Annotated in this window: 45 protein-coding genes and 3 pseudogenes (1 of these 48 cut by a window edge); 25 read left to right on the forward strand and 23 right to left on the reverse strand. The window is 67.1% G+C overall.

The genetic code is table 11. The features are described from left to right. From dcd to KCH87_RS44380, 5 genes are all read left to right on the forward strand, one after another. Positions 1-307 carry the 3' portion of a dCTP deaminase gene (gene dcd, locus KCH87_RS44360; RefSeq protein ID WP_210593649.1) on the forward strand. Its footprint begins 233 nt before the window's first position, so 307 of the gene's 540 nt are visible here — the last part of the coding sequence; its start codon lies off the left edge, out of view; its stop codon occupies positions 305-307. Continuing rightward, the gene (locus KCH87_RS44365) at positions 304-840 is read left to right on the forward strand and encodes a deoxycytidine triphosphate deaminase (RefSeq protein ID WP_210593650.1); all 537 of its coding nucleotides are present in this window, start codon (positions 304-306) and stop codon (positions 838-840) included. Before dcd ends, KCH87_RS44365 begins: the two co-directional genes overlap by 4 nt. After that, positions 837-1,961: a glycosyltransferase family 4 protein gene (locus tag KCH87_RS44370; RefSeq protein WP_210593651.1), complete on the forward strand. Its 1,125-nt coding sequence runs from the start codon at positions 837-839 to the stop codon at positions 1,959-1,961. Before KCH87_RS44365 ends, KCH87_RS44370 begins: the two co-directional genes overlap by 4 nt. Positions 1,962-2,039: 78 nt before the next feature. Next, a complete protein-coding gene (locus tag KCH87_RS44375; protein WP_210593652.1) occupies positions 2,040-2,657 on the forward strand; it encodes a hypothetical protein in 618 nt (205 codons plus the stop codon). Between the two features lie 124 nt (positions 2,658-2,781). Continuing rightward, complete coding sequence (locus tag KCH87_RS44380) at positions 2,782-3,825, forward strand: serine hydrolase (protein WP_210593653.1); 1,044 nt, start codon at positions 2,782-2,784, stop codon at positions 3,823-3,825. Positions 3,826-3,849: 24 nt separating this feature from the next. Here the strand turns inward: KCH87_RS44380 and KCH87_RS44385 are convergent, their stop codons facing one another. The 3 genes from KCH87_RS44385 to KCH87_RS44395 all read right to left on the reverse strand — a co-directional run bounded on the left by KCH87_RS44385 (position 3,850) and on the right by KCH87_RS44395 (position 5,823). Beyond that, positions 3,850-4,536 carry a hypothetical protein gene (locus KCH87_RS44385; RefSeq protein WP_210593654.1) on the reverse strand — a complete coding sequence of 229 codons (687 nt, stop codon included), beginning with the start codon at positions 4,534-4,536 and terminating at the stop codon, positions 3,850-3,852. 92 nt (positions 4,537-4,628) lie between these two features. Further along, positions 4,629-5,069, reverse strand: coding sequence for a hypothetical protein (locus tag KCH87_RS44390; protein ID WP_210593655.1), 441 nt, complete (start codon positions 5,067-5,069; stop codon positions 4,629-4,631). 91 nt (positions 5,070-5,160) lie between these two features. Then, complete coding sequence (locus tag KCH87_RS44395) at positions 5,161-5,823, reverse strand: DUF317 domain-containing protein (RefSeq protein ID WP_247197735.1); 663 nt, start codon at positions 5,821-5,823, stop codon at positions 5,161-5,163. Positions 5,824-6,116: 293 nt separating this feature from the next. On the opposite strand from KCH87_RS44395, the gene KCH87_RS44400 reads away from it, so the two are divergent. The 6 genes and pseudogenes from KCH87_RS44400 to KCH87_RS44420 all read left to right on the forward strand — a co-directional run bounded on the left by KCH87_RS44400 (position 6,117) and on the right by KCH87_RS44420 (position 11,540). Beyond that, positions 6,117-6,875, forward strand: a complete 759-nt coding sequence (locus KCH87_RS44400; protein WP_210593657.1) for a TnsA-like heteromeric transposase endonuclease subunit — start codon at positions 6,117-6,119, stop codon at positions 6,873-6,875. Positions 6,876-8,144: 1,269 nt separating this feature from the next. After that, positions 8,145-8,333, forward strand: a pseudogene (locus tag KCH87_RS50875) (integrase); the annotation flags it as partial. A gap of 123 nt (positions 8,334-8,456) precedes the next feature. Further along, the gene (locus tag KCH87_RS50880; RefSeq protein ID WP_374199103.1) at positions 8,457-8,762 is read left to right on the forward strand and encodes a hypothetical protein; all 306 of its coding nucleotides are present in this window, start codon (positions 8,457-8,459) and stop codon (positions 8,760-8,762) included. Continuing rightward, a pseudogene (locus KCH87_RS44410) lies at positions 8,759-9,810 on the forward strand (TniB family NTP-binding protein). Before KCH87_RS50880 ends, KCH87_RS44410 begins: the two are co-directional and overlap by 4 nt. Then, positions 9,807-10,493 (forward strand): hypothetical protein, encoded by a 687-nt coding sequence (locus tag KCH87_RS44415; RefSeq protein ID WP_210593658.1) that lies wholly within the window; start codon positions 9,807-9,809, stop codon positions 10,491-10,493. The pseudogene KCH87_RS44410 and the gene KCH87_RS44415 overlap by 4 nt, the downstream one beginning before the upstream one ends. A 198-nt stretch (positions 10,494-10,691) precedes the next feature. Further along, positions 10,692-11,540: a PhzF family phenazine biosynthesis protein gene (locus tag KCH87_RS44420; protein ID WP_210593659.1), complete on the forward strand. Its 849-nt coding sequence runs from the start codon at positions 10,692-10,694 to the stop codon at positions 11,538-11,540. Between the two features lie 93 nt (positions 11,541-11,633). On the opposite strand, the gene KCH87_RS44425 is transcribed toward KCH87_RS44420, so the two are convergent. Beyond that, entirely contained in the window at positions 11,634-12,071 is a 438-nt protein-coding gene (locus KCH87_RS44425) for an Lrp/AsnC family transcriptional regulator (RefSeq protein WP_210593660.1), read from the reverse strand. A gap of 154 nt (positions 12,072-12,225) precedes the next feature. Between KCH87_RS44425 and KCH87_RS44430 the strand changes: the two genes are divergently transcribed. The 4 genes from KCH87_RS44430 (at position 12,226) to KCH87_RS44445 (ending at position 16,676) form a co-directional block, all read left to right on the forward strand. Then, the gene (locus KCH87_RS44430; RefSeq protein WP_210593661.1) at positions 12,226-13,395 is read left to right on the forward strand and encodes a PLP-dependent aspartate aminotransferase family protein; all 1,170 of its coding nucleotides are present in this window, start codon (positions 12,226-12,228) and stop codon (positions 13,393-13,395) included. 73 nt (positions 13,396-13,468) lie between these two features. Continuing rightward, the gene (locus KCH87_RS44435) at positions 13,469-14,764 is read left to right on the forward strand and encodes an amidohydrolase family protein (RefSeq protein ID WP_210593662.1); all 1,296 of its coding nucleotides are present in this window, start codon (positions 13,469-13,471) and stop codon (positions 14,762-14,764) included. A 74-nt stretch (positions 14,765-14,838) separates the two neighbouring features. Continuing rightward, positions 14,839-15,729: a fumarylacetoacetate hydrolase family protein gene (locus KCH87_RS44440; protein WP_210593663.1), complete on the forward strand. Its 891-nt coding sequence runs from the start codon at positions 14,839-14,841 to the stop codon at positions 15,727-15,729. Positions 15,730-15,860: 131 nt separating this feature from the next. Beyond that, positions 15,861-16,676: an MBL fold metallo-hydrolase gene (locus tag KCH87_RS44445; RefSeq protein ID WP_210593664.1), complete on the forward strand. Its 816-nt coding sequence runs from the start codon at positions 15,861-15,863 to the stop codon at positions 16,674-16,676. Between the two features lie 270 nt (positions 16,677-16,946). Here KCH87_RS44445 and KCH87_RS44450 read toward each other — a convergent pair whose 3' ends face one another. The 4 genes from KCH87_RS44450 to KCH87_RS44465 all read right to left on the reverse strand — a co-directional run bounded on the left by KCH87_RS44450 (position 16,947) and on the right by KCH87_RS44465 (position 24,663). Further along, on the reverse strand, positions 16,947-18,164 hold the full coding sequence (locus KCH87_RS44450; RefSeq protein WP_210593691.1) for a hypothetical protein: 1,218 nt from the start codon (positions 18,162-18,164) through the stop codon (positions 16,947-16,949). A gap of 430 nt (positions 18,165-18,594) precedes the next feature. Further along, positions 18,595-19,056, reverse strand: coding sequence for a hypothetical protein (locus tag KCH87_RS44455; RefSeq protein WP_210593665.1), 462 nt, complete (start codon positions 19,054-19,056; stop codon positions 18,595-18,597). Between the two features lie 1,391 nt (positions 19,057-20,447). Continuing rightward, positions 20,448-21,278, reverse strand: coding sequence for a hypothetical protein (locus KCH87_RS44460; RefSeq protein WP_210593666.1), 831 nt, complete (start codon positions 21,276-21,278; stop codon positions 20,448-20,450). A 694-nt stretch (positions 21,279-21,972) separates the two neighbouring features. After that, positions 21,973-24,663, reverse strand: coding sequence for an ATP/GTP-binding protein (locus KCH87_RS44465; RefSeq protein ID WP_210593667.1), 2,691 nt, complete (start codon positions 24,661-24,663; stop codon positions 21,973-21,975). A gap of 203 nt (positions 24,664-24,866) precedes the next feature. On the opposite strand from KCH87_RS44465, the gene KCH87_RS44470 reads away from it, so the two are divergent. The 3 genes from KCH87_RS44470 (at position 24,867) to KCH87_RS44480 (ending at position 29,563) form a co-directional block, all read left to right on the forward strand. Beyond that, entirely contained in the window at positions 24,867-25,727 is an 861-nt protein-coding gene (locus KCH87_RS44470) for an abortive infection family protein (RefSeq protein WP_210593668.1), read from the forward strand. A gap of 1,045 nt (positions 25,728-26,772) precedes the next feature. Next, positions 26,773-27,315, forward strand: coding sequence for a hypothetical protein (locus KCH87_RS44475; RefSeq protein ID WP_210593669.1), 543 nt, complete (start codon positions 26,773-26,775; stop codon positions 27,313-27,315). Positions 27,316-27,376: 61 nt separating this feature from the next. Next, the gene (locus KCH87_RS44480; RefSeq protein WP_210593670.1) at positions 27,377-29,563 is read left to right on the forward strand and encodes a family 16 glycosylhydrolase; all 2,187 of its coding nucleotides are present in this window, start codon (positions 27,377-27,379) and stop codon (positions 29,561-29,563) included. 142 nt (positions 29,564-29,705) lie between these two features. Here the strand turns inward: KCH87_RS44480 and KCH87_RS44485 are convergent, their stop codons facing one another. From KCH87_RS44485 to KCH87_RS44495, 3 genes are all read right to left on the reverse strand, one after another. Beyond that, positions 29,706-31,220, reverse strand: coding sequence for a LacI family DNA-binding transcriptional regulator (locus KCH87_RS44485; protein ID WP_210593671.1), 1,515 nt, complete (start codon positions 31,218-31,220; stop codon positions 29,706-29,708). A 48-nt stretch (positions 31,221-31,268) separates the two neighbouring features. Continuing rightward, on the reverse strand, positions 31,269-31,649 hold the full coding sequence (locus KCH87_RS44490; protein WP_210593692.1) for a helix-turn-helix domain-containing protein: 381 nt from the start codon (positions 31,647-31,649) through the stop codon (positions 31,269-31,271). A gap of 74 nt (positions 31,650-31,723) precedes the next feature. After that, positions 31,724-31,981: a helix-turn-helix domain-containing protein gene (locus KCH87_RS44495; RefSeq protein ID WP_145488100.1), complete on the reverse strand. Its 258-nt coding sequence runs from the start codon at positions 31,979-31,981 to the stop codon at positions 31,724-31,726. 483 nt (positions 31,982-32,464) lie between these two features. Between KCH87_RS44495 and KCH87_RS44500 the strand changes: the two genes are divergently transcribed. From KCH87_RS44500 to KCH87_RS44520, 5 genes are all read left to right on the forward strand, one after another. Beyond that, positions 32,465-33,385: a hypothetical protein gene (locus tag KCH87_RS44500; RefSeq protein WP_210593672.1), complete on the forward strand. Its 921-nt coding sequence runs from the start codon at positions 32,465-32,467 to the stop codon at positions 33,383-33,385. Further along, the gene (locus tag KCH87_RS44505) at positions 33,382-34,080 is read left to right on the forward strand and encodes an ATP-binding protein (RefSeq protein WP_210593693.1); all 699 of its coding nucleotides are present in this window, start codon (positions 33,382-33,384) and stop codon (positions 34,078-34,080) included. The genes KCH87_RS44500 and KCH87_RS44505 overlap by 4 nt, the downstream gene beginning before the upstream one ends. An 84-nt stretch (positions 34,081-34,164) precedes the next feature. Then, entirely contained in the window at positions 34,165-35,496 is a 1,332-nt protein-coding gene (locus tag KCH87_RS44510) for a hypothetical protein (protein ID WP_210593673.1), read from the forward strand. Between the two features lie 32 nt (positions 35,497-35,528). After that, positions 35,529-36,167 carry a MobC family plasmid mobilization relaxosome protein gene (locus tag KCH87_RS44515; RefSeq protein WP_210593674.1) on the forward strand — a complete coding sequence of 213 codons (639 nt, stop codon included), beginning with the start codon at positions 35,529-35,531 and terminating at the stop codon, positions 36,165-36,167. Between the two features lies 1 nt (position 36,168). Beyond that, positions 36,169-37,878 carry a mobilization protein gene (locus KCH87_RS44520; protein WP_210593675.1) on the forward strand — a complete coding sequence of 570 codons (1,710 nt, stop codon included), beginning with the start codon at positions 36,169-36,171 and terminating at the stop codon, positions 37,876-37,878. Between the two features lie 144 nt (positions 37,879-38,022). On the opposite strand, the gene KCH87_RS44525 is transcribed toward KCH87_RS44520, so the two are convergent. From KCH87_RS44525 to KCH87_RS44550, 6 genes are all read right to left on the reverse strand, one after another. After that, positions 38,023-38,424, reverse strand: a complete 402-nt coding sequence (locus KCH87_RS44525) for a hypothetical protein (RefSeq protein ID WP_210593676.1) — start codon at positions 38,422-38,424, stop codon at positions 38,023-38,025. 90 nt (positions 38,425-38,514) lie between these two features. Next, entirely contained in the window at positions 38,515-39,069 is a 555-nt protein-coding gene (locus KCH87_RS44530) for a hypothetical protein (protein ID WP_308299066.1), read from the reverse strand. 227 nt (positions 39,070-39,296) lie between these two features. Beyond that, complete coding sequence (locus KCH87_RS44535) at positions 39,297-39,755, reverse strand: hypothetical protein (RefSeq protein ID WP_210593678.1); 459 nt, start codon at positions 39,753-39,755, stop codon at positions 39,297-39,299. A 106-nt stretch (positions 39,756-39,861) separates the two neighbouring features. Next, positions 39,862-40,548, reverse strand: coding sequence for a DUF317 domain-containing protein (locus KCH87_RS44540; RefSeq protein ID WP_210593679.1), 687 nt, complete (start codon positions 40,546-40,548; stop codon positions 39,862-39,864). A gap of 482 nt (positions 40,549-41,030) precedes the next feature. Continuing rightward, entirely contained in the window at positions 41,031-42,422 is a 1,392-nt protein-coding gene (locus KCH87_RS44545; protein WP_210593680.1) for a HEPN domain-containing protein, read from the reverse strand. Between the two features lie 118 nt (positions 42,423-42,540). Next, a complete protein-coding gene (locus KCH87_RS44550; RefSeq protein WP_210593681.1) occupies positions 42,541-43,248 on the reverse strand; it encodes a hypothetical protein in 708 nt (235 codons plus the stop codon). 739 nt (positions 43,249-43,987) lie between these two features. Here KCH87_RS44550 and aspS point away from each other — a divergent pair. Then, entirely contained in the window at positions 43,988-45,298 is a 1,311-nt protein-coding gene (aspS, locus tag KCH87_RS44555; protein WP_210593682.1) for an aspartate--tRNA(Asn) ligase, read from the forward strand. Here the strand turns inward: aspS and KCH87_RS49755 are convergent. Continuing rightward, a pseudogene (locus KCH87_RS49755) lies at positions 45,288-45,513 on the reverse strand (flavoprotein); the annotation flags it as partial. The gene aspS and the pseudogene KCH87_RS49755 sit on opposite strands and share 11 nt — an antisense overlap. A gap of 77 nt (positions 45,514-45,590) precedes the next feature. Here KCH87_RS49755 and KCH87_RS44560 point away from each other — a divergent pair. Continuing rightward, positions 45,591-46,448, forward strand: coding sequence for a hypothetical protein (locus tag KCH87_RS44560; protein WP_210593683.1), 858 nt, complete (start codon positions 45,591-45,593; stop codon positions 46,446-46,448). Here the strand turns inward: KCH87_RS44560 and KCH87_RS44565 are convergent. The 5 genes from KCH87_RS44565 to KCH87_RS49765 all read right to left on the reverse strand — a co-directional run bounded on the left by KCH87_RS44565 (position 46,436) and on the right by KCH87_RS49765 (position 49,634). Further along, positions 46,436-47,293 carry an aldo/keto reductase gene (locus tag KCH87_RS44565; RefSeq protein ID WP_210593684.1) on the reverse strand — a complete coding sequence of 286 codons (858 nt, stop codon included), beginning with the start codon at positions 47,291-47,293 and terminating at the stop codon, positions 46,436-46,438. The genes KCH87_RS44560 and KCH87_RS44565 overlap by 13 nt on opposite strands. Then, positions 47,227-48,423 (reverse strand): JmjC domain-containing protein, encoded by a 1,197-nt coding sequence (locus KCH87_RS44570; RefSeq protein ID WP_210593685.1) that lies wholly within the window; start codon positions 48,421-48,423, stop codon positions 47,227-47,229. Before KCH87_RS44570 ends, KCH87_RS44565 begins: the two co-directional genes overlap by 67 nt. Before the next feature lie 85 nt (positions 48,424-48,508). Next, positions 48,509-48,676 carry a hypothetical protein gene (locus KCH87_RS44575; protein ID WP_167307964.1) on the reverse strand — a complete coding sequence of 56 codons (168 nt, stop codon included), beginning with the start codon at positions 48,674-48,676 and terminating at the stop codon, positions 48,509-48,511. 149 nt (positions 48,677-48,825) lie between these two features. Further along, entirely contained in the window at positions 48,826-49,098 is a 273-nt protein-coding gene (locus KCH87_RS49760; protein ID WP_308299067.1) for a hypothetical protein, read from the reverse strand. Between the two features lie 44 nt (positions 49,099-49,142). Next, positions 49,143-49,634 carry an ATP-binding protein gene (locus tag KCH87_RS49765; protein WP_247197737.1) on the reverse strand — a complete coding sequence of 164 codons (492 nt, stop codon included), beginning with the start codon at positions 49,632-49,634 and terminating at the stop codon, positions 49,143-49,145. Between the last annotated feature and the right edge of the window lie 328 nt (positions 49,635-49,962).

The following is a 49,962-nucleotide window of genomic DNA, read 5'->3' on the forward strand; positions in this document are numbered from 1 at the left end:
CGTCGAGGAGGTCGGCTCGGACGTCTTCGTCCCCTTGCTCTTCGGCCGCTCCTCGGTCGGCCGCCTCGGTCTGTTCGTCGAGATCACGGCGCCGATCGGCGACATCGGGTTCCACGGCCAGTGGACGTTGATGCTCTCGCCCATCCGGCCGCTGCGGGTCTACGCCAGCATGAAGATTGGGCAGGTCATGTTCTTCGTCTCCACCGGTGACGTCGACCTGTACCGCGGCAAGTACCAGGGCGCCGCCGGCCCGCAGCCCTCCGGCTACTGGCGGGACACGGCACGCATCCAGGCGGTCGCCTCATGATCCTCACCGGCCCCGCCATCGCCGCCGCCGTCAGCAGGGGCGAGATCACCATCGCCCCCTTCGACCCCGCACGCCTCTCCCCCAACGCCTACGACTGGCGCCTCGGCGACACCATCCGCGTCTGCACCGGTGACCTCGACGCCGCCTCCCCTACTGCGTTCACCGAACACCCCATCCCAGCATCGGGGTTGATCCTGAAACCCGGAGTGCTCTATCTCGGCGTCACGCTGGAGAAGACGGGCTCGGAAACGTACGCCCAGCTAATCAACGGTGACCGCACCATCGGCGCCCTCGGCATCTGGGTCCACGTCTCCGCTCCACTCGGCCACCAGGGCCACGCGATCCGCTGGACCTTGGAGATCCGCGTCGCCAAACCCGCCCGCGTGTATCCGGGAATGACCTTCGGCAAGCTCGCCTTCCTCACCACCCTCGGCACCCCGGCCAGCTACCAACAGCAGCGCGCCAAGTACGCGGCCACGAACGGCATCGACATCTCCCGCCTGTACGAAGAGATCCCTCAAGGAGCGCTGTGAGTACCGTCGTAGGCCCAGCCGCGGGCCCACTGGCCGCCACCTTCCTCGACCTCCCGGCAGGGAGCCCCGGCGGCAGCGTCGAACTCTTCCTCGACCTCTACACGGGCGATCAACCCCTCATCCCCGCACGGGCCTTCATGCTGGCCCCCGCCACCGGCCCCAGACCTCGACTCCCGGCCGGGCTCGACCTGCTGGCGGTGCCCGGGAAGTGCCTCAACGGTGCCCGCTTCGGCCGTTACGTCGCCGCCCTGCGCCAGGCCCTGGTGACCTCGATCGATCCGGCGGACATCGGCGTACTGCACCTACAACACCTCACGTTCGGCGCCACGCCCGCGCTCATCCGGGCGCTTCCGAAACACCCGAGAATCGTGCTGGTCCACGGCACCGACCTGCTGTTCGCCGAAACCCACCGCGACCAACACCAGGTCCTCCGCGAGACAGCGAGGGCCGCCGACGCCATCGTGGTCCCCACCACCGCGATGGCCGACCACCTGCTCAAACTCACCCCACAGGCCGACCGCCGCAAGATCGTCCACATCCCCTGGGGCATCCCCGACCACCTGCTCACCAGTCCACCGCCCCGGCCGACCCGCGCCTCGCCCAGCCACCTGCGACTGCTGTACGCGGGGCGGCTGACCGCCGAGAAGGGGGTCGAGCAACTGGTCACCGCCCTCGCCCCCGTGCCAGGAGTCGAGCTGAGCATTGCCGCTCCCCGAGCCCAGTTCCACGCGTTGGCCCCACTACTTCAACGGGCTGGGGCTCGGGCCCGGTATCTCGGCTGGCTCCGCCGTCCACAGTTGTGGAAAGCCTTCGCCGAGCACGACGTGCTGGCCCTGCCGTCCACGACGCTCGAAGCGATGGCCCTGGTCGCGCTAGAGGCCCAAGCCTGCGGCCTGCCGGTCCTGTACCAGCCCGTGCCCGGACTCACCGAGGTCCTCGCCGCGTCTGGTGTAGCCACCGACTTCGCCCACTCCGCCGCGCTCGCCCGCGACCTGGATCGGCTGCGCACCGCGCCGGGCCTGCTGCCCGCGCTCCGGCAGGCGGGCTACGCGAACGCCGCCCGCTATCCCCTCTCAGCGACCGCCAAGACCTTGAACAAACTCGGACGCCAACTCGCCTGAGACGAGCAGTAAGTTGCCCACATGAACGCACTCCTGCGATCCACGCAGTCAGAGGGCAGCACATAGGGGGAGAAAGGCGTGAAGAACCGGTTCGCGGGCGGCTGTGGGATGTGCTCCGTGTGGGTGTCGGCGGGCGGCGGATATCTCGTCAAGGGCCTCGACGAAGGCTGGGAGGTCCGTTGCCCGACCTGCCAGCACATCGACGAGCTCGCCGAGACCGACGACTTCGACCCGGACAACATCGCGCTGCCGACAACGCCGCCTCCTGGCAGCGAGACCACCGTCGCCCTACGCGTCCTGGCACTGACCCGTGCCTGCTGGTCGTGCGGCAAGGGCACCGTGTGCCTGATCGGGCTGTACCCGCAGCGGCCTGCCCGCGGCTACGTCGGCCTGTTCACCACGGACAACTCCACCACCATGGCGCTGATTCAGCGCCTGCTCCAGCAGCATGGTCATGGGAGCCTCGCCGCGACCATCAAGAGCCGGTACAGCAGGACGATGCGCAAGAGGCAGCTGTCCAACGGCTGTGCCCACTGCGACGCGCTGCAGGGCAATTTCCCTGTGCATGAGGAGGCTGACCGCCGCGTCGCCTCGGGCGGTGTGAACGGACTGGACACGCTTCTGGTCGCCGCCTGCCCGGTACTGGAATGGCAGGCCGTCATCCATGACAACGGCGGCGGTGTGATGGCCATCTGAGGCCACCGGGCCCGACGAGACCTCCAGCACCGGCAGAGTCGAATCCCCGACAGGTCACTGCGCGGACCGGCCCGTCCACGTCACTACGCTGGCTGACGGGATGCCCACGGCGAACAGGGAGACCATGACGTACCGCACCGATCGCATCGAGCAGCTGTTGGGTGAAGGCGTCCGAGACAAGGTCTACCCAGGCGCTGTGTGGGCCGTTGGCAACGTCGTCGGCAACGGTGCGTCGGGCACGGCAGGTGTCCTCGACCCCGACGAGCCGGATGCTCCGATGCGCCTGGACACCGTCTTCGACGCTGCCAGCCTCACCAAGATCCTCGCCGTCTGGTCCTCGATCGGTGCTCTGTGGGAGGACGGCAAGCTCGACCTCGACGCCCCACTCGAATCCTTCTGGCCCGAGGTCAACGGCCATCCACTCGGAGCGGCGACCACTCGGCACCTCCTGACCCACACCGCCGGCCTCCCGCTGCGGGCCCAGCTCAGGAACCTCTACGGCACCGACGCCCAGGACATCCGCGACGGCGTCCTGCACGAAGCCCTGCACCGCCAGCCCGGCGAGGCCGTCGAGTATACCGATCGAGCGGCCCTGGTCCTCGGCTACCTCGCCGAATACTTGTCGGGCAAGAGCCTCAACTACCTGTCAGTGGAACGGACTTGGCGACCACTAGGCATGCACTCCACCCAATTCGGGCCGCTGCCGACCGAGGTCGCCGCCCGATGCGCGCCGACCGAACTCGACCAGGACACCGACACCCACCTCAAGGGCGTTGCCCATGACTTCTCCGCCCGACTCCTCGGCGGAGCATGCGGGATCGCCGGAGCCTTCACGGTCCTCGACGACCTCGCCGTCTTCCTGCGCTACATGCTCGACACCACGACCGCGCCAGCACGCGCCGGGTTCGGCCCGGCCTGGACAGCAGAGTCACTAACCGTCCAGACCGGAGCCCTGGAACCCGTACGCGGACTGTTCTGGCACCCCGCCCCCGGCACCACCCCCGCCGACGACATCTGGGCCCATTACGGCTTCACCGGCACCGGCATGTGGATCTCGCCTCGTCAACGACGATGGGCGGTACTTCTGACCAACAAGCTCTACTACACCCGCGACCGCCAATCCCTGACGGACATCCGCAATGCCTTCCGTGGACTCGCCTTCAACTGAGGCGAAGGTGCGTGCCCAGCGAGCTCACCTCGCAGAGTGAGCCTTGTCGACAGCCCTCGCCAAATGGGCATCGACCAGGCCGGGTGAGCCAGAGACAACCACCAGGACGTTGCCGGTGCGGATCGCCGTCTGCTTGATGACGCTGCGGTGCCCGCCTGCGGAGAAGGTGAGCAGTTGGCTCCACTGGTCGTCGCCGAGGTCCGGCGCCGTCGACTTCGCGGTGCCCATGTCGACGACAGTGCTGCCGGACGCCACCTGGTAGGAGGGGCAGGAAAGCATCGCGTCGAAGACGTTCCCGATGCCCTTGGACAGCTTCGTCGGCCTGTCGCTGTACAGCTCTTCGCTCACCTCGGAGGTGCTGCTGCCGGAGTAGGTGAAGGACACCTTCGCCTTGCGGGCGAAATCGAGGCCAGAGCCGGTGACCGCGTCGCTGCCGAGCTTCTCCAGCCCAGGGCAGCCGATCAGCGTGACGTCGTCGCTGCGGCGAGCGGGCTCGGGCTTGCGGGTGTAGCCCTCGCCCAAGTCGCTCTCGTTCAGCAGCCGCTGGTTCAGCTGGGCCGAGGACAGTGGTGCCGACGCCGAAGCAGTGTCGCCATCCCGACGTGCGGGCGCGGAGGAGTCGGCGGGTTCCGTGTGGCTGGCGCAGCCGGTCAGAGCGAAGACGGTGAAGGCGGCGCTCAGGCCCAAGGTGATCGTGGTGGAACGGCGCATGCAAACCCCTTGGTGGTGCGAGACGGACGGTCTGACCGGGTCGGCCCTCCAGGCGCCGACGAACGCAGGGCAGGGAGAGGGGTTTCGGGATCTCAGCGGCCGAGGTGCCGCAGACCGTCCTCGAGGGTGGGGTGGAAACGGTCGACCGGGCCGGAGTTGCGGTTGTACCAGGCGGTATCCAAGCGCGGCTCGTTCGTCTCGTGGCCAGCCGGACAACGCAGCCATACCGAGCCGTCACGCATGTTGAAGACGGTCCAGTTCCGGTACGCACCGCAGTGACACGAGTGGACTTCGCCGTCGATGACGAGCGGCAGGTCCCAGCGCATCATGAAGCCCGAGACGTCCTGGCGGGTCGGTGCCCGGAACTCCGGTGGCAGGAAGTCGGGCAGCACCGTGGCGTCGGTCGGCGCGGCCGGGGTCGGCCCAGCGGCCGGGACGGGAGTCTCGGGCCACTCGGCGTGCATGGCCAGCAGCGCCTGGCCGGCACGCTGGGCATCACGGAACTCTCGGTCCGCTCGGTTGCGTCGGAACATGCGGAGGCTCCTTCTGTCACTGATGGGCACGGGAAAGCGGATCTCTCAAAGGAAGTCGGCGTCGAGCAGCGCAAACCACTCCAGGCATCGATCAGCTACGGCGCACTATCCGAAGTCGGCCGCTAGCGCCCTCGGGCAAAGTGCGGCGGGGCACCGGGACCGGCGAAGCGAGCGAGGAGGCGAACGCCGCGACCAGGTCATGGGGAACGCTGGCGCTGAAGCTGGCACACCACAAATACGGAGCGCCGAGGACGGGTTCCGCCCACGCCTGCCAGCCCATCAAGTCGGTGCGCGGATCGCCATCCTGGACGAGCGGCGGCAGCATCTCCAGCGAGATGTTGCAGGAGAAGCCAGGGTCTGTAGCGGTGGAACGAGGCCGATCCACGTCACGGATCCAGCCCCGGGCAGTAAGGGCGTTGAGGACACACTCGTGACCTTCAGGGCCGTCGTAAGACGCAGGACGCGTGCCAAGCGCGACGAGGAAATCGGCGAGCACCTCGCACGGGACGCCGCCGGTGAAGTACGCGTTCCACGCCGTCATCGCCGCGGCGACGTCAGGGCGAGCGCTGAGCTGCCAGGCCACCGGCAAGCCGCCAAGCTCAAACGGGTAGGCCGCAAGAATCCACTCAGCACCGCACAGCCCGTCCGGGCTCACGTACAGCAGGGTGTTGCGGGCCGTCGGCCACATCCGCCAGCCAAGGCCGACCAGGGTCTCACCGATCCGCTCGGCGAGGGCGCCGTCATCACCAGCCAAGTGGCGCGGAGTGACCCAGTACCCCGGGTCGTGTGCGTCGGAGCGGAAGGGGTTGTCGGGGTGGTGCGGGTGCAGGGGCGTCTCCGTAGACTCGGCGGATGGATCTTCTAGCCGGGCGTCGTACGTTGACATGGGTTGCGCCCGTGCACCAGACCTTTCGAGATCTGTCCTGTCTGCCCCAAGCGAACTGCTGTCCTTTGTCATCCAATCGAGGCGTTTGACGGCGAACTCAGTCGTTTCGGCTTTTCTGACAGTGAATCTAGTCGGAGAGGTGATCACGCTGGGGGTGTCGAATGTCGGTATCGACAGGGGTGGAGAGCACAGCCCCGTACGTCGAGGTGTCGTGTCGTGTCGCCGACAAGCGCGGGAGTAAGCAGCGTCGTCCGTTGCTGGACTGCGCGACGGCCAGGTTCGAAGACGCTGTGCCGGTCCGGCCGTTTCGGTGGTCGTGGGGTGGACGCAGTTTCCCCGGGTGGTACTGGGCGGCGACGATGGGGCAGCACGTAGGTTTCGAGTCGTGGTTGGAGCGGGACCGGCTTGTTCTCATGGACTTCGATCCTGCAGTGGTGGGGATGGCGTCCCAGCCGTTCTGGCTGCACTGGCACGACGGGGAACGTGAGCGTCGGCATGCCCCGGACTTCTTCGTGCGTCGGGTGGATGGCTCGGCGGTGGTCGTCGATGTCCGTGCCGACGACTGGATCCCTCCGCGGGATGCCGAAGCGTTCGAATTGACGCGCAGGGCCTGTGCGGAAGTTGGGTGGAGGTTCGAGCGGGTGGGGACGCCGGAGGCAGTGCTACTGGCGAATGTCCGGTGGCTGTCGCGCTACCGGCACCCCCGCTGCCGACGGGAGCCAATCACAGCTCGGCTGTCGGAGGTCTTCTCGCGGCCGGGGCCGCTGATGGCCGGGGCTGATGCGGCTGGCGATCGGCTCGCGACGCTGCCTGTGTTGTTCCACCTCTTGTGGAAGCACGAGTTGTCGGCCGAGCAGATGGACACCGAACTGCTCGGGCCGCGCACGGTCGTGCGCCGGGCTGGCGGGAGTACTGGATGACGAGCCAGGAGCGTCGGGTCCCGCCGACGGCGCGGATCGCGGAGTTCCCTAAGAAGGCTGCTGAACAGGCCAGTTGGTGGGAAGGACACATCCTGGAGGTGCTGCACGGGTTGTCGCCGGATGCTCCCCATGGGGCAGTGCCGCGACCGGAGTTCGACCCTCGGCAACATTGCCTGGCCGAGCGGGAGCGGGCCAAGGCCGCCGAGCTGACAGCGGCGGGCCATCGGATGACGGCCAGCGGCGTCAAGCAGCGGCGCCAGCGTTATCAGCGCGACGGGCTGGTCGGGCTGGCGGATGGCCGGTGGGCCAAGAAGCTGCCGGACTTCGGCCAGATTTCCCCGTTGGTGGTCGAGGCAATGAGGCAGGCGATCGCCGAGACGTCCGATGCCTCCTCGAGGACGGTCCGGTTCACTATCTGGCGGACGAAGGAAATCCTGGAGTCCCGCGAGGATGCCGACGGCATCGAATTGCCTACGGAGCGCACGCTTTATCGGCTGTTCGACAAGTTGGCGGTCGGCACGCACGCGACCGGTTCGGCGAGGACACGCCGCTCGTTGCAGGCGCGTCCGGCCGGCCCGTTCGGGGAGGTCCCGGCTGTCGCGCCGGGCGAGCTGATGCAGATCGACTCCACTCCGCTGGACGTTTTGGTACGGCTGGACGATGGCATCGCGGAGAAGGTCGAGCTGACCGCGCTGGTCGACATCGCGTCCAGGTCGATCACGGCGGCGGTGCTGCGTCCGACGACGAAGGCGGCCGACGCCTCCGCCCTCCTGGCCCGCAGCATCACGCCGGAGACGATGCGGCCGGGGTGGCCACAGGCGCTTCGGATGTCCCGGTCGGTCCTGCCGCACCGGCGGCTGCTGGCCTTGGACGAGCGGTTGGAGCGTGCGGCGGCGAGGCCGGTGATCGTTCCGGAGACGATCGTCTGCGATCACGGCAAGGTGTTCATCTCGCACAACTTCCGTGCCTCCTGCCGCTTCTTGGGCGTCTCGCTGCAGCCGACGCACAAGGCGTCGCCCTTCGAGAAGGGCGTGATCGAGAAGACGCTGGGATCGGTGGCGACGCTGTTCGCGCAGTTCGTCGCGGGGTACACCGGCCGCTCGGTGGAGCGCCGTGGCCGGCATGTGGAAGACGGGCCGTTGTGGTCCTTGCCCGAGCTGCAGGACCTGCTGGACGAATGGATCGTCGGTCTGGCAGAACCGGCCGCACGACGCGCTGCGCGATCCCAGCACGCCGAAGCGAGCGTTCTCGCCGAACGAGAAGTACGCGATGCTGCTGGAGTCGTGCGGCTACGTTCCGGCCCCGTTGAGCGGCCAGGACTATGTCGAGTTGTTGCCGGAGCGGTGGCACGCGATCAACGCCTACGGCATCCGGATCAAGCGCCGCACCTACGACAGCCCGGAGTTGAACCCGCTGCGCCGTCAGCACTCCGGGGTCGAGGAGAAGAAGGGCTTGTGGGAGATCCACTACGACCCCTACGACATCTCCAGGATTTGGGTACGCGACCGCCGCGGTGAGAGAGACCGGTGGATCACCGTCTTCTGGCGGCACCTGCACCGCGTCGGCGTCCCGTTCGGTGAGATGGCCTGGGACCACGCTCGTCGGCAGGTTCCGAACGACAGCGAAATCCAGATCGCGGAAGCGGCAGCCGCCCTGCTCAAGCGCGCCCACGACGGCCCTGCGGGCGAGAAGAGCCCTCCGGTCAAACGATCAAGGAAGGATCGCCGAGTCGCAGCCCGCACCCGAGCGACCGCCCCGAACCGGGAGATCTCTGATCCACCGGCCGAGAGCGAGCCGATGGACGAGGACACGGCGGACTCCGCGCTGGCAGAGGTCATCCCGCTGGGCCTGTTTGACCCGCTGGCCGATCCTTGGAGGCGCACGTGACCATCTCCAAACCGGCGGCCCGACGCATCGTGCTGCAAGAGCCCGACGCCGAGGCCGACCGGCAGCTGAACACGTTGACTGGATGGCGCAGGTTCATCGACGGCCCACCCACTCCCCCGGTCTTGGCGTCGCGCGGTGCTTGGCAGCAGATGAACCCAGTCAAGCGGGATCTCTATGACGAGTCCCGCCTTGACCATCACGCGCGGATGCTCACCGTCGCCACCCCGTTCGTCGAGCGGACGGCGATCTGCGGCCGTCGTCTGGTGCTGCTGAACCGGCACGCGATCAGCGCCCGCCGCGGGCTGATCGTTTCCGGCCCGGCGGGAACCGGAAAGACCATCGCCATCGCGCAGTTGGGGCGCTCCCATGAACTCCTGGACGGGCCCGGCACCCCCATGCCACAGACCGGATTCCGGTCGTCTATGTCACCGTCCCGCCCGCCGCGACCGCCCGGATGATCGCGACCGAGATCGCACGCTTCCTGGGCCTGCCGGTGCGGGCCCGCTCGAACATGACGGACATCATCGAGGCTGTCGTCGGGGTCTGCACCGACACCCGCACCGCTCTGGTGCTGGTCGACGAACTCCACAACATCTCGCTCACCAGCCGCCACGGCGCCGAAGTCGCCGACACCCTCAAGTACTTCTCCGAACGCCTGCCCGCCACCTTCGTCTATGCCGGCATCGACATCGACGAATCCGGGCTGCTGTCCGGGACACGCGGCGCCCAGATCGCCGGCCGCTTCACCCTGATCCCCTCCCGCCCCTTCCCCTACAACAGCGAATGGAAGGGCCTGGTCGCCACCATGGAAGACACCCTGCGGCTGCACGAACACCGCTCCGGCACACTCACCGACCTGGACCGCTTCCTGCACAACCACACCGGCGGCATGATCGGATCTCTCTCCCACGCAATCCGCGGAGCCGCCCTCGACGCCATCCTCACCGGCACCGAGAAGATCACCAAGAAGAGCCTCCAGGCCATTCCGCTCGACCACACCGCCCACACGACGGCGTCGATGGCCACGAAGACCGCTACGTCCCGATGAACAGTGAACTGCCGCCTCGGTTCGCGCCGCTGCCGGTCCGACTCCGCCCCTGCTTCGGAGAATCCACCAACTCCTACATCCGGCGCCTGGCCCGCGCCAACCATCTCCAGCCCAGCTTCCTGCACTGCTATCTCTGCGGCCCACCGCAGTGGTTCGGCAGGCCGCTCCTCGAACACCTCGCCACCACGGCCGGCCACTCGCCCGAAGCACTCGAACGCGCTCTCGCCGACGCCAACTCCCTGGGCGGCACAAACAGACCACGTCGACGCCTCCCCAGGAGGAATCCCTTCGCCGGACGCCAGGACCTGGCCCACCGCATCGCCCAAGAGGCCCTCAAGGGGACGCAGATCCGCACGCTCGCAAAGCGCCACAACCTCCGCTGCTCGGACGTCCGCTTCGCCCTGGAGGTCCCACGCCTGACCACCGCAGAGACGAATCAGGTAACCGACCCCATCACAAGGGAACTCGCCGACCTGGTCGAGGGCATGATCGGCAGGAAGCTCAACGGAAGGCAGATCTGGACAGAACTCATGGACCACCACGACTACTTGGTCACATACGACAGCATCCGCCACTACATCCGTTACACGCGACCCCGAATAGCGTCAGCACGAGCAGACTCGGTGACATCCGCCCCAGTCGATCCAGGTCAACTGGCTGTCCACGGTGTCCATGCTAAGTAGTGCCTGTTGGTACCGAAGACGCTGAGCAGGCCACTGCCGGCCAGGCGGGTACGGGGACTCCGGCCGGTGGACAGTGATCGCCTACTTCCAGTGTCGGGCCAGTATTCAGTCCACTGCAGTGCGAGTGGCCCTGTACTGGCCCGCAGGCGCCAGCTCGGATGGACACCAAGTCCGCTGGCACCATGCGAAAGGCTCTCGATGACCATGCCGCGAACCCGTTCGTTCATGCAGGTCGATGTGTTCTCCGCACAGCCCTACGGCGGCAACCCGGTCGCGGTCGTGCTGGACGGCACGGACCTGACGGATGAGGAGATGCAGCGCCTGGCGCGTTGGACGAACCTGTCCGAGACCACATTCGTACTGCCCCCCACTGCCGCGGAGGCGGACTACCAGCTCCGGATCTATACGCCCGGGGGCGAGCTGCCGTTCGCGGGGCATCCGACCCTCGGTTCTGCGCGGGCCTGGCTGGAGGGTGGCGGAACGCCACAGCACGCCGACCGGATCGTGCAGGAGTGCGCAGCCGGCCTGGTCACCGTGCGCCGTGGGGACGGCTCACTGTCCTTCGCCGCCCCGCGCAAGGTGCGCGAAGGCGCGCTCGACGACGCGTATCTGAACCAGATTGTCGCGGCGTTCGGCATCACTCGGGAGCAGGTGCTGGCCCACCAGTGGGTGGACAACGGGCCTGGCTGGGCGGTGGTCCAGCTGGCCACCGCGCAGGAAGTCCTCGCCCTCGAGCCTGACCTGTCTCTCATCCCGACCGCGATGGTCGGCGCGATCGGGACCCACCCCGAGGGGTCCTCACACCGCTTCGAGATGCGCACCTTCGCCCCTGGGGCGGGCGTTCCCGAGGACCCGGCTTGCGGCAGCATGAATGCCGGCGTCGGGCAGTGGCTCACCGCCACCGGCGGCGCCCCCTCCGCCTACCGGGTCTCGCAGGGCACCCGGCTGGGGCGGGCCGCCAGCATCGAGATCACCGCCGATCCGGACGGCACCGTCTGGGTCAGCGGCGCCACCACGGTGTGCATCCGCGGCACCATCACCGCGTGACAGTCCCACCGCCCGCGCCGGCGCGGCACCCACCGACTCCGGTCATGGGACGACCGTCACCGTGGGTCGCGCGGGCCGCAGACAGCTGGGCTGTCATGCCGCGTCGAGTGTCTTCATGATGACGAAGCTGTTGACCGTGCCGACGCCGGGCAGGGCGGCCAGCTGATTGGCGTGGAAGTCCTCGTAAGCGGGCAGGTCGGCGACCTCCACCTGCAGCAGGTAGTCGAAGTTGCCGGTGATGTGGTGGCAGGCGGTCACCTCCGGCAGCTCCATCACCTGTTCCTCGAAGGCGACCACCGCTGCGCGGGTGTGCCGCATCAGCCGCACCCCTGCGAAGACGCGCAGCCCGCGGCCGACCGCCGCAGGGTCGATCAGCGCCCGGTAGCCGCGGATGACCCCGGTCTCCTCCAGCTGCCGTACGCGCCGCAGGCATGGGGAAGGCGTCAGTCCGACGCGGGCGGCAAGCTCGTTGTTGCTGATACGGCCGTCGCGTTCGAGTACGGCCAGGATCGAGCGGTCCACTTCATCCATGGCAGCAGGATATTGCTTGAGAGACTTGTGTAGCGCAAACAGATGCCGCGCTTGGACGCAAGATACTGCCAAGGTTGCTGGCAACCGGGTCAGGGTGGCGTCACCGGCAGCCATGCTGGTTATGGACATAGCGTCGAATTCCGGAAGGGCAGCCATGCCGGGCAAGAGCACCGTCACCGTTCACACCGACCGTGAGATCCACTCCAGCCGCGCTGTCGCGCCGCCCATCTACCAGACGGCGGCGTTCTCGGCTGAGGACGCGGCCACGTTTGCCGCCGGCGCCGTCGAGCCGCGGGGCGCCGACTTCTATACCCGCTTCGGCAACCCCAACCACGCTCAGGTCGCGGCCGTGGTCGCGGAGCTGGAGGGCACCGAGGCCGCGATGGTCACCGCGTCCGGCATGGCCGCGATCACCACCGCGGTACTCGCTCTGGTGTCCGCCGGTGACCATGTCATCGGGCAGAAGTCCACCTACGGCGGCACCGCGTCGGTCCTGCTCAATCTGCTGCCGCGCCTGGGCGTGTCCACCACGCTGATCGACCAGACGTGCCCCGAGAAGTTCGAGAAGGCCCTCACTCCCAAGACCCGGCTGATCCTGGTGGAGACACCGAGCAACCCGCTGCTGCAGATCACCGATCTGCGCGCCGTCGCCGACCTGGCCCGCGCGCACGGTGTGCTGACCTTGGCGGACAACACCTTCGCCACCCCGCTGAACCAGCGTCCGGCTGACTTCGGCATCGACGTGGTCTGGCACAGTGCGACGAAGTACCTCAACGGCCACTCCGACGTCTCCGCCGGGGTGCTGGCTGGTCCGGCGAAGATCCTGGACCGGATCTGGGACACCAGCCTGCTCACCGGCGCCACCCTCGGCCCCATCGACGCCTGGCTGCTGCTGCGCGGCATACGCACCCTGCCGCTGCGCGTGCCGCGGCACAACGACAACGGCCTCGCCCTCGCCGAGGCACTGAGCAGCCACCCGGCTGTGGAGCGCGTGCACTACCCCGGCCTGGCGGCCCACCCGCAGCACAAGCTGGCCGTCGACCAGATGACGGGATTCGGCGGCGTGCTGAGCGTCGAATTCACCGGCGGATACGAGATGGCCGACGCCTTCCTGTCCCACCTGCGCTATCCGCGCCGCTCGGCCAGCCTGGGCGGTGTCGAGTCCCTCGCCGTGCACCCGGCGTCCATGTGGGCCGGAATGCTCAGCGACGACCAGATCACTGACGCCGTCCCGGCGGGCCTGGTACGGCTGGCGGCCGGCACCGAGGACACCGCCGACCTGGTCGCCGACGCCCTGGCCGCGGCCGACGCCCTGCACCACTGACCGTCCCGACATTGCGGGCCTCCGCCCGGTCGGCGCGGGTGAACGTGAACCACAGAAGCAAAGGAGCCCTGTCATGAAGACCCTGCTCTCTGGCGGCACCGTCGTCAGCATGGACCCGGCCATCGGGGACTTCGAGCGCGGCGACGTACTCATCGAGAACGGAAAGATCACCCATGTGGCCGAGCAGATCGACGCGCCGGACGCCGAGGTGATCGACGCGTCCGACCGGATCGTCATGCCCGGCTTCGTCGACAACCACCGCCACGGCTGGCAGACCGCGTTCCGCGGCGCCGGCTCGGACTGGACGTTTCCCGAGTGGGCGGTGGCCATGCACGGCACCGTCAAGCCGCACTACCAGCCGGAAGACGTGTACCTGGGTACCCTGCTGGGCCGCCTTGAGGCCCTGCATTCCGGCGTGACCACGATGCTGGACTGGTACCACGTCGCAGGGGGCCCGGAGCACGAGGACGCCGCCATCGCTGCACTGCGCGACATCCCCGCGCGGTCCCTCTTCTGCCTGGGCGCCAGCTGGGGCTCCGCCGACTGTGTGGACGACGCGATCCGCCGCGTCCACGCCGACCTGGCCCACGACCAGCTGGTCAGCCTGGTGTGGGGACTGCGCGGCCCGGAGGACACCGGCATGGATGCCTTCGCCGGGGAGCTGAAGCTGGCTGCGGAACTCGGCCTGCGCACCAGTCTGCACACCGGCTCCGACGGCACCCAGCGCCCCATCGCCGACCTGCACGAGCACGGCCTGCTGCGGGACACCACTACGTTCGTGCACGGCAACGGCATCAGCGACGAAGAACTGCGGATGCTCGCCGACGCGGGCAGCTCGCTCTCCATCAGCCCGGACGTCGAATTGAAGATGGGCTTCGGCAACCCGCTGACCGGCCGTGCACTGGCCGCCGGCCTGCGCCCGACGCTCTCCGTCGACGACGTCCCCTCGGTCGGCGGCGACATGTTCTCCACCATGCGTACCGCCTTCGCGGTACAGCGTGGCCTGGACGGCGCCCTGAACTCCCGCGACCTGCTGGCATTCACCACCGTCGACGCCGCCGCCTCATGCGGACTCGACGCCCGCACCGGCAGTCTCACCCCCGGCAAGGACGCAGACATCATCCTGCTGCGCACCGACGACATCACCGTGTTCCCGGTCACCGACCCGGCCGCCACCATCGTCTCCGCCGGGCACCCCGGACTGGTCGACACCGTGCTCGTCGCCGGCCGCGTGGTCAAACGAGACGGAACCCTGCTGGACGTCGACCTGCCCACGCTCAAGACCCGGCTGATCGCGTCCCGCGACCGCATTGCCGCCGCGGCAGGCGTCCCGCTCGACGGCACCTGGCGTCCGCAGCCCGCGCAGTAGTCGCATCCACCCCTCCGCAGCAAGAGATCACCCGCCGCCCTGATCCACTACGACATGAGGAAGGAGCCCGGCTGATGAAACTCGTCACGTTCACCACCGGCGAGCGCGCCGCGCTCGGCACCGTCGACGACGAAGGACACGTACGCGACCTGAGCAGTGTGCTCGGCAACCGCACCCTGCTCGACGTCATCGACGACTGGGAAGACCTGCGACCTGTCATCGACACCGCGGCCGGCCTGCCGACCGTGGTCTCGCCCCGGCTGCTCGCACCGATCCCGCAGCCACGCCGCAACCTGTTCGCGGTCGGCAAGAACTACCGCGACCACGTGGCGGAGTTCGGCCGCTCCGGCTACGACCAGCCAGAACACTCCGGGGCGCTGCCGACCGTACCGGTCGTCTTCTCCAAGCTCCCCTCTACGGTGATCGGACCGTACGAGGACATCGACGCTCACCCCGCGGTCACCTCCGAACTCGACTACGAGGCCGAGCTGGCCGTCATCATCGGCCACGGCGGGCGCGGCATCCACCGCGAACAGGCGATGGATCACGTGTGGGGCTACACGATCATCAACGATGTCACCGCGCGAGACCTGCAGCGGGACCACCAGCAGTGGCTCCTGGGCAAGTCACTCGACACCTTCGCCCCGATGGGCCCCTGGGCGGTCACCGCCGACGAAGTCGGCGATCCCACACGGCTCGTGGTCTCCTCCACCGTGAACGGCGAGCCCCGCCAGAAGGCACCCGTCGCCGATCTCATCTTCGACATCCCGGGCCTCATCAGCACCATCTCCGCGGGAATCACCCTGCACAGCGGCGACATCATCGCCACCGGCACCCCCGCGGGCGTCGGCCTCGGGTTCCACCCGCCGCGCTTCCTCACCCCTGGTGACGTCGTCGAATGCGCGATCACCGCACTGGGCACGCTGCGCAACACCGTCAGCACGCAGCCGAAGGACGGTCCCTGAACCAATCGCGCCGCGGCTTCCTGGCTTTCGCCGGCACAGGACTTGCCGCCTTCGCCGCGGCGATCTCCACAGACAAGCTGCTCGCAGGCACATCCCCCACCGAGCAACCACGCACCCACAAGGACGACTCCATGCGGCACATCTCAAGCGGCCGACACCATGCCACCTTCGAATTCGGCGACCTGACCGTGACCTCACTGCGCGACGGCTACGTCGACATGCCGCCCACACGGCTGCGTGACGCAAGCGGACACACGCTCGATCAGCTGCCCGACACCGTCCCGCTGGTCGACGGGAACCTCCGCCTCTCAGTCAACGCGTTCCACATCACCGACGGGACAGCATCCGTCCTCATCGACACCGGCGCGTCCAACGCCTGGCATTCGACGATGGGATCGCTCTACGACGCACTGGACGAAGCCGGAATCGATCGCGGCGACATCACTGACGTAGCGATCACCCACAACCACGAAGACCACGTCAACGGACTCATCACCCCCGATGGCTCCCCAGCGTTCCCCGACCTCCGACACGTGTGGATCGGCGCAAGCGACGCAGCAGTGTTCACCGGACGGCTCGAACCGGTCGGCGACCGAGTCGCCCCCATCACCGACAAGATCGCGATCAACAACTGGGTAATGGCCGTCCCAACGCCCGGCCACACCCCCGGGCACACCGTCTACGAGGTCAGCAGCAGCGCCAGCCGACTCCTCGTCTGGGGCGACACCGTACACGTACCGTCACTGCAATTCGCCCAGCCAGAGGTCTCCTGGGAACTCGACGGGGCACAGCCCCAGGCACGAAATGCACGGACCGCACTCCTCGAACAACTCACCACCCCCGGGTACTTCGTCGCCGGCGCCCACCTGGACTCACCCGGAGTAGGACGCGTGACACGCAACGGCACCGGCTACGCGCTGGAGTACCTTGCTCCGGCGCACGCCTGAAACGGCAAGCACGCACCTGTGACCGATCCAGCGATTCGCCACCAAGCACAGCGCGGACGAAAGCCGAACCGGAAAACCTCGACACGAGCGGCCTCGTTGACATTCAACATAGTCGGCGCAGGTCAGCGCACGGCACCCGACTAACTTCGTTGTCAAAGGACAACTGCTGTCCGTTGACAGCTGTAGGTTCTCAGATCCCGTGGCATTTTCTCAGTCGTGATGTCATGTGACTGGCCGAACTGACACGTTGAGCATCGCTGGCCACTGCCGTCACTCGTTTGAGGACTCCGTTGCCAGCGGGATACCGCACCGCGGGCAGCCGTTTGCGTGGTCGCCCTGACAGACATAGCCGATGGCGCCATCCACGCACCATTCGGCGGCCTCCTCGGACAGCAGGTCAGGCCCGGCAAGGAGCAGCCGACGAAACTCCGTGGTGTCCGCAATCTCGGCCGGCCGGTTGGTGAACCACTCGTCGAACCAAGGTTTGTCCCGGTGTATGCGCCAGTGCGCATTCTCCCGGTCGTCGACAGCCGTAAGGAACCGATCGACGATCTGCCCCCAACTCGGTCCTCCGAACCAGCCGTTGTCGGTTGCGCAGAAGGATTCGATCAGGGTTCGCAGGCCGAACTCCTTCTCGTGAAGGCAGTACCTTCGCCCCCATGAGATCGCGACCTGTGCCATCCCCGCGAGTTCTACGCGCGGATCAACCTCGTGTGCCGGGTCGTCAGGGTTGTGGCAGGCCAGCCCGAGCTCGAGCACAGATTGCCCGGTCGGTAGAACTCGGGACGGGTTGACGATCGCGAGACCGAGACCGATCCAGTCGACATGGTCGAACGACAGCATCGAGCGCACGAGTCGGGTGGTTGCCGTGTTGATCCGCATCATTGTGCCGTCGTGCAGCGGACTCTTCCCGGCATGCCAGTTCTCGACGGGTGTGTTGCGCCACACGGCGAGCGTGATGCGGGTGGCAGCGAGCCACAGCAGGGCGTCGTCGTCGAGGTGCCCGAACCGCTTGGCGCACTCCTGGGCGCCGTAGGTGATCAACTCTTCCGGTTTCGGCCACCTGTGGCTGTCGGGCCCTTCAGGCGCGTACTCGTAGTCGTCGGCGTACTCGTCGAGGATCGCGCTCAACTCGGCTGCGCTGTAAGCCTCGCTGTACTCGGAGCTGTCCGGCTCCTCGACGGTGTACATGTCGTGGTCCCAGGAGACGTACACGTCGCCCCAGAGCACGACGTCATCGCACTCGCTGGCGTTGTCCGTCACAACCGGCCTGATGGTGATCGGGGCAGTACGCCCGTCGGTTCGCTCGCCGTCCTTCTCGGCGGCCCATGCGGTGATGACCCCGAGCGGCTTCGGAAGGAGAGGACCGACCTCGGTGATGCTGAACGGCTCGTCGTCGTCATCGGTGTGGAACCGGCTGTTGACGAACGCGACCGCCTCGGAGGGCGTGCTGACGATGGACTGGGTACCACTCTGGTTGTCAACCACTCGCCACAACGCGCTGTTCTTCACGATGCTCTCCGATCGCGGTGAGTGCACCCGGGGCGGGTGCGATGCGCCGGATCGCTCGGCACTGACTCCAATTATGGGCTGATCAACCCGTCCGTAGTCCCGCAGGCGCTTGTCGGCGACGACGCTCGGGACGTGCAACGAAGGTGTGTGAGTGGGTGGAACGGATGGTTGCCGATGCTGGTTCGTGACGCCCCGGGCCGCGTTGCAGCCTGCTGGACAGCCTGAGGAAATGACACCGATCTGAGACAGCCGCCTGCCGACACATCGCGAGACTCAAGGGAAATATCCAGGTCACAGGGTCGGCGCCTGACACTGAAGTTGAGAACCTACAACAGCATGGTTAGTCCGCTGCCGGTCTGTGACCTTGGCAGACTAATTTGGTTGGCAAGAAGCTCCCCTGGCTGGCCTAGGTCGTCACCGACCACGGGGAGTTCGGCAGGTTCGCTGCGAACCACTCGTCAGCCAATGCCAACACCCGGTCAATATGCACGGCATCGAAGAACTCGAAGCCCATCACCGGTCTGACGCCCTGATCTGCCAATCCGCTCAGGACGTGCCGCTCGACGTTGAGGGCTGCGCCGATGGGCAGGTCCGTTATGAGCCTTCGGACTTGATCCAGACTGTGCTGGCTGCGGTGCGTGTCTAGCCGCCCTCGGCCGTCACCCGAGGAGATTCCGGGCTTCACCATGGCCTCGCCAGCCACCACGTAGTACACAGTTGGTTCGGGGCGAATGCCCGCTCCCGCGCATCGAACACACAACAACGCGCGCTTCAATCCGTTGTTGATGCTCACCGAGGTCAGGTGCCCGGCAACGCAGCAGAGGCGCACGGCCTGGAGAACCCGGTCTGACATGGCATCCAGGATCATCGCGTTCTCTTCGCGAGCGCGACGTCTGAACTCAACGAGCTTGGGCGTCTGAGAAATGCTCGCACACGTAACGCAAGGGCCTTCCGCGCCGCCGGCGCCTGGGGTGAATCCGTAACCGCCCTTCCGCAGGGGGGTCGGTGAAGCCATTGCGGTGATCGCCGCGTACTCAGGCCAAAGTCGTTTCACTGCGGAAGCGGTGAGGGTGAAGTCACGCCAGGTGTGACCGTATGCAAGCCCGTAGTCTGGCTCGCGCCTAGGGGTTCGTGGATCCATCGCGGTGATGGTGAACTCGTGCCCCTGGAGGCAGCAAACCTTCTTCGTCGGATACCCGTTGGAGGATGCGGCGTCGGCCAGGATTCGGGGTCAGCCTCGATGGCGTAGGCAGCGAACGATGCGCGGGCAGCTTCCTCCCACTGCTTCCGCGCGCAGTGCTCGCACTCCTCTAGCGCCATAGAGAAGGCTGCCAGCTGCGGATTTCCCGGCACTGCCATGTGCTCCATCCCCGCTTCCAGATGGAACACCTGTCCTTCAGGTGCCTGGAGAATCGTGCTGCCGAGCTTGGGATGCAGTGCGGTGATGGGTGTCACCTGAGTCGTATGTCCAGCGTCGCAGGACAGCGTCACGTGGTCCCGGACGCCACTCGGCTCGCTCCGTACCGCCCAGCCCAGTTCGTATGCCCGCGTGGTGAAGAGCGCCATGACGGCCGCCTCGGCGCGAGCATGCAGCCGGGCGGAGCGCATGGCATCCTCTGGCGAGAGCGTGGCGGTCTGTGTGTCGTCACTCATGTAGTCCCCCATCTCAACAGGCGCATCGGCTGAGCGAGCGTCTCGAGGGGGCGAGGGTCGCATGGCGCACTGACAGCGGGCTCAGGTGCTCGCCCGGTTCGTAGACGCTGCCGACACACGGCCCGCGCGGGGGCCCACCCTGGATCGGCAACGGGCTGTGGTCAACCTCCTCGCCGAGGTGAAAGTTCAGTAGGGCGAGAAGGCGAAGCGGCTGATTTCGCGGTCAAACGCCTCGATTCGATGACGAAGGGCACCTGCCTGCGGGGGCGGCGTCGCCACCGTTCCACCAGTTGTCCGCTGTCATCGAAGAGAGGTGTTTGACAGCGACCCTAGTCGCGAAGGGCCCTCGCCACCTTGCAGAGTAGTCATCGCTTCCGGCGGTGGCGAAGGAAGACGGCAGCGAGATCTGGCAGTTCCCTGGTGACGGCGACGATGTCGGTCCGATCAGCGCGGCTCAAGGCGACAAGACAGACGACTGTGGCGCAGATGAGGCCGAGTAGGAGTGCGAGCGGAAGAAGTAGCCACACTTCGATAGGCACGATTGATCTCCACGGTTGGTGGGCCGCAGGATGTCCCCTGCGGATGACGGGCAGGTCCGGGAAGGAATCACCGTGCCTGTGCGGCCGCCCAGCCTTGGGTGGAATCGGTCGTGGCGCGAGCTGCCGCGCGACGTTCTTCGGCTCGGACGGCGAGACGACGGGTCTTGCGACGGACTCGTTCACCGAACGCAGTCGGGTCAGAGGCGCCGGCGTGGGCAGCAGCCTCGGTCCAAGTTGCGCCGTCACCGGCAGCCAAGGCGACTACGACCAGACGTTCCTCCGACGTCAGGTGGTGCACGATTCGTAGGAGGCGGTCATCGTGGATGGCCATGCCGAGGCAGGCGTCGGACAGGTTGGCCCGGTCGGCGACGAGGTCATAGAGGCACAGGCCGTCGCCGAGCGGTGCGTCCAGGAGTAGCAGTCGGGAACGCCGGACCCGGCGGCGCCACAAAGGGACGAGTTGGCGGTGGATCGTGTGCGCCTCGGCGCGCAGCTGGCCAAGGGCCTCTGGTGGCAGACATCCGCGCTCGTCCAGTGGCCTGGTCCAGTCACCCATCAGGGCGGTGGAGACCGCCTCGCACCAGCGTGTACTCCGGTTCACCCCCAGAACGCGGGCAGCGAAGTTCTCTACCTTGTCCTGTCGATTCTGGAGCGCGTCGGCGCGTGCCTCCAGCGCCGCCATCAGATCGGGTACGGGCCCTTCGGTGTCCTTGACCCAGTCCGTGTTGTAGCGGGCGTCCTCGCCAGCACGCAGCCGCACTGTGACGCCTGGGAGGGCGATAGGTGACTCGGGTTCCAGGGCGGCCATGACGGCGTCCACCGCGGGCTCCCGGATGATGTCTCGCTGATGGCGCTGTACGAGACCGCCGTCGTCAGTCTCGTACAGGAAGGCCCCCACAGGGAGGCCCGTCTCCTTGTGGATTCCGCCTGAGGTCGCGCGGACGCGAACTTCGTGGCTCTGGACGTACCACATCGGAGGGATCGGTGGGAGTACCGGCTTGTTGAGGACAGATGCGGACGACGTAGCGGTGGTGGAGAGAACGAGATCAGGCACGGTGGGCTCCTGGGGTCGGTTCAGCAGCTTCACCTCTTCGGTCCCGGCAGATGCCCTGAGCGGCAATAAATCTTGGACGGATTCTGCAGACGGTCGTTGGTCCATCACACGGTAGTTGCGGGCCGAGAGAGTCGCCTGCGACTCAAGGATGTGCTCTCGCTCTCCACGCCGCCGGGCGGAACCGCTGCCTGATTAGATGGCGTCCCGCCGAGTGGTGTAGCCGATCAAGCAGGCGGAATCCCCAGGTCGCAGCCCAAAAGTCCTTCGGCGGCGGCCCTGTTGAGGCTCCCCGAGCCGGGACCGGTGGTGGTCACACGACGGCACGCAGCGGCACGTGTGGGACGGCTCTGAAGCGGAGGCGACAGATCGTGATCGGCTACACCACGACGGGGGACACGACCCCTGATTAGGCGGCGCACGCCGTTCACCCTGCACGACTGGGTTCTGTGTCAACCGCCTTGATTGGTTGGCGAAGGACAACTGCTGGTCTCCGCAGTCCACTTGACGCGTCCGACAGCTACCGAGTCGTAATCCTTGGTTACGGCGTTCCGGTGGCCGCCCGTGACGCGAGCAGAGCGCGTCGATCGATGACCATGCTGCGCCAGCGTTGGCGTACCGTCTGCTGCTCGTCGAGCCACCGTGCGCGGGAGGGGTCGTCGAGCGGGAGATCGGCCATGAAGTGGGCGATGTCGACGTAGTAGGCGTAGTAGCCCTCACGGGTCAACTCACGGAGTCGGCTGATGCTGGAGGCGGCGCCCACCTGGTCGTCGCGGATGGCGTGGTGGAAGGCGCGCGCCAACTCGAGCTTGGCCTGGACGAAGAGCAGACCCGACGTACTGATCTCTGCGGCCAGCACCTGTGCCCGGTCCTCGACTCCCGTGTCCGTGCCGGCGTCGCGCAGGAGCGCTGCGATCCGTACGTCCAGAGTCGCGGCGCGCAGGTCGACTCGGGACAGGAGATGCTCGCCGAGGTCGATCTCATCATCCGTGGTGGGGTCGGTCGTGAAGGCGAGTGTGAAGGCCCGCATAGCCTGTGACATGGCGGCCTCCCCGCTCTTGCCGTGCTCCTCACCCTCCGCGCGGGCCGCCCCGAAAGCCTCCGCAGCCAAGGCCATGTCGCCCTGTACCCATCGCACGTCGCCCACGACGCGATGGTGCCGACCCGCCCAGCCCAATTGCTCGGCGACCTCAAGCACGGTCGGGAAATCACCGGCGAGCCGGGAGAGATGGGCGAGCCCACGGCGAGCGTTCGCCGCGAGACGTCCGCCACCCGCGGCGACCAGCTGCATCCCCTGGCGGGATCCCTCGGTGTGCCCGAGGTCGCGCTGCGCCTTGGCCCGGTAGTAGATGGCCACCTCGTGAAGTTCCGCGGGCAGCAACCCAGTGTCAGCGACTGCGACCAGGCGCTCCACGGTGCGGGCGCGGTTCTCATGCTGCCTGCGGGCGAGCGCGCTGAGCAACTCCACAAGCACGTCAGCGGCTGTGGCCGTGACACCCTCCGCTTCGGGGCTGGCGGCCAGGTCGAGCGGCTCCCATACGGAGTCGCCGATGTACGTCCAGGCGGCCTCGATGAGCCAGCCGAGGTCGAGACGGTAGTCGCGGGCGATGGTTAGTCCCTGGCGCAAGCAGCCTACGAGGAGCAGGCGATCGTGGTCCGAGCCACTGCTCCACTGCTCCCCGAGGGCGATGAGCGCCCGGACGGCGGCCTGCTGCCAGTCGGCCGGAGACCACCGGTCGTCGGTCTGGTCGTCGGCGCCCCGGATCGTCGCGCGGATCAGGGCGTGCAGGTGGAAGGGCCACAGGCCGAACGGCGTCTCCCGTACGAAGGGACGCTCGACGAGCCGCAGCGCCGGCGCCTCTTGGGGCAGACCTGCGGCCCGGGTCGCCAGGGCGACGTCGAAGGAGGAGAAGAGGCTGGCGGAACGCAGGACATGGCGCTCAGGGGCGGTGAGGTCGGAGAGAGTGCGGGCGATCAACGCGGGGAAGTCGTGGTCGAAGTCGGCTGGCTGTGGGGTGTTCCCGCTGCGTCGGATCTCCAGGAACCTCATCACGGAGAGGTCCAGGTACAACGGCAGACCGTGCGAGCGCTGCCCGATCACCCTGCGGATAGCATCGCTGATGAGAGGGCGGCCGTTTACGGAGAGGCGGCGGGCAAGGTAGTCGTCGCAGTCCTCGAAAGAGAAGTCGCCGATCAGCATCTGCCGTTCACGGCTACGGGCAGAGGGCTCGGTGCGCGCCCGGGGAATGTCGTGAACAAGGAGGCCGGGCCAGGCGGAGGGGCCGGTGAAGTCGAGCTGGCCCTGAAGGGCTTCGTCGGCCCACTGCAGGCGGGAGCGTCCGGTAATAACGAAGAAGGCGTTCGGCATCAGCCACACCAGGCGCTGCAGGAGCCGTTCGAAGTCCCGATGGGTACGGTCTCCGATCTCCTCGAAAGCATCCAGCAAGATCACCGGAGTCACCTTCTTCGCGGCGGGTAGCCGGGCAAGCTCCCAAGCGAGCAGGTGCGGGTAGTAGGACAGAGAGTCCAGATCCGGTTCGCTCTCCAGGAGATCGGCCAGGCGCGCGCAGCCGGAGAGCGCCCGCACTGTCTGTCGACGTTCGCGCAGCGCTCCTACGAGGGCCCCGGTCACCTGCCCGATCGCAGAGCCCACCGTGCCGGGCAGCAGCAGGGCTTGGGCGACGTCGGCGAGCGCGGACTGCATCTGCTGCGGCAGCGCCTTCCCGAACCGGGCTGCCAGGCCCCCGCGGTTGAGGAAGTCCTCCAGCGGATCCCCTGGATGCTGGTGCTCCCAGTAGCGGCGCAACGCCAAATCGAAGGCAGGCAGAGGCCGGCCGATCCCGGCCAGCGCGAGGCGCACGCTGAGCACGACCTTCTCGAAGTCGGGATTCGCGGAGCGCGCGAGATCGATCCGTACGGGCAGGATCCGCGCTCCGCCCCAAACGGGGGCGCCCCATTGAGCGGGGCGCTGCCCCGGGTCGACGAGGGACGCCTCGAACTTGCGCGACAGAGTGGACTTCCCGATGCCGCCGATCCCATGGAAGACGACGACGTTGTCCCGAGCGGCCTCCAGGTCATCGGCAGCAAAGGCAGGGCTGTTGACATGCCGTACGTGCTTGGTGAGCGCAGTCACCACGAATCCCCACTGCGCCTGCCGGTTTGTGAACGCCTCCGCGGCCCCGAGCGTGCGGTCGTTCGTACTGAACAGCGCTCGCAGATCCCGACTTGCCACACCAGCCCCCACCGAAGGTCACCAGCTGCCAACTTATGCCCGCCCCAGTCCTGTTGGGGAAGGATCCCTGAAGACGGCCGCGCCCGCACCAGGGCGCACTGCCACCGCATGACGGCTGACTGGGGTGACCATCGCGTCTGGACCAGATGTCGCGCTGTGAAAAGACCGTGACGGCCGTCGACATCTGCTCCTATCGTCAGACCATGACCGTCACCGCAAGGCGGGAGCTGGTGAGCCCCGCGACCCGCAACGCCTTCCGCTCTCTGGCCACGGACCTGACCATTCGGATCGTGGCCGACTTGTGGGAGGACCACGGGTTCGCACCCATTCCTCCGGATGAGCTGAAGTACCAGGACTCGGGCCAGCGACGGACCGAGTTCATGCTCTATGCGGAGGGTGTGGACTGGTCTGATCCGAACCAGGTGCGGCGCGTGCTCCTGGTCTTCGAGGACTTCATCCGCGCCTACCGGACCCCGGACGATCAAGGGACGCCGAAGTGGTTGGACGACATTAGGGTGCGCCTGGAGCGGGACGGCTTCGCGCTCGACGAGGAGGGAAGGATCTCCTGGTCCAACCCGCCGGTGCTCGTCCGTGATCTGAGCACTCTGAGCGACGCCTCGGGCATCACGATCGAGCTAGAGCGCATTCGGAGGGACCTGACCACGGATCCTCACGGGGCCATCGGCGCGGCAAAGCAGCTCATTGAGGCGACCGCGAAGACCGCCCTTGGCGAGCTGAACATCGAGGTCGACAAGAACGCAGCGCTCCCCGCGCTCATCAGCACGGTCCAGAAGGCGCTGAAGCTCGACGCCGGCTCGGCACCCGACGGACCTGATGGCAGCAAAGCCGTAAAGAAGATCCTTTCGGGGTCGGTGAACATCGCGGTCGGAGTCGCCGAGCTACGCAACCAGGGTTTCGGCAGCGGTCACGGTCAGGCAAGCGCGCCGTCGGGCCTTGGAGTGCGACATGCCCGCCTGACAGTCAACGCTGCCGTCACCTGGTGCGAGTTGATTCTCGACACTCTGGCGGACCCCACCGCACCGTGGCGCAAGACCCAGGTCTAATCGCTCCGACCAACGCACACAGGACCCTGCAGCGGATCGCGCGAACTTGCTTCCGCAATGCGCCTTGCAGTTGCGGCTCGGATGCGACGTCCCAGGCGTACGTCCGGCGCTGGGAGAATTCTGGGAGATGATCTTCCCCCGGAGACCAGCCGAGACCTCGCCGCACCATCTCAGACCGATGCCCTGACCTGCACTTTTACAAGATCCGCAGGTGTCGATCTTGCCCGAACCTCATTCGGGACGAAGAGGTCGTGGGTTCAAATCCCGCCACCCCGACAGAGAAGTACCAGGTCAGGGGCCTGATCCGCTTAGCGGGTCGGCCCCTGAGTGGTTCTCTGGGGCATCTTGGGAGCCGTTTGGGAGCCGCGTTCGAGATCCGCTCCCAAACGGCTCCCGATCTTCGAGGGCATCGGCACCGCAGCTCGTCTCAGAAACGACGGCGCATGGGGAGGCGACCCGCGCGACGACCGGCGATCTGATCTCGATTCGTACGGTCCGGCCCGCTCGGGCTAGTGCAGTTTCCTACCTGAAGGTCGCGCCAGCCCTGCGCATGCACCTCAGCGAGCGAAACAGCTGAATCATCCCGACACGCCACACTAAAATCCGGCAAAGCGACTCCATAACCCCCGGGGACACTTCAGACACCGGTGCATACGGCGTCGACTAGAACCACGACCGCCTGTGGAGAAAGTCCCCGATGACGATGACTACGCCCACGTCACATGACCGATGTGACTGCGTTGGTCGGCCGAAAGTGGCTCTTGGGTGCGACTGCGGTGTAGAGGACATCCTCCATGACCACCTACACAGGTCCCGTTATCTACGGCACCTGACGCTCACACTTTCGGACTCCGCTGGATCGGCTCCGGCCGCTCCCGTCCCGCGCGTGATAGTCCAGTTCTGGGACAACCCTGCACGGATCCCCACGGACGTGCTGGAGTGCATGGCGAGTTGGGCCGCGTTAGAAAGGCAGGGCTTTCGCCGAGAGGTATACGGAGACGAGTCCGCACGCTTGTTCATCGGAGCTGCATACGATGCTGCGCATGTGGCAGCCTTCGATGCCTGCCCGCACCCGGCGATGCGCAGCGACTACTTCCGGTTGTGCTACCTGGCCATCAATGGTGGTTTCTACATCGATGCGGATGACGCGTACCAAGGCGCCGACTGGAAGCCGCTCTTCCGGGACTCCCGGCTCCGGCTCCAGGCGCTGTGCTACGACACTGTGGCCGACTCCATGGTGGACCCGCCTCAATCGATGACAGACGACAGCGATGCAGACACGAGGATCCATTACGTCAATAACACACCGATCATCGCGCCAGCAGGTCATCCGGTCGTCCTCGCAGCGCTCAAGGCGAGCACAGTGGCGGTCCTCGGTCACCCGGGCGGGCCGGTCGATATCCAGTCGATGACGGGACCCGGCAACCTCACGATGGCGCTTGCGCGCTACGCCCTTTCGCGAGAACGGCTCGGCCAGCCGATCGACGTCGAGGTCCTCTGTAAATGGAACACCATCGCTGTGAGCCAGTGGCCGCTCAGCTACCGCAACGATGAGCGGAACTGGCGCCTATGGCGCCAGGACGGGTGACGAGCCAACGACTCCCGCCCACCCCTTCCTTCCACGAACGACAGCCGAGACCCCTGCCACGATGAACATCGCGTCCCTAACCAGCCTACGTCCCACGTTGCGCTCCCACGGCCTCTACCTGACCAGGCGATTCTTCGTTCGGCGGCGTTCCACCGCGTTCTCGTCGAGCGGTGACAACACGGCGATCCAACGCATCTACGTCATCAACCTCGACCGCGCCCAAGAGCGTTGGAGCAGGCTTAACCGTGATCTCAGCTGGCTCAGGGACATGGAGGGCCGCCCGCTTGACAGCATCACGAGACGATTCTCAGCGATCGATGCCCGCTATCTCCAAGGCCAGCCCTCAGCCGACCTCCTCAAGTCGACGTACACGTTGGCGGAGCAGCTCCTCGTCGATCCGCATCCCAAACTCGATGTCGACGACGCCACCCGCGCAACCCGGATTTCCATGACGCCGCAAGAGATCGCAGTGGCGCTCTCACACATCGAGGTGTGGAAGCTGATCGCCGCCGGCAACGTGCCTTACACCCTCGTGCTCGAGGACGACGCGTACGTCACGCGGACATGCATGTCCGTGCTGAGGTGTGTGTGGGACGAATTGCGATCAGGCGCAGGCGTCGATGATGCCGTCGACCTCCTCTATCTCTCATATCAAGAGACCGGTGTGGACGAGGTGCGGACCCACACCAAGTCGGCGCTCCGACAGCCCACCAGAGGGCTATGGCAGCTCTCCGGCTACGTACTCTCCCGTGCGGGAGCAGAGAAGCTCCTCAGTCTGCTACCAGCCCATGGGCCGATCGATCTGTGGATCAACCTGCAGTTCAGCCATCTCTCGGTACGAATGACAGACCGGCCCGTCATCGAGCAACGCCCTGGGATTACCTCAAGCAACTCCTACTCTGTCCTGCCGATCCTGGCGAAGGTGGGTGCGATTCAACGTGATGCTCCTCGGCTTGCCCGCCGCCAGCCCACGAGCGGACCGATCGTAGTGGTCGGCGCACCCGGAACAGGACTGTCCACGGTGGCCAAGGCGCTGTCGGTCCTAGGGTTCCGCTGCATCAGCGACCTCACCGACCTGCCCCCAAACGAGCTCGGTGCACTCCTTCGCGGTGGCCGACACCGGGTGTTCGATGCCTACGTGAATATCGGGTCGCTGGGGCCGGACGAAATCCAGCGCATTGCGGCCAAGTCTCCGATGCGCCTCATCACTACGACAGGGCAAACGAGCGTGACGGTGCCCTTCGAGTTCCGGGATACGACGGGCGAGGGTCTCATGGTTCCGCGGCATCGCCGTCTCATGCTTCCGGTCGACGATCCAGACCCATGGGAACGGCTCGCTCGGTTCCTCGGGTGCGACTACCCAACCCACCCCTGGCCCCGCCAGCCGGATTTGGGGCAGCGGCGCATCGCGGTCGGAACTCACCCGAGCGTGGACGTGACGCTTTCCGGGCGGCGCTTGACCTGGGATAAATCCCCCTGGGTTATTGAGCGCACAGGGTGGTCGGGCATCGCGCTCGAGTCTTCCCTCCCTCAAGTGGACGGCAGTGAGGTTGGGAATGGGGGCGCTACAGATGGCGACGAAAAGCCCCTGGCGTGGCGTGCGGACACGCCGCTGGATGGCGGCGACTGGTACCTCCGAGACGACACCTTCCCAAGCAACAGAGCCCTCTTTCGACCCGGTAATGTCACGCAGCAGCACGGCAGTACTGCATCGCTCACGCTCCGCCGAGAAGCGAGCAAGGTCCGCGATCTCACTGGTGCCGCCGTGGCCAGTGGCCGCTCCTTCACGTACGGCACTTTTGGGACTGACCTCCGCGTTCCGTCTGGCTCGGGCCTAGTCACAGGTCTGTTCCTCCATCGCAACGGCCCTCGTCAGGAGATCGACATCGAGTTCCTCGGCCGGGATACCACCCGCATGCTCGTGAACGTCTTCTACAACCCAGGGGCCACGGACACGAAGCTGGAGTACGGGTATCGGGGCACACCCGTCCTCATCGACCTCGGCTTCGACGCCTCCAAGGCGTTCCACCACTACGAGATCGAGTGGCGTCCGGAATGCATTCGCTGGCATGTCGACGGGATCACCGTGCATGAACGTCTGCTGTGGGGGCCAACACCCATCCCGAACCAACCGATGGAGTTCAACGTGAACCTCTGGAGCAGCGAGTCAGCCGAGTTCGCGGGCCCTCTCGATGAGCGCGCATTGCCTGCAGTGCTTGAGGTTGCGTCGCTGGAAGTCCACGGCTAACGGGGCACAACGGAATGGATCTCCGGGCCCGCTCCTCAGCAGTCCCAATGAAATGAACCGAGGCGCCCGCCCATGTAGCCCCAACACGACGTCTGGCCGCACCAGACGGACACGGCAACGTATCCCACTTCCTCGAGACCGTTCAGCGCAGTGCCGCACGCCCCTGTAGAAGCGCGTCAAGGACCTTCACCGGAGAGCCGGAGCTCATTGCCAGTCGGGCGTCGAGCGCTGACTCCCACTGCTCGGTCAGACCACGTACCAAGCGCTTGCGCATGCCGGGGGTGACATGGGCGTAGCGCGCCGAGACGGAGCCGTCGATGTGACCCATGCGCTGGTCCATGAGGACCTTCTCGGTGCCAAGGTCTTCCATCACGGTTCGGTGGGTGTGGCGGAGGCCGTGGGGTGTGAGGCCCTTGGCGATCGGGAGCCAGCAGGCGTCGGCCCGGCCGCTGGCACCGCGTCCTCGCGCCGGGACGCCGGGCCACGGCTCGCCGAGCAGAGGCACGGGGCGAGCCTCCTGCGGTGCCTTCTTCGGGTACCAGCCGGAGACCGCCGGAGTGAACAGCCAAGTGGCGAAGCCGTTTCGGCGCCAGTGGGCTGCGTGCTGCGGCACCGCGCCGCCGCGCACGAACCCCAGGTCTGCGATGGCCTGTTCCACCCTGACCCGCTTGGCTTCGGTGACGCGGTCGGGGTGGTTGAGGACGTTGGACACCGTGCCGGTGGAGACTTCGGCTCGGCGTGCGACGTCGACGAGCTTTGCGCCGTGGTGGCCGCCCGTGCGGGCCGCGCCCTGGCCCCGGAAGACGTAGGTCTTGCCGTGACACGCGCAGGGTTTCGGCTTCGTGCGGGCGACGTGGTTGGCGACCAGGGCCGACACCCAGTCCATCACGTCGATGGTGCGGTAGCTGTCGTCCTTGGGTGGGCAGCGAACCAGCTCGCCGGTGTCGAGTTCGTACAGCTGCCATTCGACGCGGACGGCCCCGGGGCGGGCGAACTCCGTCTCCAGGCCGACGATTTCGCCCCAGCGCATGCCGGTGTAGCCCTTGAGGACGACGGCGACGAACTCGTCGTCGCGGCCGGAGAGCAGGGCGGCTCGTTCCGCGGTCAGCAGGATGCCGAGCGGGTCGGTGACGACCTTCTCCGGGCCGCGGTCGCGGGAGCGTCCGGCGCGCTTGCCGCGTCCGCGCCGTCTGGCGGCCGGGTTCGAGGTGATCAGACCCTCATCGATCGCGTCCTCGAAGATCAGGTGGAGCGTCGAGCGCCAGGTCTTGACGCTGGAAGCCGCGTAGGCGGCCTTCTCCTTCTTCTCCCACAGGTCGACGTCCGTGCGCAGGATGCCGGCGAGCGCCTTGTCCTCGAAGTCAGGGAGGAGGTGCTCCTCGATGTGACGCTTGTAGTTCTGCATGGTCGAGGCGGCCAGGTCCTGGGCCTCGTACCAGCGGTTCGCGTACTCGCCGAAGGTCTCCTGGCCGAGTGCCGGGTCGCGCCAGTCGCCGCGCCGGTACTTGTTCTCGGCCTCGCTCGCGGCACGCTGGGCCTCGCCCTTGGTGGCGAACCGGATCGCCTTGCCGTTGTCGTCGACCACCGTGAGGTGCTTGCCGGGCGCGGTCTTGTACCGGCCGCGCCAGTAGTTTCCGCGCTTCTCCGCGAAACCCAACTTCCGTCTTCCTCCCCTGCTCTCGGCTTGTGACTGGGCGCGGGCGCGCTACGCGACGGTCTCGTACTGGCTACGGCGCGGCGGTCGAGCCCGCAGACGCCCTGGCGTCGGGGCAGTAGTCGGCTCAGGAGGCCGGGCGGCACGAATTCGTGCCGCCGGAGGGCTTGTCGCTGCCCGACTCGCCGGCGCGCTGCTGACGGATCGCTTCGGGCGCTCTTCGTGGAGGCGGACGATCTCGGCGAGGTGCGCGGCGGTGAAGCGGTAGGCGCGGCCGACGCGGGCGTGCGGGATGAGTCCGCGTCGGGCCCGGTCCTTGACCCACCAGGCGGAGCAGCCGAGGGCTTCGGCGATTGCTTCGGGGCGGTAGAGACGAGGCAAGGGGGCTCCGCCCTCGGTGCCGGGAAGGCGTCGTACGAGGGCAGGGGGTATGTCGGAGTGGTGCAAGAAGGGCGGGTCCTTACTGGGTGGGGGCGTGCTCGGTCAGCGGTGCTGAGCGCTCCTCGTCACGTGGCGGTCGGCCCCTGCAGCAGCACGAGAGGCGAGACCAGGAGGGCTTCGGCGATCGCCACAAGGTCGTCGGCATCGCATCGGCGTTGGGCGCGTTCGATGCGGGACAGCATGGTGTTGGACATCGGATGGCCGAAAGCGGTCACGCGGTCGGCCAACTGGCGTTGTGACAGGCCGCGTTCGGTTCGGAGCATTTCGATGGTGCGGGCCGCCTGCATTCCTGCGGGTCCGACTTCCAGTGGGCGTGGGGGCATTGCTCCAATTGAAAGGCCCATTCGCCGGTTTGGGTAACCGGCGATCGTGGTCTATGTTGCGCTCGCGTCGTTCGCCGAGATGCGGTTCCAGGGAGTCGGGAAGATGCACGGAAGAGCGCGCCGATCACGGGTCTGACGTGCGGTGTTGTGTTGTAGCTTCCTCGCTTGCGGCTCGTCAACGGCTTGCCGATGTGATGCTTCTGGCTCGGCGGTCCGGGCAACTATTTGGTCAACGGCCAATCGTGCCTTACGGTTTTCCTCCCGCCCGCCACCGAGCCCCATTTCTCGCAGCCCTTCTGCCGTGAGAGATTGCGCCGGATAGGGCTGGACTTGCGCGACTGGGGTGTGGCTATGTTGACGACACCCCGGAAACGCAATCGCTTCCCGGCGCGCGTCCGCGCCAACACCCCCTCGAATCCCGCCCCGACCGACGGTGAGCCGTGATGTCCACGCACAGGCCACCGAGTGAGGACCGCCCCGCTCTTGGCACGAATCCGCACCATCAAGCCCGAAGCCTTCGTCTCCGAGTCCCTGGCCGTCGTCTCCCTGACCGCCGAGCGCACCTTCCTCGGTCTACTCACCCAGGCCGACGACCAGGGCCGCCACCGCGACCACGCCGCGATCATCGCCGGGCAGTTGTGGGTGCTGCGCCCGGAGCACACCTCGTCCGATGTCGAGACGGACCTCGCCCAGCTCGCCGACGCGGGACTGATCTGCCGCTACAAGGGGCCGGATCACAAGCGGTACCTGCACGTCGTGACCTGGCACCAGCATCAGAAGATCAACCGGCCGAGCAAGAGCCGCCTCCCGAGCTGCCTGATTCACGACGCTTCGGTCGCGTCGGCTCCTGCCGTGGGCGCCGGTGTCACGGAGTACTCGCTGCCGCCTCACGCAGTCCTCACTGAGGGCTCCGGCGAGGTACGTGAGTCCGCGCTGAATCCGGGGCTTGAGAGCGAAGTCGCAGGTCAAGAGGGCTTCACGGAGTCCTCCGCGAGGGATCAGGGAGCGCTCGGTGAGGCAGCAGTGACGTCTCACGGTCCGGATCTAGGACCTAGGACCGTGGATCTAGGAGATATCCCTTCGGGGGGCGCAAGCGCCCACGCGCCCGACACCGTCTCGGCCAAGCAGCTCCTCGGCGAGTACATCGCCGCGTGCAACCACCGCCCGCCAGATGCCTTCCTGAACCATCTCGGCAAACAGGTGCGCAAGCTGCTCGACGAGGGCATCGCTCCCGCCCATCTCCGGGCCGCCCTCGAACGCCATCGGGTCAAGGGCCTGTCCCCGGGCGTCCTGCCCAGCCTGGTCCACGAGGTCATGAACGCCGCATCCTCTGCCCCGCCCGCCGCCCACCGGGCGTGGACGAACCCCACCGACGTCGTCGCCGCCTACGGAGATGAGCTCTGACCGCCACCCTCACCCGCGCACCCCAGCCCGTCGGCGCGATCACCGACCGGCTCAACACGATCCTCGCCAACCGCGGCATCGACCCCACCACCGCTGCCGCACACGCGCCGGCGCCCGAGACGGTCACCGCCCTGGAACTCGCCGACGCCTGCATCCCCGCCCGCTACCGCCGTGCCCTGGCCGACCACCCCCAGATCACCGCTTGGGCCGACCAGATCGCCCGCGCCGGACGCCCCGGCCCGACCGGACCCGGCATCGCCGAGGGACCGTCGCTGCTGATCGCCGGCCCCACCGGCACCGGCAAGACCCACCAGGCATACGGCGCCGTCCGCGCCCTCCTCACCCGAGGCGTCCGCCTGCGCTGGGAGGCCATCACCTCCGCCGACCTCCACGCGCGGCTCCGCCCCCGCGCCGGCCACGACGGCGAACGGGAACTGCAGACACTGGCCCGCTGCCCCCTGCTGCTCCTGGATGACCTCGGCGCAGCCAAGACCAGCGAATGGACCGAGGAGCTCACCTATCGGCTCATCAACCACCGGTACGAGCACATGCTCCCCACCCTCATCACCACCAACCTCCCCACCGCCGAGTTCCGCACCGCCCTCGGCGACCGCGTCGCCTCTCGCCTCGCCGAGATGACCGAGCGGGTCATCCTCACCGGCCCCGACCGCCGCCGCACCGCGCCCACCGCCTGAACGGCGCGCGCTCCCTCCTCACCACCCCGCCCGTCCGCGCTTCCGCATGCCCTCGAACGCGCGGACCCCTTGGAGAGCCTCTGCATGACACCTGGCACCACCACACTCATCAACGCCAACGACCTCGGCATGCCCGCCTTGCCGCACTGGCTCCCAGCGCCTGCAGCCATGGCCGCCCTGTTCGTCGTCGCGCTGTCCGCCGCATGGTCCCTGCAGCGGTACCTACGGAAGCGGAGCGCTGGACAGCGCCGTAGCACCGCCGCGATCCCGGTCGCCGCCATCGCCGCGATCGGCTGCACCGCCTACAGCGCGGACACAAGCTGGCGCTTCGCCGCCGACTACCTCGACATGGGCAGCACCATCGAGCGCGCCGCGATGTTTGCCGCCGCCGAGCTGGCTCTGTTCGCCACCGCGCTGATGGCCAGGACGAACCTCAACGGCCCCAAGCAGGCGCCCGGGGTGCCCGGCACTCTCACCTGGGTGATCACCGGCGTGCAGATCGTGCCCGCCTACGCCGAGTCAGGGCTGGTCGGCGGAACCGTGCGGGCCTTCGTCGGCCCGGTCCTGGCGGCCGTGCTGTGGCACCTGGCCATGGGCATCGAACTGCGCAACCACAGCCCGCAAGCCGACTCCCGCAGCCTCACCGCCGTCATCGCCCGACAGGCACGCGAACGGCTGCTGGCCCGCCTGGGAATCGCCGACCGGAATGCGGACGCCGCCCGGATCATCCGCGAGCGCGCCCTCGACCAGGCCGTCACCCTGATCCTCCGGGCAGAGACCATGACACCCGACAAGCGCACCAAGTGGCGAGGCCGGCGCCTCACCCGCCGCCTGCACCAAGCCCTGGAGCAAGCCGACGTCGACCGCGACGAACGCCAGGACGAGCTGCTGCTGCGCAAGCTCGCCACCCGCCAACAGGTCACTGCCCTGGCCTCCAAGCCATTCCCCCCGCGCTGGCCCGACACCGCCGCGCGTACGAGGGGCGACTCCGCGACGGCCCACCCGCGGGCCACGGCAAGAGAGCGGGCAGGAATTTCGGGCCGCCCGCCCTCCAAGGTCGCGGGCGATGACTCCGCCGACCGGGCAGCCCGTCCCCAGCTCGAAAACCGCCCGCGACAGCCCGTCCACACCACCGTCGGCCCGGAACGAGAACCGGGTGATGAACTGCCGGGCAGCGACCAAAGCCCAGCCTGGCGGGCGGAGTCGAAGCGCCCGGGCTCCAAACCGCGCGCGACACGGGACCTCCTCCACAAGTACGCCCGTGACCTCTACCGCGAGCACGGACGTCTCTCCCGTGACCTGCTGGAGGAAGCCGTACGCAAGGACGGCTACAGCGTGGCCAGCGACACCGCCGGCGAGGTGGTCCGCACCGTCAAGGCCGAGCTGCCGACGGCGCCCGTCGGCCACCCGCACTGAGACCACCCCCAACGCCCAAGGAAAACCACTCAATGCACGACTCGCACAACGAACTCCCCACTCCCCAGGAAGAGATGATCACCGGCCTCGACAGCGCAGCAAGCAATGGCGATGGACCGTCCATAGGCCGGTCCATCGCGGACCCCTCCGCCCCGGGGGTGGCGGAGGAGCAGCTCCGGCACGAGGGCGTGCCGGAACAGGAGCGAGTGGTCGCCGGCGAGCAGCCGCGCGATCACTCCGTTGGGGCCACGCAGCGTGCGCCGTACCGCCGCGCGAACCTCGATGCGCAGCGCTCCGAGCACGTCACCGCGCGCTTCGCGCCGCACGAGAAGCACGACATCCAGTCGTCGGCGAAGACCGCTCACGTGACCATGGCCCGCTACATTGCCGACGCCACCATGGCCCGCGTCCGCGGTGAAATCACCGTTGCTGCGGAGCGCACGGTCTACGACGATGCGGTCGACGAGCTCGCCGCTATGCGGGCGCAGATCGCCCGGATCGGCAACAATGTCAACCAGATCGCCCGCCGCCTCAATGCGGACGGCGATCCACACCCTGTGGACGCCGCGATCCTCCACCGGGCGGACCGCTTGCTCACCACCGCCCATGACACGGTCCGGGCGATCGACGACGCCGCCTTCCGGGCAGCCGGGCAGAAGTGGGCGGTCTGAGGTGATCGCGAACATCGTCAAGCCGGGCAACCACACCTACGGCGTGCTGGCCTACCTCTTCGACAAAGGCCGCGCCAACGAACACACCGACCAGCACATCGTCGCCTCCTGGGACGACTTCGTCCCCGACCCCGGCCCCTGGGACAGCCCTGGCCACAAGCAAAGGCTCGGCCAGCTCACCCAGGCCCTGGATCTGCGTGTCAAGCAAGCTGGCGACAAGGCACCTGAGGGACACGTGTGGCACTGCTCGATCCGCGCCGCGCCCGAGGACCGCATCCTCACCGACGCCGAGTGGGCCACCATCGCCCGGCGCATAGTGCACGCGACCGGCATCGCACCCGATGGCGATCCGGACGGCTGCCGCTGGGTTGCTGTGCGTCACGCGGAGGACCACATCCACATCGTCGCCACCAAGGTGCGCGGTGATCTGCGCCCGCCGCGGAACTGGAACGACTACCACCACGCCATGAACGAACTCACAGCCGTCGAGGAGGACTTCGGCCTCACCCGGGTTGCACGCGGCCCTGAAGCTGCTGCCGGCAGCTCGGCGGCGAAGCGCTCCACCCGGGCCGAGGAGGAGAAGGCCAAGCGCCTGGGCCACGACAAGATCGCGCGTGAGCGGCTGCGGCACACCGTGCGTACCGCGCTGTCCCACGCGAAGGATTTGGATGAGTTCTTCAACCTGCTCGCCGATGCCGGCCTTCAGGTCGAGACCCGCACACTGCCCTCAGGTGACCTTCAGGGCTACAAGGTAGCCCTGCCCGACGCCGGCACGCCCATGTGGTTCTCCGGCTCCAACCTCGCCACCGACCTGTCCCTCCCCCAGATCCAACAGCGCTTGGCCGCCACCGAGGCACAGCCCACCGCAACCCCGTCAGCCCGCCAGTACCGCTCCAACTCGTGGCACGTGGCCACCGCTGCCGCCGAACGCATCCCCCACCACCTCGCCCACGCCAATGACCAGGCCGTCCAAGCCCACCTGACCGTCTTCGGCGAAGTCCTCTACGCGCTCCCTGCCCATGCTCCTGTCCGACTCCAGGCCGAACTCCAACGTGCGGCTGCCGCCTTCGAACACGCCGCCCACACCCGCGCCCGCGCCGACCACCAGCACGCCCGCGCACTGCGGGGCGCGCTGAAGGCCATGCGCTACCAGCCCGCGGACCACACCGGGCTGACCATGCTCTTGGACGCCGCCATCCTCGTCGTCCTTGCAGTCCAGCGCCACAGCGCACTGCACCACCACGACCGGCAGGTGGCCGCCGCCCGTCAGACGCTCACCCACCTGCAAGCCGCCTACGACCAGATAGCCCCCACCAGCCTCGCCGCACTCGCCAGGCGCCATCCCTCCGACAACACGGTGCACCGGTACGCCCGCACCCTGTACGAGGTCCTGCCCCGCCACACCGAACAGATCCTCACCGAAAACGCCTGGCCCGCCCTAACCGCCACCCTCGCTGCCGCCGAAGCCGCTGGCCACAACCCGGCCACCGTCCTCCAACAGGCAGCCCAGCAGCGGCCCTTGGACGACGCCAAGTCAGCATCCGAAGTCCTCGTCTGGCGCATCCAGCGCCTCGGCGACCGGCACGCACCCGGCCCCGGCGCACGAACCGCGCAGGCCCGCCGCCTTCGCACTCAGACCGCCACACTGACCGATTCCGGGCTCCCGGCCGCGTACACGCCGCCCACGTCCCACCCCGGACGGTCCCGCTGAGCTGGAGCCCCTGGCCTGGGCTACGAGGAACGACACCGCGCGCAGCCACGGACCGATACGAAGCGACGGATCGTAGCTGTACATCCCCGGTTACCGAAACCGGGGATTCTCCGGACCCTATGTGTTGCCCAACCGCCCCACCCCTCAACAAGGAGCACCCGCATCCCCCTCATCGAACCCCGCCGACACGTCGTCGCTCAGCTGTGCGGCGCGTACTTCAAGTACCACGCCGGCACCAAGACCTGGTCCCACCACGATGGAGGCCCCTTCACCAAGGCGGAACAGGCCGCCGCCCTCGCGCCCACCATCAACGAGGTCAAAGAGGCGAAGAAGCAGATAGACCGGTACCACGAGTACCTGCAGACCTGGCTCGAAGCCCCCGAGGTCCTGGACCGCTTCCTCGCCCCCTTCCTGGAGCAGCTCGACGAGCAGTCCTTCGGCAAGGCCATCGACATCATGAACAAGAACGAGCGGTTGAAGCTCCAGCGGCTGGTCAACGCGGCGGCCGAACCTGTCCGTCCGTTCACCCCGCACACCTTCTGACAAACGGCGGCACCGACCGCATCCTCAGATGAGGAAGGGGGCCGGTGACCGGGAAGACATCCCGGTCACCGGCCCCCTTCACGTCCCCCGAAATCACCGTGTGCGCCGCACTTTGCCAACAGCCTTCGCCAGGTGCGCGTCGACAAGGCCCGGCGAGCCGGCAACGACCACGACCACCGTTCCGGTGCGGACGGCCGTCTGCTTGACGATGCTGCTACGCCCACCAGAAGAGAAGGTCAGCAACTGACTCCACTGTTCGTCGCCCAACTGGGCGGCGAGCGCCTTCTGAGCCGTGACCGTGACGGAGGTGCTGCCGCCGAGAACCTGGTACGTGGGGCAGGAGTTCATAGCCTCGAATATCCGGGCCACGCCCTTCGAGAGCCTGGTCTCGGTGTCGCTGTACAGCTCCTCGGACACCTGGGAACCGCCGTCACCGACGTAGGTGAAGGACACCTTCGCGCTGTGGGAGAAGTCGAGGCTGCCACCGACCGCAGCCTTGCCATCGAGCTCCTCCAGCGTCGGACAGCCGATCACGGAGACGTCATCGTGCCGCTCCGCACGCTGCGGCTGCCGGACATAGCTCTCACCCAGATCCCTCTCGTCCAGGAGCCGCTCCGCCAGCGCGGATGAGGACAGTGGAGCGGACACCGAGGCACTCTCGCCCTCTGAGCGCGCCGAGACGGCCGTCGAGGGAGTGGGGCCAACGGACTCAGCACCGCCGGTCGAACAGCCTGTCAGGGCGAGGGCTGTGAGGCTGAGGACGGTCGTGGTGTGAAGGTGCATGCGAACCCCTTGGTGATCTGCGGAGCGGACAGGTTGACCAGGCCGGCCCTCCGAGCGCCGACAGGGAAACGGGGCCAAGTAGATTCCGGGGTTCAGTAGCCGAGGTGGCGCAGCCCGTCCTCAAGGGTGGGGTGCCAGCGGTCGGCCGGACCGGAGTGGCGGTTGTACCAGGCCGCATCCAGGCCCAGCTCCCTCGTCTCATGGCCGGCACGGCACCGCAGCCACACCGAGTCATCGCGCATGCAGAGGACAACCCAGTTCCGGTACGCGCCGCACTCGGGACACTCGCGTACCTCACCGTCAATGACGAGCGGCTGGTCCCAGCGCATCATGAAGCCAGCGACGTCCTGTCGGGACGGCGCCCGAAAGTACGGTGGCAGGAAGTCGCGCGCCACCGCGGCCTCGGTGGCGTCCTGGGCGGTAGCTGCGACGGAGCCGAGCACATCGGGCCAAGGCGTTTCGGTGTGCATCTGCAGCAGCGCTTGACTCGCACGCTGGGCATCACGGAACTCACGGTCGGCACGAGCACGTCGCCGGAATATTCGGAACATACGAGCCTCCTTCTCTGCCATCTGGCGAGTTCGGGGAACGGTCCGCTTAGGGAGAAACGGCGGTCGGCGAGGAGCGGCACAACAGGCACTCCCAGGGCGTGGGGCGTCAGCTGCGACGGACGACCATGAGCCGCCCCTCGGCGTCCTTGGGCAGGGTTCGGCGGGACACGAGCGCCGGCGAGCCCAGGGAGGAGGCGAAGGCGGCGACCAGGTCATGGGGGACGCTGGCGCTGAAGCTGGCGCACCACAGATACGGGGCGCCGAGAACGGGTTCCGCCCGCGCCTGCCACCCCATCAAGTCAGGGCGCGGGTCCGCGTCCTGGACAAGCGGCGGCTGCAGCCCCAGGGAGACGGTGGCGGAGAACCCGGGGTCCATTGCGGTGGTGTGGGGGCTGTCCAGGTCACGGACCCAGCCTTGGGCACCGAGCGCGTCCAGGACCGTCTCGGGCCCTTCGAAGCCGATGTCGGGTGCCTCGCGGGCATCGATCGCCACAAGGAGGTCGGCGAGCACCTCGTACGGGATACCCGCGGTGAAGTAGGCGTTCCACTCCGTCATGGCGGAGTCGGCATGCGGGCGAGCGCTCAGGTGCCAGGCCACGGGCAGCCCGCCCAGTTCGAACGGGTAGGAAGCAAGGATCCACTCGGCACCGCACAGCTCGTCCGGGCTCACGTACAACAAGGTGTTACGGGAGGTGGGCCACACGCGCCAGCCGAGGCCGGTCAAGGTGGTGCCGATCTGCTCGGCGAGAGCACTGTCGTCACCGGCCAAGTGGCGCGGGGTGACCCAGTACAACGGCTCCTGCGAGTCGGGGCTGAGGGAGTCGCTGGGGTGGTGCGGGTACAGGGGCGCCTCCGTGGGTCTGGGAGTGGGTGTTCTAGCGGGGCGTTGTACGTTGACATGGCTTGCGGCCGTGCACCAGTCCTTTCCGGGGTTTTCCTGTCTGCCCCGGGCGAACTGGTGTCCTTGGACAGCGAAGTTAGTCGAAGGCGGCCCTCTGATCTGCGGCGACTGGATTGAATGTCAAAGACGCCGCGGTCACGTTCGTGTGCGTGGGAGCAGACTCTCAAGCTCGTCATGAACCTGGCGGCATTGGTCCACGCCGCAAGGCGTCAAACCGAGCGCCGCCGCTTCGGACTCGAACTGCGTGTCGAACGAGTCAGGATGTCGACCGATACCGGAGACGCGGCCGCAGGTGATGCTGTAGTGGTAGATCCTGAGGGTGGCGCCGGGGGCGGTCCGGGTCCAGACAACGGGGTCGATGGTTATCTTGGATATCAGGTCGACCGGGAGTACGACGCGAAAAAGGCATTGATCGGTTCAATGATGCTCGTGCGTCGAACCGTGTCGGAAAGCATCGCTTCATCGACAAGCTTTGGGACGTCCTGGGCGTCGCTTGTTGCCAGGATCAGCCAGCGCAACAGGGTCTGCGACGCGACTTCGCGAAGGTCGCCGAGGGAGACACGGCCTGCCAAGTCGTCGCCGTGTACGTACTTCGAGCGTTCTGTATAGGCGTCCTTGACAAGCTCGGCGACTTTCTGACGCTGTTCGTCGGCTTGCCAGAGGGTGGCAGCTCGGTAGGCGACCTTGCGACTCAGGTCAAGGTTGTCCTCATCAGCGAGAAGTGCCTCCATGGCGATGACATATTGCAGGAGCACCTCCTCGGCTTCGTCTTCGGGGACTTGCTTGGTCATGACACCGCCGTAGGTGCGGTGCGTTGCCCGGACAAGATGCTTGGAAGCTCTGGTCAACCGTCGCGCACGCTTCTTGCCCGATTTACCGCTACCAGCGAGCACCTCCTCCAGACGGTTGTTGACCGTTTGGCAGAAGGCTGCGAACCTCTCAAGTTCAAGCTCCCCAACGCGATACGAGCCGGATTCGAACTCATCGCGATCGAAGTCCTTCCCGGCGTCCTCGTCGTATTCATAGGTGTTCACGACGATGGGCTCCCCGTAGTCCAGGCGGACGCGGCGCCCACGCTCGACTTTGTAGAGAGCCTGCACCCGGGTGAGTTCTGGTGACCAGAGGAGAAGGGGTAGCAACGGTTTCCAGTGGAGCAACTCTTCGCGCGACCGCATATCCCATTGCAGCTCCATCCCCCATTGAGCCAACAGGCGCTCAAGATTCACGCGGTGCAGGAAGGGGGCTCCCGCCAAGGACTGGACGGGGAAGCTCCGGTTGGGCAACGATGCTTGTGCGGCAGCCAGCGGCTGCAGCCGATTGAGCTCGTCTGCGGTGAATGTCTGCAGGATGTACTCGCCGATAGGGACTTGGGTCGCCGCCGGGAAGTTGGCCTCAAGGAGAAGCCAATCCTCCGAGACAGGCTTCGGACCGGTGCAGAACCGGGCGAAATCTGCGGCCAGCTCATCGAGAGAGACAACCGCGCCTGTATCGATTGCACGGACAGCCGATGCGAGGCCACTGACGTCCAGTAGCACCGCATCATTGATGATCGGTGAACTCTCGCGTTTCTCCTCTGGCCAAAAGTACAGGTCGTCCCGAATGTCAGAAGGCACGGCGGCAGCGACGGCGTCACGTACTGGTTCCCAGGCTTCTTGCTCCGCCAAGATCTCCCAAAGGAAGTCTGACTCATCAGACGGGAGCCTGTTTTGCGACAAATGCCTCAACCAGTCAAGTGTGGCTTCTCGGATCTCTCTGGCCTTTACCATGACGTCACGCTAGCGCTACGGCCACCGCCAGTTCCTAGATTTATCCCGGCCGGAGCCTATCGCCGAGGTCGGTCATCCAGAGTGAGGCAGACCTGGACGAAGCACCATCCCGCCAGCTTCAAGCGTCCCCGGGGCTCATCCTCACGTGTTGCTGTCTCTCACCGACACGATCAAGAAGCTGCTGTGCCGAGTCCGCGTAGCGGATGGCGGTCTTCTCGTCGATGCCAAAGACGAGGGCAAGATGAAGCGGGTCGGCGCCGTGGGTGAGGGCCTCTTCAAGCTGTCGGTCGACGCGGAGACGTTCAAGGGTGGCGGTGACATCGCGGGCAGCCCGGGTGGTCCAGAGCCTGCCCCCCGGGCCGAGCTCGACGGCGGTCTTCTGGGTAATCAGCCGGTGAGGGTTGGCCGTGTTCGGCCAACGGCTGCGCCGGTAGTCGAGCCAGTCCAGGACAGCACGGCGGGTGAGGTCGTCGAGCGGGCGGGCGTAGCCGCCGACGGTGATGCGCCGGCTGCCGAGATCCAGGTCGTCCAGTTGCATGGCGCGGATCGTCTTCGGCCGTGCCGCGTGGACCGCGGCCAGGGCGACGATGAGCCGGAGGTCCGGGCTGGTGGCAGCGGCGGTCACCTCGTCAATGGCCGCCTGGCCGAGAGCCTGGATGACGCCGCCGGTCGGTCGGGGAACGCGGATGTGGGTCGTGGGGTTGCGGAAGATCCGGCCGTTCTTTTTCGCGTGCCGGAACAGCGACGGCAGCGCGACGATCCGGTTGTCACGTTGTTTGCCGGTGACGGCGTACCGGGCGGCGATGATGTCTTCCCCAGCGCGCACCTCACACGACTAGGTTCGCTATCAAAACGCCTCGATTGGATGACAACGGACAACTGGAAAGAAGGTGGACGCATTTACCCTCGTACGCGGGGGTGGATCACCCTCACTCTGCGTGTGCACGGGAGGGTCAGACGGCATGACGATGAGCGAACAAACCGCTTTTGACTCCCCAGCGGCAGAGAGCATTCTGCGTAGAGCTTGCATCCTGGTGCGGCTGGACCCCGACGGCGTAGAAATGCTGCGACTCGGTGACTATGCGGTGTTCCGCATCGACGGCGGACGGGTCGTCTCTCGCGTCGGCCGCCACGCGAATTGTCCACCGTCCGCGCACCGCTGAAGAAGTCGAGAAGCTGCGGTCGAGCGGCTCACGGCGGGATTGGGTGCCGCTCTAGGCGACTCATGTGCCTCCGGCTGCAGGCCCGTGGTTTTCTGATTGCCGCCGCCAACGCACGCTCCGTATCATGCTGGGCAACGCGTTGACGGAGACCGAGTAATCACAGATCACGCGAGCAGAGAGAGCCGCTGGAAGCTGGGAAGGCGGTCTCGCGTCCCGTGGTGAAGACCCTCCTGAGCGCGGGGAGAAACGACCCCGTCTGGTGGTCCAATGCCCCGCCGGCCGGCCCCCGTCACTGGGCCTGAACGAGGTCGCCACCATGGCGGCGAAAGTGCGGTGGTACCGCGAGTTGCCCTTCTCGCCCGCACTTCCAAGGGATCATGACGACGTCCTTCGGAGGACCGAATGATCCACAGCCGCATACACGTCTCCGACCTGCGAGAACACGTTGGCCGTACCGTTTCCGTCTGCGGATGGGTGAACACGCTCCGCCTGCAGCGCCAAATGCAGTTCGCCATCGTGCGCGACCACACCGGCATGGTGCAGGTGACCCACAAGCGCGACAACGGGCCGCTGGAGGCCCAACTCGAAGCTCTCACCCCCGAGACCGCTGTAAAGATCACAGGGCGCGTCGTCGACGCAGCCCAGGTCAAGCTCGGTGGCCTCGAAATCGTCCCCGAGGCTGTCGAGGTACTGAACCCGGCCGCGACACCGCTGCCCATCGACGAGCACACGGGGCTGGAGCAGAGAATGGACTGGCGCTTCCTGGACGTGCGCCGCCGTCCTGCCACCCAGTTGTTGTTCGCCGTGCAGACCACCCTGGAACAGGGCATGCGCGAGTACGCCTACGCGCAGGGCGCCACCGAGATGCACACCCCCAAGCTCATGGGCACCGCCTCGGAGTCCGGCGCGGAGGTCTTCGAGGTCGGCTACTTCGGCCGCAGCGCCTACCTGGCGCAGTCGCCGCAGTTCTACAAGCAGATGGCGATCGCGGCCGGCATCGACAAGGTCTTCGAGATCGGGCCGGTCTTCCGTGCCGAGCCGTCATTCACCTCGCGGCACGCCACCGAGTTCACGGGCATCGATGTGGAGTTGGCCTGGGTCGACGGAGTCGAGGATGTGATGGCGTTTCAGGAGCAGATGCTCGCCCGTGCGATCGCCAAGGTCGCCGACGCGCACGGTGAGGCGATCGCCGAGCACTTCGGCGTCGAGGTCACCGTGCCCACGACGCCCTTCCCGCGCATCGCAATGGCCGAGGCACATGAGATTCTGCGCGCGAGTGGCTGGGACCCGGTAGGGGGCAAAGAAGACCTGGACCCGGAGGGTGAGCGGGGCCTTTCGACCCACATCAAGGAGGCCACCGGGCACGAGTTCGTGTTCATCACGCACTACCCGGTCGGCATCCGGCCCTTTTACCACATGCGGGCTGTCGCCGACCCGAGCGTGACCCTGAGCTTCGATCTGCTCTGGAAGGGCTTGGAGGTCACCACCGGCGCGCAGCGCGAGCACCGGTACGACGTGCTGCTGAAGCAGGCCGCCGAGAAGGGCATGAGCCCTGAGCCGATGCAGGACTACTTGAACGCGTTCCGGTACGGATGCCCGCCCCACGGTGGCCTCGGCATGGGTCTCGGGCGGGTGCTGATGGTGATGCTCGGTCTGGACTCCATCCGCCAAGCCAGCTTCCTCTTCCGCGGGCCGAACCGGCTCACCCCATAGCCAGCCGCACGGACAATCTGGGCTTGAGCAGTTTCCAGCTTCTCCTCCCAACAGAACCGGTCCGCCCCGCCCCCGGCCTTCGGACGGTGGGGCTCGGACGAACCGATCAGGGCGCCCATCCCGCGTAGCCGCTCCAAGCTCAGGCCGTACGCAGGATGGGCGGCCTGGGCAGAGTTCAGATACGGCAGGACGGCGGTGGGGACCCGACAGTCAGGTTCTGGAGTGGCTGGCGCCTACCGCCCGTACCTCGGCAGCGGGCACCTCTAACCGCACCACTGCTACGGTCGCGTCCATGGCGCTTTCGGTCTCCACGGGTCAGGCTGTCGACCTACGTGTACAGCCGGTTGACGAGGTTCTTGATCGCGTCGAGCGGTCTCTCCAAGTGGGGCTACTCCCGGACACGATGGTGCGCAAGCGTCGATCCGTGGGGGCCAGAACAGACCGCGGCACCTGGGTACGGATCGAGCGGCGCCTGCTCGACAAGATCTCCGGCCAGGGCTGGAACGGGACTGAAAGTGCCGCCCGTCTGAAGGGCATCGCCCAGCCCGAATGGCACGGATGTGTGGTCTGGCGGGCCACGGATGGGCCGGTGATGTGGCGAGCCGACGAGACCGAGCTCCTGCCAGGGGCTCCTGTCGGAAGCGCCATCTTGAGTGAAGCCCCGGAGCTGCCGGATGACTGGTGGGAGGCGTTGAACGCGTCGTTGGACGCGCTGGCGGCCCAGAGCACGAGGCGGATCGCCACGCCGGACACCGACACCATCACCCAGGCCCTGGTCACCGAGTCCGTCCGAGGCGTTTTCTCCGACGATTTCGATACGGCCATTGAACAGTGGGCGCCAGCCCACGCGGACCTGAACTGGGCCAACATGACCGCTCCGGCGTTCAGTCTCTTCGACTGGGAGGACTGGGGTAACGCGCCGCTGGGGCTGGACTCGGCCTCGCTGTGGGCGAGTTCCCTTGCCGTCCCGGCTCTGGCCGATCGCGTATGGCACGAGCGCCGGTCCGACTTCGAGAGCCGGGACGGCAAGTTGATGACGTTGTTCGCCTGCTCGAAGATCCTCGGGCCGTACGCGCACCCAGAAGACCCTCGGCTGGAACCCGCCCGGCGCATGGCCGAACAGGTCATCAAGGAGCTTCAGACCGGCTGATCGCGTGAACGGTCTCGCAGGAGACTCCGGTACTCCTGGACCATTCGTTCCTCGACCTCGCCGACCAGGGCGCCGACGAGTTCGCCCAGATGGGCGGGCTCATCAGTGCCCACAGCCACAGTGCCAACCCTCGGCAGGTGATAGGCGGCTATGAACGCCGCCTGCACGCACGAGAGTTGACGTCTGTCACCGAGGAAGACGCGGGGGTCGATCTTGGCCCACACCGAGTCGCTGGTACTGCCGCCGAAGGGGCTCATGCCCCATACCTCGCTGGGGTCCAGGTCCCACGCCTTGATGAGGGCGTCCGCGGCATCCAGCGTTCTGACTCCGACGAGTAGGCCGGCGCGGACCATGAGGGTCGCTGGCCTCGGTACGGTCGGGCCGATCAGTCCGACCAGGGATGATGGATCCCAGGACGCGATGCCCCAGGCGGCACACAGGCCCTTGCCCGTAGCGTCATCGAGGGCAGCGCACGCTTCTACCAGTGCCTCCTGGCCATGCGGGCCAGCCTTGCGGAGCGAGTGTTCCGGGTTGTGCAGGAACACCAGATCCGGCTCCTGCCCCAGGTCCCCAGCCGCTTGTTCCACGGCCGCGTGCAGCCGTACGGGGTCCAGGGAATGCTCCGCCCCGCCCGGTCCCGGAAAGTAGCCCACCTTCGTGGAGACGGTGAACTTCGGCAGCAGATCTCCGGCCGTCTGCGCCAGGATCTGATGCGAACGGAAGCCGAGGTAGTTGGTACTGGTGTCGAGTGCTGTGACACCGAGGTCGAGCGCCCCGGTCAGGAGCCGGCGTTCGTGACGAGACCGGTGTAGCCCGAGAACAACTCGGGGGTCAGCACCGCGCACAGCTCCTCCTTCACCAGGATCTCAGCGACCTCCGTAACGTCGGTTCCGACGACGGCCACGGCCTGTTCCAGCTCAACTGGCTTGCCGCTGAGCAGCAGACGAAGTGCGGGCAGGGCCTTGGCCGCGAGGGTGAGCTTCTTCCCCGAGGCCACGATGTCGACGGTCTCTCCGTGCTCCTGAATCTGGGGCGGGAAATGGGTGGTGCACACCACGGCGTAGAGCGGCCCGAATATGTCGAGGAATGGCACGTGCCGAGGCAGTGCCGTCGCCTGCTCGTATGCGTCAAAGAAGTCGGCGGGCGGGCGCTCGCTGATCAACTGGGCGGCGGCCTCGGTCAGGGCGTCGGTGCCGGTTCCGTGCCAGCGGTCGAGGTCGTGGCGGAAGATCTCGCGCTCGCGGCACCAGTCGGCCAGCCACGCGAGCCAGCTCGCCCCCGTGCGCTTGGTGATGCCGAACGTGACGTGAAGGCTCTTGCCGGAGCCGCTGCCGGTCCGTGTCGCCTGGTGCCAGTGGCCCCGCGGAATGTGCATGACGTCGCCGGCCCGCATCAGACCGGACCAGATGATCTCGTCGCTCGGGGTGTTGTTGGGGTCGGCGTCCCGGTACATCGGGACCGCGCGGGAGGTCGCGCGCACCTCCCACTCCTTCTCACCCGCGAGCTGAACGATGACGACATCGTGGTCGTCCCAGTGCAGGGGGAAGCCGGAGGCGTCGTTCGTCGTCAGATACGCGTTGACCTGGACTCGCTCACGGGACCACCACTGCAAGGCCCGGCAGGCGACCTCCATCGTCGGATCGAAGACGTTGGCCTGGTCCATGATCACTGTCGCGCCTTCGCCCAGGAGCCTGCCCAGGCTGCGCATGTTGACCATGGAGATGCTCTGGCCGCGGGGGCTGACGCTGTCGGTGTAGTAGATGGCCGGATGGACCTCCTCGCCCTTCTGGAAGCACCGGAACTGCGGGCGGTTCAGACTCCGACGCATCGCGACGTCGAGCAGGCGGTTCGGGGTCATGATGCGGGAGACGAGTGCGGGGTCGTCCATGCTCCCGCGTACGAAGTCCTTGCCCAGCTTCTCGGCTCCACTCCAGCCGAGCGCTGCCTCGATGGCATTGATCAATCGATGTTCCATCGTGCGTCCTCCATCGGTTCGACCACTGATTCGGACACAGCGAGGGCCGGCACAGCCGAGCGCGCCGGCCCTCACCGCTTGCTGCCTACTCGCTGTCGTGCAGGTTGCCGTCGCCACCCGGCCACGGCGCGTCACCGGAACTACCCTGGTTGTCCGACCGGAGGCTGTCGTACCGGTCATGGACGGCGGTCAGTTCTTGCACCGCCACCAGGAGGCCGCTCCGGGCCGGAGGCGGTGTCGTGGGCTCTGCCACCTCGTACTCCTTCCTCTTCGCTTCTCCCGCCAGGGCTCCGACGGGAGGTCGATGGCCGCTCCACGGCCGTGGGAGACGTGAGTTGCCGTGGGGCGGCGGTCATTGGGCGCGCGATGAGCGGCAGTCCGGCGCCGGCCGGACAGGGCGGGTCAGCGGTGATTCGGAAGACCGTCTGCGTCCTCGCGCATGTTGATCTCCAGAACGCGCTGGTCCAGTTCGTACAGACAGGCACGGCAGGCGTAGAGGGCCGCGTGCATGCCGCTCGACCGGACGGGCCCGATCCACGTCACCTCGACGTCGTCACGTCCGCACCACAGCCAGCACTCGCCGCGCGCCTGCCATTCGTGGCGATCCCATAGCGCGTAATCAGTCGGCTCCCTGGTGACGGGGTCGATGTCGCGGCGGGTGGGCCGGAAGACCACGTCAGGATCAGGAAGCGGATTCGCTCGTAAAGCGTGCCGTCCCATCATGCGACCGCCAGAGTGAGCGGCTCAGGCTCGGCTACCACGCCGCGTTTCGGCCGTAGCGCGAATAGCCTGCGCAGAACGGCTACTCGAATAGCAGGCGCCGCCTTGGGAAGCGCGATCTCCGCCCATACGCGTTTCCCCTGGCCGGCGGGCTCCCAGGCATACCGCGAAGCGAGAAGCTCCATCAGTTCCAGGCCGCGCCCGCTCTCGTCGTCAGCCTGTGCACAACTCACCTGCGGAGCAGCGGGATTGTCATCGAGGACGTCAATCACCAGGCGGCCGGGCCGGTGATACAGCGCGACGGTGACGGGCCCCTCCCCATGGACCACGGCGTTGGTGATTAGTTCGGAGGCGACAAGACGAATCGCGTCAGCCGTGTCGTCGTTCAACGGCACACCCCACGCACGCACCTTGTCGACGACCTTGCGCCGGGCGAGGGACACTTCCCTCTCCTCTCCCGCGAGGACGAACCGATGGAAGAGCGTGGGCATGGCTGACGCCTCCGAGGAGTTGGAGAGCGGCTCCGTCCCCGACGGGGAAACAGGGGCGGAGCCGCCGATCTGAGTACCGGTCCCGGAGTGGACGCCCTGCGTGGGCTCCGTGGACGGCTGATACTCAGTCAACGGCTCTAGCCAGCAAGGCGGAACGTTTCTAGGGGGTTCCTCATGGGGACGCCCTCCCCGTAAGCGGACACGCGAAGTAGCCTCCCCACTACACCGCGAGGGGATGACGGGAGTGTTGACGTGCCTGGTGAGCCGTTGGCGGTCCACCCGCTGAGCTTCCTTCTCCACACGCGCGGATGGGGCAAGGCCGAGTTCG

Source organism: Streptomyces sp. GESEQ-35 (assembly GCF_017948485.1).
In the GTDB taxonomy this organism is placed as follows: domain Bacteria; phylum Actinomycetota; class Actinomycetes; order Streptomycetales; family Streptomycetaceae; genus Streptomyces.

Bases quoted from the DNA above. Each gene is read 5' to 3' on its own strand.
- KCH87_RS44365 (WP_210593650.1), top strand. From the start codon at position 304: ATGATCCTCACCGGCCCCGCCATCGCCGCCGCCGTCAGCAGGGGCGAG.
- KCH87_RS44380 (WP_210593653.1), top strand. From the start codon at position 2,782: ATGACGTACCGCACCGATCGCATCGAGCAGCTGTTGGGTGAAGGCGTC.
- KCH87_RS44385 (WP_210593654.1), bottom strand. From the start codon at position 4,536: ATGCGCCGTTCCACCACGATCACCTTGGGCCTGAGCGCCGCCTTCACC.
- KCH87_RS44390 (WP_210593655.1), bottom strand. From the start codon at position 5,069: ATGTTCCGACGCAACCGAGCGGACCGAGAGTTCCGTGATGCCCAGCGT.
- KCH87_RS44400 (WP_210593657.1), top strand. From the start codon at position 6,117: ATGTCGGTATCGACAGGGGTGGAGAGCACAGCCCCGTACGTCGAGGTG.
- KCH87_RS50880 (WP_374199103.1), top strand. From the start codon at position 8,457: ATGGCCTGGGACCACGCTCGTCGGCAGGTTCCGAACGACAGCGAAATC.
- KCH87_RS44415 (WP_210593658.1), top strand. From the start codon at position 9,807: ATGAACAGTGAACTGCCGCCTCGGTTCGCGCCGCTGCCGGTCCGACTC.
- KCH87_RS44420 (WP_210593659.1), top strand. From the start codon at position 10,692: ATGACCATGCCGCGAACCCGTTCGTTCATGCAGGTCGATGTGTTCTCC.
- KCH87_RS44425 (WP_210593660.1), bottom strand. From the start codon at position 12,071: ATGGATGAAGTGGACCGCTCGATCCTGGCCGTACTCGAACGCGACGGC.
- KCH87_RS44430 (WP_210593661.1), top strand. From the start codon at position 12,226: ATGCCGGGCAAGAGCACCGTCACCGTTCACACCGACCGTGAGATCCAC.
- KCH87_RS44435 (WP_210593662.1), top strand. From the start codon at position 13,469: ATGAAGACCCTGCTCTCTGGCGGCACCGTCGTCAGCATGGACCCGGCC.
- KCH87_RS44440 (WP_210593663.1), top strand. From the start codon at position 14,839: ATGAAACTCGTCACGTTCACCACCGGCGAGCGCGCCGCGCTCGGCACC.
- KCH87_RS44445 (WP_210593664.1), top strand. From the start codon at position 15,861: ATGCGGCACATCTCAAGCGGCCGACACCATGCCACCTTCGAATTCGGC.
- KCH87_RS44455 (WP_210593665.1), bottom strand. From the start codon at position 19,056: ATGATCCTGGATGCCATGTCAGACCGGGTTCTCCAGGCCGTGCGCCTC.
- KCH87_RS44470 (WP_210593668.1), top strand. From the start codon at position 24,867: ATGACCGTCACCGCAAGGCGGGAGCTGGTGAGCCCCGCGACCCGCAAC.
- KCH87_RS44480 (WP_210593670.1), top strand. From the start codon at position 27,377: ATGAACATCGCGTCCCTAACCAGCCTACGTCCCACGTTGCGCTCCCAC.
- KCH87_RS44495 (WP_145488100.1), bottom strand. From the start codon at position 31,981: ATGCCCCCACGCCCACTGGAAGTCGGACCCGCAGGAATGCAGGCGGCC.
- KCH87_RS44510 (WP_210593673.1), top strand. From the start codon at position 34,165: ATGACACCTGGCACCACCACACTCATCAACGCCAACGACCTCGGCATG.
- KCH87_RS44515 (WP_210593674.1), top strand. From the start codon at position 35,529: ATGCACGACTCGCACAACGAACTCCCCACTCCCCAGGAAGAGATGATC.
- KCH87_RS44535 (WP_210593678.1), bottom strand. From the start codon at position 39,755: ATGTTCCGAATATTCCGGCGACGTGCTCGTGCCGACCGTGAGTTCCGT.
- KCH87_RS44545 (WP_210593680.1), bottom strand. From the start codon at position 42,422: ATGGTAAAGGCCAGAGAGATCCGAGAAGCCACACTTGACTGGTTGAGG.
- aspS (WP_210593682.1), top strand. From the start codon at position 43,988: ATGATCCACAGCCGCATACACGTCTCCGACCTGCGAGAACACGTTGGC.
- KCH87_RS44560 (WP_210593683.1), top strand. From the start codon at position 45,591: ATGGCGCTTTCGGTCTCCACGGGTCAGGCTGTCGACCTACGTGTACAG.
- KCH87_RS44570 (WP_210593685.1), bottom strand. From the start codon at position 48,423: ATGGAACATCGATTGATCAATGCCATCGAGGCAGCGCTCGGCTGGAGT.
- KCH87_RS49765 (WP_247197737.1), bottom strand. From the start codon at position 49,634: ATGCCCACGCTCTTCCATCGGTTCGTCCTCGCGGGAGAGGAGAGGGAA.